Source organism: Halorubellus sp. JP-L1 (genome assembly GCF_011440375.1).
Classification (GTDB): domain Archaea; phylum Halobacteriota; class Halobacteria; order Halobacteriales; family Natrialbaceae; genus Halorubellus.
In genome coordinates this window covers 623,596-678,924 of the sequence record NZ_JAAOIR010000002.1, presented here as the reverse complement: position 1 = coordinate 678,924, position 55,329 = coordinate 623,596, and the positions used below count along the sequence as shown (strand labels likewise).

The window sequence follows — 55,329 nt, the reverse complement described above, 5'->3', positions numbered from 1 at the left end:
CGCCACCGTCGTCACTGCCGTCTCCGCCGTCGAGGCCGTCGTCGTCGCCACCGCCGTCTTCACCGTCGCCACCATCTCCACCGTCGCCACCGTCGCCGACGACGACGGTCGTCTCCGCGCTCGCGGTGTTGCGTTCGCGGTCACCGACCTGCGATCGGAGCGTGAAGTCGCCTCCGTCCCAGTCCGCGGGAACCAACATCGTCACCGACACCGTCCGCTGCTCGCCGCTCGAGAGTTCCGCGAACCGCCAGCCGACGCCGCGCTCGGCGAACTCCGCGCCGTCGTCCTCGTGACTCTCGACTGACCACGACGGCGGGAACCGCGGCTGGAGCGACGCGTTCGCCGCCGGGCTCCCGCCGGCGTTCCCGACGGTGAATGTGACGGTCACGGTCTCGCCAGGGTCGACGGACGACGTCGCCGTCTCCACCGACAACGCGAGGTCGACCGACGTCGCGTCCGTCGCCCCCGCCGCGGCGCCGGCCCCGCTGGCCGCACCGACCGCGCCGACCGCCGGACCGGCGACGGCGAGAACGGCGACGAACGCCACGAGCACGCCAGTGTATTTATTCCCCATAATAGCGTATTCTAATTATTCTCCACCGCCCCAAATATATCTTTCCGTCACGATCTATTTGGCCGAATTATTTCTGGGCGAGAGATATCGGACGGCGCCGTCGAGGTGACCGGTACCTGACGTGAACGACGAAACGTTTACCAGCGAACCGCCGCGAGTACCGGCGTGGAGCGAGTCGAGGTCACGACCGTCGTCTACGCGGACCGACAGCGAGTGTACGAGTTCCTCCTCGACTTCCCCGGGTACGCCGCGTACTCCGAGCACCTCACGCACGTCGACCAGCGCGGCGACGGCGGCCCCGGCACGCGCTACGACCTCCGGTTCGCGTGGTGGAAGCTCACGTACACCGCCCGGTCGGAGGTGACCGCGGTCGACCCGCCGGCACGCATCGACTGGCGGATCACGAAGGACATCGACGCCACCGGTCACTGGTTCGTCGAGTCCGTCGACCCACCGGCGGGCGAGGACGACGCGACCGAGGTGCGGTTCCTCGTCGAGTACGACGCGGAGTCGGCGGCGGTCGGCAGCGTCGACCTGCCGCGATTCGTCTCGCTGTCCTGGGTCGTCGAGAAGGTGAAACCGAAGATCCGGAACGAAGCGTCCCGCATCGTCGAACGCGTCGTCGCCGACCTCGAGGGCAGCCGTCGCGACGTCTCGCTGGACGTCGACACCGACGCCCCCGACTGACCGTCGGGAGCAAATTCGCCGACGCCGCGAGTGGCGGACTGCATGACAACCCTCTTGTTCCGGCCGTTCGTCGGCACCGGCAATGACTGAGGTGAGTGCGTAGTGCGAGTCGTCGTCGTCGGTGCCGGCGAGGTCGGTTCGAACATCGCTGCGAGTCTCGCCGACGCGCACGACGTGGTGGTCGTCGACAACGACCCGGAGCGCGTCGAAGCGGTCACGTACCGCCTGGACGTGCTCGCGATCGAGGGCGACGGCACGTCGCTGGCGGTACTCGAGGAGGCGGGCGTCGAGAACGCAGACATGTTCATCGCGAGCACGGACAGCGACGAGACGAACATGGTCTCGTGTGCGACCGCGAAGACCGTCTCGGACGCGTTCACGGTCGCTCGCGTCCGCAAGACCGACTACCTGACGACGTGGCGAGGCGCGGAGGGAGCGTTCGGCGTCGACTTCATGGTGTGCACGGACCTGCTGGCCGCACAAACGATCGTCCGCATCGCGGGCTTGCCGGGCGCGCAGGACGTCGACTCGTTCTCGGACGGCCGCGTCAGGATGGCGGAGTTCGAGATTCCCGAGGGCAGTTCGCTCGCGAACCAGACGGTGGCGTCGGCGGATCGCTTCGACTCGCTGACGTTCGCCGCCATCTTCCGGAACGGCGACGTCGAGATCCCGCGCGGCGACACCCGAATCGAGACCGGGGACCGGGTCGTCGTCATCGGGAGCCCGGAGAGCTGTCGGCTGTTCGCCGCGGAGGTGACGCCCGAGACGGGACTCGAGGACTCCGACGACGTGTTCGTCGTCGGCGGGAGCGAGATCGGGTACCAGACCGCGAAGCTCCTGCAGTCGGAGGGGTTGACGCCGCGGATCATCGAGCGGGACCCCGAGCGAGCGCGCGAGCTCGCGGAGGACCTCGCGGAAAGCGTCGTCCTGGAGAACGACGCGACGGACATCGCGTTCCTCGAGCGCGAGCACGTGTCGGACGCTGACCTCGTCGTCGCGACGCTCCCGAACGACGAGGAGAACCTCCTCGTCTCCCTGCTCGCGAAGCGACTGGGTGCGAAGCGGACGGTCGCGGTCGTCGAGGACGGCGACTACACGGACGTGTTCGAGGCGGTGGGCGTCGACGTGGCGGTGAACCCGCGCGAGGTGACCGCGGAGGAGATCACGCGGTTCACGCGCGAGGAACACACCCAGAACGTCGCGATACTCGAGCACGACCGCGCGGAGGTCCTCGAGATCGAGGTCAGCGCGGAGAGCTTGCTCGCGAATCGCACCATCGCCGACGCGACGTCGGACCTGCCGCGTGGCGTCGTCGTCGGGGCGATCACGCGCGGCGACGCGTTCGTCACGCCGCGCGGGGATACGGTCGTCGAGCCCGGCGATCACGTCGTCGTGTTCATCGACACCGAGGTCCTGGCCGAAGTCGAATCGAAACTATGACCGCGGGCTCATGAAGGTCGATTGGCGTGCGAGCGCGTCGCTCGTCGGTCGCGTCACCAAGTACCTCTCGGTCGCGTTCGTCGTCCCGGTCGCGACGGGGCTCGTCTACGGCGGTCGCGGCATCGTGCCGTTCCTCGTCACCGGCGCTGTCGCGATCGGGTTGGGGAGTGCGCTCGAACGACTGGACGACGACCCGGACATCGGCGCGCGGGAGGGGTTCCTGATGGTGGCGGCGACGTGGTTCGTCGTGTCGCTCGTCGGCACGCTGCCGTACATGCTGGAGCATCTGACGATCCAGAACGGCTCGCTCGTGCACGCGACCGAGACGACCCTCCAGCGTCCGGAGAACGCGCTGTTCGAGTCGATGAGCGGGTTCACGACGACGGGCGCGACCGTCATCGGGAGCTTCTCGTTCGAGGACCACACGCGAGCGCTGATGATGTGGCGCCAGATGACGCAGTGGCTCGGCGGGATGGGGATCGTCGTGCTCGCGGTCGCGATCCTCCCGGAGCTCTCCGTCGGCGGTGCGCAGTTGATGGACGCGGAGGCGCCGGGGCCGGGCATCGAGAAGCTCACGCCCCGGATCGCGGAGACGGCGCGCGCGCTCTGGGTGGCGTACGCCGGCATCACCGTCCTCGAGATGGTGCTCCTGTACGGCCTGCACGTCGGCGGGCTGGCGCCGAACATGACGGCGTACAACGCCATCGCGCACGGGTTCACGACGATGTCGACCGGCGGGTTCTCGCCGGAAGCGAGGAGCATCGAGGCATTCTCGGCGGTCGTCCAGTGGCTAATCATCCCGTTCATGGTCGCCGCGGGCGTGAACTTCGCGCTGTTCTGGCACGTCACGCGCGGGAACCCACGGAAGCTGATCGAGGACGCCGAATTCAGGGCGTACGCGGGCGTCATCGGCGCGCTCGCGGCGATCGCGGCGAGCATCCTCTACCTCGACCCGGGACTCGCCGGGGCGACGACCGACGCCGCCGCCCAGCACTACGACGGCGTCGCCGCGGGCCCGATCACGCACACGTTCCCGATATTCGGGGACGTCGAGGGCGCGCTCCGTCAGGGGACGTTCCAGGCGGTCTCCATCGTCACCACGACGGGGTACGCGAGCATGGACTTCAACGCGTGGAGCGGCGCCGCGAAGTATCTGCTCGTGTTCGCGATGTTCGTCGGCGGGTCCGCGGGGTCGACGGGTGGTGGCATCAAGATCGTACGTTGGGTCGTCATCGTGAAGTCCCTCCGCCGCGAGCTGTTCACGACCGTCCACCCCGACGCCGTGCGGCCCGTTCGCCTCGCCGGGAAGGCTCTCGACGAGCGCGCCATCCGTGGCATCTACGCGTTCACGCTCCTGTACTTCGTCATCTTCTTCGTCGCGACGATCGCGCTCGTCGTCGACGCCACGCTCGCCGGTCGCCCCGAGTCGCTCTCGGTGCTCGAGGCGATGACCGCCATCGCCGCGACGCTCGGGAACATCGGACCCGGCCTGGAACTCGTCGGACCGATGGGGAGTTACATCGACTTCTCGGCCGAAGCGAAGGTGTTCATGGTCGTCCTGATGTGGATCGGTCGCCTCGAGATCTTCCCCGTGCTCGTCCTCCTGACGCGAGGCTACTGGTCGTCGTAGTCGCAGGCGGTAGCGGTCGTCTCACGGCCGGTTCGGAGATTTGGCGTCTCGAGATCGCTCCGAGAGAACGCGAGTGCGATGATCCGTGGAGGAGACGGCCGCACGCCGCGTTCGAAGGTGGCGACCGGGCGTCGTCACTCGGGCGTCTCGAAGTCGCCGCCGTACCGCATGAAGAAGTACGCGAGCGAGAGTACGGAGAGCATCGCGGCGGTCGTCGCCACGGCGAGCGTCTTCGCGCTTTCGGGGAGCACGGGCCCCGTCGACCCGCCGGTGTCGAGGCTCTCGACGACCTCGATCGACGCCTCCATGCCGGCGCCGACGTGGGGCTGACAGTAGTAATCGTAGGTACCGGTCGTCTCGAAGGTATGCGAGTACTCGTGGCCGGTGTCGTACGTCACCGATGCTTCGCCCTCGGTGCCCTCCCAGTTCGCGTCGTCGGGCTGGTTCTCGACGACGATGTTGTGGTTGTCGGACTCCCACACGAAGTTCACGGTCGTCCCGACCGCGATCTCGAGATCGGCGGGCTCGTAGACGAGGTCGCCGCCGGGACCGACGACGACCTCCTCGGTCGCACCGCCGCCACCGCCACCGCCGCCCTCGCCGGTCGTTTCCTCCTCCTGTGCGCCGGCGACGCCCGCGGTGCCGGCCGCGGCCGCGCCCGTGACGGCCGTCATGAACTGCCGGCGCGAGACAGGTGCGTCCGTAGCGTCTTCGTCCATACCCGGTCGTTAGGAGAGCCCCGTACTGAAATCTTCGATTCGCACACGTCGTCGACGGCCGTCGAAGGTCGCGCGTCGACGACGATTCGCGGACGCCTACAGCGTGTAGTCGTGGTCGCCGGTCTCCGACGCGAGGAACCCCTCGGCGAGGTCGATGGCGGCGGCGACGTCGTCGCCGTGCACGCTCTCGGTCGGCGTGTGGAGGTACCGCGTCGGGAACGAGATGGCGCCGACGGGCGTCGCGCCCGCGGACCGCTGGAGGCTCCCCGTGTCGGTGCCGCCCGCGGGCAGGACCTCGTGCTGGACGGGAATCGACTCGTCGTCCGCGACCGCGCGCAGGCGGTCGACGACCTTCCGGTTCGGGAGGACGCTCGAGTCCTTGAACTTGATCCCGGCGCCGTCGCCGAGGCGCGTGACGTACTTGTCGTCGTCCGTCTCGGGGACGTCGTTCGCGACGGTCGTGTCGAGCGCGAGCGCGAGGTCCGGTGCCAGGTCCACGCCGATGGCCTCCGCACCGCGGAGTCCGACCTCTTCCTGCACCGTGGCGGCGAGATGCACGGTCACGGGCGGGTCCTCGAGTCGGTCGGCGAGCTCGCAGAGCGCGAACACGCTCACGCGGTTGTCGACGGACTTGCCGTTGACGCAGTCGCCGACGACCGCGGTCGTCTGCGTGGTGGTGACGCGGTCGCCGACGTGCACGCGCTCGCGGACCTCGTCGGCGGGCAGGCCGAGGTCGACGTCGACGTCGTGGACCTCGCGGTCGTCGTCGTCGGACCCGCCCGAGTGCGGGGGGATGGAGCCGATGACGCCCGTGAGGGCCTCGTCGTCGGTGTGGACGACGACGCGCTGCGCGCGCAGGACCTCGGGGTCCCAGCCGCCGAGCGCGTCGATCTGCACGAACCCGTCCTCGTCGACGTTGCGCACCATGAACCCGATCTCGTCCATGTGCGCGGCGACGACGACCTCGTACTCGGGCGTCTCCGAGCCCTCGATGGTGCCGACGAGGTTCCCCATCGCGTCGCTCCGCACGGCGTCGACGGTGCCGTCGAACTCGCGTCGAACGACGTCGCGGACCGCGTCCTCGTAGCCTGGTACGCCGTGGGTCTCCGTCAGTTCGACGAGCAGCGACTCGTCGAAGGCAAAGTCCGTCATGGCAGCCACTCGAACGGCCGCATACAAAAGCCGTTAGAACCACGACGACGTCGCCGGAAGTCGGCGATGGGAGAGCGTCGGCGTCGGTACCGGGTGAGTGCGTCGATTCAGGCGTGCGTACGGACGCGCTGTCGAGCGGCGGCGAGGACGTCCGTGAGCGCGTGGCGTTTGAGGACGGCGAACCCGAGGAAGATGACTGCGAACCCGAGCGCGGTCGTGGTGTCGACGACGTTCCCGAAGATCGCCCAGCCGACGAGTGCGGCGACGACGGGTTCGAGGTACGCGACGAGCGTGATCTCGGTCGCGCCGACGCGTTCGAGGAGTTCGAAGTAGACGAGGAACGCGACTGCGCCGGAGGCGAGCGCGAGGTACGCGAGCGCGACGACGGCGTCGGTCGTCCACGTCGCGTCCGCGAGGGATTCGCCGCGGGCGAGGCTCGCGACGTGCAGGCCGACGGCACCGCCGACCATCCCCCACGCTTGCGTGGTGGGTTTCGGGAGGCCGGCGTCGAAGGGACGTGCGAGGACGCTCCCGAGTGCGAAGCACGCGGTGCCGGCAAGGACGAGGCCGACGCCGACGACGCTCCCGTCGAGCACGCCAGGTGCGGGATTGACGACGACGCCGACGCCGAGGATGCCGAGCGCTACCCCGACGAGCCCGGTCGTGGTCAGGGGTTCCTCGAGGTCGAGTGCGCTCCCGAACCCGGCGGTGAGGACTGGCGAGAGCGAGACGACGACGGCCGCGAGCGCGCCGGAGACGTACGTCTCGCCGACGTAGAGGAGTGCGGGGTACGCTCCGAAGACGAAGACGGCGGGGACGAGGACGGACGCGAGTTCCGTTCGCGTGCGCGGCCGCCAGCGGTCGGTTGCGGCGACGGCGTACGCGAGCACGACGACGCCGGCGACGTCGTAGCGGAGTGCGGCGAACGCGAGCGCCGGGACGTGATGGAGGCCGACCTCGATCGCGACGAACGACGTCCCCCACAGGATGGCGAGCGATACGAACATGAGGCTCGTGTCTGGAAGAGCTCTCCAGTACTTCTGCGAAATCATCGGTTTCAATCCAACGCCAGCCGACGGCAGTATTAAAGGCTATTGCAATCAGAGTCTCAAAATCGACATTGTGAATTGCTACTGAGAAGAACGTTGGACGAATCTACAATCTTCTTCCGGATTCTGGATTCCATTCGAACTCGCTGCCGTCGGGAAGCCTGAAGACCCCCGCGGCCGAGCGTCGAGGCATGGACGACCGCGACGTGCGCCTCCTGAAGGCCATCGCCGACCTCGGCACCGGCAGCCCCGAGCGCCTCCACGAGGAGACCGGCATCCCCGTCTCCACGATCCACTACCGCCTCAACAACCTCCGCGAGGCCGGCGTCATAGAGAACGACTGCTACGACCTCGACCTCGACGCCCTCGGCCTCGGCGTCACCGTCATCCTCGAAGTCCTCACCGACTACTCCGGCAGCCACGAGCACGTCGCCGAGGACGTCGAAGCCATCGAGGGCGTCACCCAACTGTTCTCCACGATGGGCGAGACCGACTACGTCGCCATCGCGCGCCTCACAGACGGCGACGACGTCGGTCGCCTCATCCGCGACTTCGAGTCCGTCGACGCCGTCGAACGCACCAACTCCACGTACGTTATCGACGAGATCCACGAGGACTCGCGCGGCCTCTCGAGTTACAGCATGGACACGCTGCTCGCGACGCTCACCGACGACTGACGAACCCCACCTCACCACCGCCCGCCATCGAACGTGACCGAAGACGCACCGACCGTGACGGACGACGCATCGACCGAAACCGAAGACGCACCGACAGTGACGGACGACGCACCCACCGACGAAGCCGCCATCCGCGAGCGCTTACAGGACGTCCTCGCGGACGTCGCGTTCCCCGTCGCGGACCCACTCGAGGTCGCCGCCGGTGTCGACGCCCCCCACGCGGAGCGCGTCGTCGTCGACGACCGACGGTTCACCGCGATGGAACTCGCCGTCCGCCTCGAACCACACCACGAGTTCCCCTACGAGACGGCGTCCGCGCTCGTCGACGACGTCCTGGCGGGACTGCGCGAAGAAGAACTCCTCTGAGTCGACCCGCCGGCTACCGCTCGACCTGCGGGTCGGCGACGAGGTCGCGGCGCTGCTCGCGGAGGTGCGCGGGCATCTCCGCGAACACGTTCTCGAACATCTCGCCAGCGTCGTAACCCGTGTGCTCCTCGGCCGCCGTCACCGCCTCCTTGACCGTCTCCGTCGCCCACTCCTGGGTCGCCGCCTCGTCCGTCTCCGACCACTCGAACTCCTCGCCGAGGTACGTGCGAGCGCGATCCAGGGGGTCCTCGAGCCGCCAGTCCTCCGCGTCCGCCTCGTCCCGGTACTTCGAGGGGTCGTCCGTCGTCGTGTGCGCGCCCTTCCGGTACGTCACCGCCTCGATGAGCGTCGGCCCACCGCCGTTCCGCGCCTTCTCCAGGGCCTCAGTGACGACGTCGTACACCGCGAACACGTCGTTTCCGTCGACGCGCACGCCATCGAACCCGTACGCCTGGGCCTTCTGGGCGATGGTCGCGCTCGCCGTCTGGCGCTCGCGCGGCACCGAGATCGCGTAGCCGTTGTTCTGACAGAAGAACACCGTCGGCGTCTCGAACACGCCCGCGAAGTTCAGTGCCTCGTGGAAGTCCCCTTCCGAGGTCGCGCCGTCGCCGAACGACACGAGCGACGCGACGTCGTCGCCCTTGTACTTCGCCGCCATCCCGACGCCGACGGCGTGCGGTAACTGGGTGGCGATGGGGATCGTCGGGGGGAACGTCGTCAGGTCCGCGGGGTCCTCGCGGTCGATGTAGTTCCCGTCGCCCGAGAGGTGCAGGAGCACCTCGCGGAGGTCGAGGCCCCGCTGGAGGTACATCGCGTGGTCGCGGTACGTCGGGAACAGGTAGTCCCGGTCGGGCATTGCCGCCGCGGCGCCGACCTGGGCCGCCTCCTGGCCAGCCATCGGCGCGTACGTCCCTATCCGGCCCTGTCGGTGGAGGCTCACGGCTTTCTCGTCGAATGTCCGGGCGAGTACCATCGTCTCGTAGAGCGAGCGTGCTCGCTCGGCGGAGACGGAGTGGTCGTCGATCTGGGAGCCGCCCGGAGACATGACGCGAACGATGTTATCGGCCTTCGACATAGAGGACACCTGAGGGTCTATCGGACAGACGCCCGCATCAGTAATAAAGAATCGCCCCACTCTCCGTCCGCCGTCGAATCGAAACCACTCACTTAAACTGACCGTAGATTCGACGGAGTAACTCCGCCCTACGACACGGGGACGGTGACGAATCGTCGAATCGAGCGACGGGTTCGCAAACCCGAAATCCTAACACCGCGCGTCGATTCCTGAGAGCCAATGACAGACTGGATCGGTGCGACGTTCACCAGCGACGCGGGCTGGAATCACCTGGAGACGCTCGTCGACGTCGGCGACCGCATGGCCGGCAGCGACGGAGAGCGGACGGCAGCGGCGGCGACGCGGGACGCACTCGCCGACGCCGGCGCGCGCGACGCACACCTCGCCGAGTTCCCCATCCAGGGCTGGAAGCGCGGCGACAGCCACGTCGACGCGAGCGGCGAACGCTACGACGAACAACACCAGGCCCTCGCGCTCCCGCGCTCGCCAGCCGGAACCGTCTCGGGCGAACTCGTCGACCTCGGCCACGGCCTCCCGCGGGACTTCGAGACGGCAGACCTCGAGGGGAAGGTCGTGCTCGCGCGCTCGGACGTCCCCGAGTGGTACGACCGCTACCTCCACCGGCGCGAGAAATACTATCACGCCGTCGAAGCCGGTGCCGCAGCGTTCCTCTACCAGAACCACGTCGAGGGCTGCCTCCCGCCGACGGGAAGCGTCGGCACCGAAGCCGACCCCGTCGGCGAAATCCCCGCCGTCGGCGTCTCCGCCGAAGCCGGCGCGCGCATCGCTCGCCGCGCCGACGGCGACCTCGTCGAGGTATCCGTCGACGCAACCCTCGACGACGCCACCAGCCAGAACGTCCACGCCACGCTCGGCCCCGACACCGACGACGAAGTCCTCCTGACGAGCCACGTCGACGCGCACGACATCGCCGAAGGCGCGATGGACAACGGCGCCGGGACCGCCGGCGTCGTCGAGGTGACGAAGGCACTCGCCGCACGCGAGAGCGAACTCGACACGCGCGTCCACGTCGTCTGCTTCGGCGCCGAAGAGGTCGGCCTCGTCGGCTCGACCCACCTCGCGAACGAGACCGACCTCGCAGACGTCGCCGCGGTCTGCAACCTCGACGGGATCTGTCAGGGCCGCACGCTCGGGTTCTACGCGCACGGGTTCGACGAACTCGAAGCCGTCGTCGAGGACGTCGCAGACCGCCTCGACCAGCCCGCGTACGTCACGCCCGAACTCGGCCCGCACAGCGACCACTGGCCGTTCACCCAGTGGGGCGTCCCCGGCACGCACGCCTACGGGAAGACCACCGGCGACGGCCGCGGCTGGGGGCACACGCACGCCGACACCCTCGACAAACTCGAGCAGCGCGACCTCCGCGAACAGGCCATCGTACTCACCGAACTCGTCGTCGCCCTCGCCGACGCCGACACCACCATCCCCCACCGCGACCCCGGAGAAATCGCCGACCAACTCCGGGACGAAGACCTCGCCGAAGGCATGCAAGTCACCGGCGACTGGCCGTACGACGACTGACGCACCGAGGACCGACCACGCGACGCACCGACTCGGCCCCGGGCGACCGCGGCCGGCACCCCCCGACGGCACGCCATCGAGACAGGCAGGGTTTTTACTCGCCCCACCGCAACGCCGGGTATGGACGACTCCAAGAGGGCGTCCACGGTCGTCGGCATCGTCGACGTCGCCGACGCCACCGCGCCCGACGTCAGCGCGCTCGCCGCCGCCGTCGACGACGCCACCGCGCTCGTCGACGACGCCCGCGCGCTCGCCACCGCCGACGTCGACGCCGTCGTCGCCCGCGGCGAACGCTCGCTCTACGAGTGCGTTCGCGCCCGCGTCGACGCGCCCGTCCTCCCCATCGACACCGACCACGGCACGCACGGCGTCCCCCACCGGGACGCCGCCGCCGCCATCGCCGCCCTCGTCGCCGACACCTACGAGACCACGACCCGGACGACGCTCGCCGTCGCCACCGAGACCATCGAGCCGGTTCGCGCACTCGCCGACGTCACCCTCGTCACGAGCGAACCCGCACGCATCAGCGAGTACACGCTCACCGCGACCGACCGCATCGTCGGCCGGTTCCGCGCCGACGGCGTCGTCCTCGCCACCCCCGTCGGATCACAGGGATACGCGCGCGCCGCCGGCAGCCACGTCCTCGCCCCACACACGGGCGTCCTCGCAGCCGTCCCGATCGCGCCGTTCGCCACGAACGCCGACGACTGGATCGTCCCCGACGACGACGTCTCCCTCACCGTCGAACGCGACGAAGGCGACGTCTCCCTCCGCATCGACGACCGCCACGTCACCACCGTCGGGCGCGAAGCGACCGTCGACGTCACCACGGACGACCCGCTCACGCTCGCGATCACCCCCCAGAGCACCGGGCCGTGGCCGCACGCATTGGAAAAACACTAATGGCTCGTCCACACAGGTCCACCTATGGACCCAGCGACGATGTTCGGACCCCTCGACGCCATCCTCACCACCGAGGTCCTCGGCGTCGTCCTCTTCAAGTACCTGCTGGTCGTGCTCGTGCTCGCGAACATGGCGACCCGCATCCTCGCCTACAAGCGTAACGTCAACGAAGCCGACGACGAGGACGCAACGACCGCGTCCAGGCACCCACTGCACGCCGCGACCACGATTGCACTCATCCTCACGACGTTCTACTACGCCACGTACGCCCCCCACGGCGGCGTCGTCCTCACCATGCTCGTCCTCGGACTGTTCCTCACGGACTTCTTCGAGTTCGAGACCCGCGCCGTCGACATCCGCAAGGACGACCACGTCCGCCGACCGAAGGGCGCACTCGTCGCGTCCCTCCTCGTCCTCGCGTACGCCACCTTCCAGCTCGTGAACGAGTTCGCGCTCTTCGTCGACACCCTCTCCCAGATCCTCTGACCGGCCGTTCACAGCACGTTTTCACGCCGCCATCGACGCCACTAGCAACCCCGTTCGGCCTCCCGAACGAGACTCCGTCCTCCCGAACGAGACTCCGTCCTCCCGAACGAGACTCCGTCCTCCCGAACGAGACTCCGTCCTCCCGAACGAGACTCCGTCCTCCCGAACGAGACACCGGCCGACCAGTCGACGATAGCGACCCCGCACGTCACCGCAAGCTGCACGACCACTCTCAGAGAAACACGGCCACGTCACCACCCAGCTTCCCCCGCCCCGACCACGGACACGCCAGGGCGTTCGACGCCGGCCAACCCCGACGTCCCACGCCGCGTTCGACACACCCGACGCCCCACACACCGCCTCACGCAACCACCTCCGACGCGAAACCACCTCCCCTCCACAGCCATCGTTCAACTGGAGACACAATCGCCGTCTCGCGCGCGGACACCAGCGGCTCCACGGCGTCGAGAACGGGAGAGAACGAGACCGCTAGCTCGCGAAGTGCTCGCGCGTCTGCTCGGCCGCCGGAATCACGATCCAGAACGTCAAGACGCCGATGATGATGAACCAGCGCAGCCCGCTCTCCAGGACGAGCGCCATCTCGCCCCACATCCCGGGGTCACCCGGTGGCGCGCCCGTGAGCTGTGCACCCTCGAACGACGGCGTCTTGTACCAGCCGGCGAGCACCATCCAGACCAGGCCGACGCCGGTGAGGATGGCCGTGCCTTTGGCGAATTCGTCAGCCATTACCTGAACCTTCGTCGGATTCGTCTTTAGACTTTCCCATTCCCCGAGTGCGAAAGCGCGTCGAGAACGCGTACACGAACGCACCCAGGACGATACTCCCGAGGCCAGCGAGCGCCAGCACGACGTTCACGTCCGACGCCGCCGCCTGCGCTCGGTTCGTCGCCGCGTCAAGCGCCACGAACCCGAGGATGACCGCGACCATCGCGATCAACGTCGCGAACACCGTCACCGTCTTGTACACCCGCATCGGCACCTCGACCTCGCGAGACCCACGAGAACCACCGTCTACCGAGTCATCGTCCGTCATCGAAACAAGGAAATACCGGGTTACTTCGGCGGCCGCAGCCGATAGTACCGCCGGTTCAGGTCGTACATGTACCCCTCCTGCATCGACCGAAGCACCGCGTACGTGATCGTCCCCGCAACGATCGGCAGCAGGAACGTCACGTCCAGCAGGAGGTTCGAGTCCATCGGGAGCAGGTTCTTGATCGAGAGCATACTGATCGTGAACGCGAACGTCACGCCGAACATCCCGACCGCAGCCCAGAACGGCTGCTCGACGGGCCGGCGCGCACTCCCCTTGTTCAGGAACGGGACGATCGCGATGACGCCGACGACGACGAGGTTCGCGATCACGCCGTACGTCCGGTCCGCCAGCAGCTTCGACCCACCAAGTAGCGACAGGTCGGGGTTCAGCGGGCCGAGCTTCAACAGCCCGAACGACCAGTAGAGGTACCAGTCCGGCAGGATGACCGCCGGCGTACTATTCGGATTCGCTGGCGGCCCAATGTGCGGCGGGAGCGTCGCCGACAGGAACAGGATCATCCCGACGAAGAAACTCGTCAGGGACAGGTTCCGGATCATCTCGTGGGGCCACGCCGGGAACGCGAGCACGTCCCGCTCGACGTAATCGGACTCCTGGCGGAGATCCTGATCCTCGCGACGCGCGCGCTCGAAGTACTCGTACGTCAACCGGGACAGCCCCTGCGTGCGCTCCTTGCGCTCGCGCCACGTCGGGGTCTCGTCGTCCGGCGCGACGATGCCGGTGCCACTACCGCCGTCGGCCATGGGTTCCTCGTCGTTGTTTTCTGACATGGTATTAGTGTGGTTCCGCGATGCCCTGCATCCAGACGATGCCGATGTGGACCGCGATGAGCGTCGTCACCACGAACGGCAACAGGAAGACGTGCAGGATGTACATGCGCTGCAAGGTCGACTGTGTCAACGTGAACCCGCCGAACATGAGCTGGGCGACCCACTCGCCGGCAAGCGGTACTGACAGCGACATCTCGACGCCGATCTGGCCCGCCCAGAACGCCAGCTGGTCCCACGGCAGCAGGTAGCCCGTGTACCCGAACACCATCGTCAGCGAGATGAGGACGATGCCGAGGATCCAGTTGAGTTCGCGCGGTTCCTTGTACGCCCCCGTGAAGTACACGCGGAGCATGTGGAGGAACACTGCCGCGACCATGACCTGCGCCGACCAGCGATGGATCGAACGGAGCATGAACCCGAAGTTCAGGTCGGTCATGATGAACACGATCTGGTTGTACGCCCCGGAGGGGTCACCGGTCGTCGCCGGCGCGTAGTAGAACCCGAGCAGCGCCCCCGAGAGTGCCGCGACGACGTACGCGATCGTCGAGAACGACCCGAGCGCGTACAGCGGGTACCAGTACCAGAACTTGTTGTCGAGATTGTACTGTTCGGTGTGACTCTTCGGCATCTGCATGTTGACCTTGTAGTAGAGGTCCTCGAGCAGCTCCAGGTAGTCGACGATGCGGAGTCGCCGGTCGAGCCAGACCAGGACCATCAGGTAGCCCTTCTCCACGGGCGTCAGGTCCTTCTTCTGCATCCAGCCGCTATGGTCGTATTCGTCTTTCTTCTCCAAGCTCATGCTGTCAGTCCTCCTGCTCCGGTCGCGGGAGTGCGACGAACGACTTCCGCACGATACTGAACGGGTCGTAGACCGACTGATGACACTGGCAGTAGATCTGGTCCGCCGCACCGAACTTCGCCGACCCCTCGAGGGTCTTGAAGCCGGGCACGCAACAGAAGTGCGTGCACTTGTTCAGCCACGCGATGCAGCCTTGCGCGGTCGACGCCTCGATCCACGGGTCCTCTTCGGCCAGTTCGAGGACGTTCTCCGAGCGGATGACCTGGATCGGCATCGTCTCCTGGGGCGACAGGTCCTGCGACCGCCACGTCCCGGAAGCGGGCTTCCCGTTCGATCGCGTCCCGAACGACGTGTTCCACTCCCGCCAGTCCTCGCCGAGTTCCGCGAAGTCGTCGACGTGTATCCGGTCGCCGCCCACGTCGCTGTGCCAGTCGTAGCCCGACGACGAGTACCGGAAGTAGTTGTCCTGGTCGGCGTCCGGGTAGACGCCGGAGTACGTCTGCACGCCACAGTACTGGAACCACGCCGAGGAGTACGTCACGTCCGACCCGCCGTAGTTCTCCGTGACGGCGGCGTCGTCGCCTTCCTCGTACTCCGGCCACGCACCCTTCAGGTAGCCTTCGTCGTCTATCTCGATGGGAATCTGGGGCATCCCGCGCGGTGCGGGGCCGTCGGTGTTCTCGACGGCGTAGAACGTCGTCGCTCCACCACCGGCGCCAGTCGGCGCGGTGGCGCTGTTGACCGCGGCTGCGCTCGCCGTCGTCACGCCCGCGAGGGCGGCGCCGCCGACGACGCCTTTGACGAACCGCCGACGGTCCGATTCGACCGGATACTTGTCTTCGTCCAGTGGCATGATTATCGCTTGTAGTACGGGTATACTGCCCGTTTCAGTGTCTCGATGGCGTCACCGCCGAACTGTTCGCCGTCGACGTCCTCCTCGCGGACGTAGAGGTCCTCCCACTTCCGCCGGCGCTTCTTGACGATCATGACGTCCGGGAGGAACTCCTTGCGGTACAGCAGGAGGATGAACGCCAAGTCCACGAAGATGATGGCGAGGATCGTGCCGAGGTACATGTTGCCGACTGCGTCGAGTCCCCAGCCGGCGATGAGACCGTACGTGAACAGGCCGACGAACACGACCTCTATGACGGTGAGGAGGACGATGGCGACCGCGGCAGCGGTGCTCTCCTGGGCCGGCTCGTAGCGATGAATGTCGCCGTAGTTGCTTCCTTTGGTCGACATCGTTATTTCTTGTTCGGGGCCGCAGTGTGTGCGGATTCGCCGTACTTGAGCGTGTAGAACGTGTAGAGGAGGGAGCTAATGATGGCGAGGATGGTCGCCAGGCCGACGAAGTGCGCCTGGAACGGCACGCCCATGTGCTCGGGGTTCTGTTCGCCGCCACCGCCTCCGGTGTCGACGCTGTCCTGAACGGTGATCGTCGCTTCCATCCCGGCACCGACGTGGGGCTGACAGAAGTACGCGTACTCGCCGTTCGTCGTGAACGTGTGCGAGTACTCGTGGCCGGTGTCGTACGTCTTCGAGTCCGGTCCTTCCGTACCCTCCCAGCCCGCGCCGTCGGGCTGGCTGTCGACGACGATGTTGTGGTCGTCCGACTCCCACACGAAGTTCACGGTCGTCCCGTTCGCGATCGTGAGGTCGGCCGGGTCGTACACGAGGTCGCCGTCGGGGCCGACGATGACCTCTTCGGTGGGGCCGGACGCTCCGCCGCCGCCGGTGGTCTCGTTCGCACCGCCAGTCTCGGTACCGTTGGTGGTACCGGTACCGTCCGGCGTCCCCTCCGTCGTCGTGTTGTTGGCCACACCGGACTGCCGTGTATCGTCGGCGGCAGCACCAGCGGACGCCGCGCCGGCTGCCGCGGCGGCCCCAGTAACGCCGCTGGCAGTTCTCAGAAAGTCCCGCCTTTTCATATACATCCGTAGGTCAGGATTGGCGTTGCTTAAACCCACCGATGCGGGCGTCTCGGGGGCCTCACGTGCTCGGGTTCGAGCCTTCGTCGCCCGTCGTTTCACCGGCGTCGTTCCGCTCGGTAGCGTCGTCCACTCCGGGTCGTTCTTCGTCCCGACCGTCCGCGGGGTGCGTTCGGTCGGCGTCGACCGAGGTCGCGCCGTCCGTGGCGGCGGTCGCGTCCTGGGTCGAGCGGTCGGCGTCGACGGCCGTCCCGCCGTCCTCCGTCGGGAGGAACGACGGCCGTTCGCCGTCCTCGAGGCCGACTGCACGCAGTCGCTCGCGGTACTCCTCTGCGCGGAACTTGTCGGAGAGCCTGGCGTTCGCGACGGTGAAGAACAGGACGAACGTGGCCGCGAGGAACAGCAGGCCGAACACGACCATCAGACCCCGTCCGAGTTCGCTCGTTCCGGTCGCACCGGGTGCGACGACGGCACCGACGAGGAGCACGAGCCCCGAGAGCCCGAGGACGCCAGCGATGACTTGCAGCATGAGGTTCCCGAGTTCGCCGCTGCCCTCCGGAACGTCGCCCGGACTCGGCAGGACGGCGTCCGCGGGAGGTTCCTCGACGTCGTAGGACTCCATCGAGCAGAGCGCGACCGTCGGCTTCACGTCCCGGAGCACCGTCCCGAATCCCTCGACGCTCCCGTCCTCGCGAACGAGCGCGTATCCCTCGTCGGAGAACGCGAGCACGGCGTCGACGCCCTCTACCGTCCGGCGTTCGACCACCGCGAACACGTCCCGGTACGCGACGCGTCGCTCGAGGTCGGCCGCGACGCGGTCGAGCAGTTCTTCGCCCGTGATCCAGGACTCGGCATCGAACGCCACGTCCCACTCGTCGGGCGTCATCTCCGCCATGTCCCCGGGCCCGAAGTCGTCGAAGTCGTACTTCTCCTCTACGCGCGCCCGCAATTCCGCGTCCGAGAGCGCGTCTTCGGAGGGGTCGGCGTCGTCCGAGGGCGCGACGTCCTCGGAGGGCTCGGCGTCGTCGCGTTCGCTCCCGGAGTCGGGGTCGTCGGCGGACGACGGTCGGGAGTCGTTCATCGCGCGTTAGTTCGGCCCACGCCGGTTTACCCTTTCCGACCGCGGGCGTCCGGGAACGCGTCCTTTAGGACACCCCGGCCGCAAGGGCCGGGCATGGTCGAAGACGTGGTGGTTGCGACGGTCGTCGTCCTCGTCGTCACCGCCAGCTTCCCGTTCTACGTCTACGGCGCTTGGTACATCATCAACCAGCCGGTCGTGACGTGGGACGTCCTCACGCACCACCTGAAGTTCGTCGTCACCGGCCTCGTCCTGAACACGGTCCCCGTGGTCACGTGGATGGCTCCGCGACTGATCGAGAACCTGAGTAGCCTCACCGCCCTCCACGCGTTCTTCGGCCTGCAGGCGTACGCGATGCTCCTGTTCGGCCTCTGGGGGATCGTCCGCATCTTCCAGGCCAAGCGCGCCGCGGACCTCTACGACGACCCAGACCAGGACGTCTCGATCGACGAACTCCACGAGCACATGGGGAAGTGGCGGACGCGCCTCCGCGTCGGCGTCTTCGGGTACGTCTTCTTCTGGATTCTCGCGTACCTCGTCGGCGTCGCCCGGTACCTGCGATGGTACACCATCATCTAGAGGCGCTCGCGACCGTCGGGTTTCGCGCCAGTTCTGGCCGCTACTTCTGGCGGTTCGGCATCTCGTCGGGCGCGTTGTCGTGGTTGTTCTGCTCGCGCGCCTCGTCGTTGAGCTTCTCCGTGTTCGTTCGGTTCCCCGGCTCGTTCTCCACTTCCTCCTCCTCGACGGCCTCGTCGTGCGCGTCGTCGACGTCCACGAGTTCCTCCGTCGGCACGTTCGTCCGCTCCTCTGGCGACAACTCGACGTGTTGCTCGGCGTCCCGCTCCGCTTCCTCGGTCGTGTCCTCGTCGCCAGTGGTTTCGTCGTGCGTCTCCTCGTCGACCTCGCGGTCCGTGTGTGCCATGCGCGAACTTGCCACTGGACGTGCGTAGGTGCGGCGCCAAATCGGATTGGCCGAACGAGAGAGACGCCGCCGAGGCCGCGAGCCCCAGCTACCAGGGGTCGCCGCTCGCCAGGTCAATCTCGCTGTCGCCCTGCTCCGAGGGACAGACGTCCGCGAGCACGCACTCGCCGCACTCCGCAGTCCGAGCGCCGCAGACGGCGCGCCCGTGGTCGATGAGGAGGTGCGTGAACTGCTGCCACTCGCTCTCGGGGACGACGTCCAGCAGGTCCCGCTCGATGGCTTCCGGTCGCTCCGCCTCCGTGAGACCGAGGCGACGCGACAGTCGCTGGACGTGCGTGTCGACGACGATCCCCTCAACGACGTCGTGGCCGTGCTGGAGGACGACGTTCGCCGTCTTCCGACCCACGCCCGGGAGGTCCGTGAGCGCACTCATCTCGTCGGGGACCCCCCCGTCGTGCTCCGCGAGCAACTGCTCGCCGATCCCCTTCAGGTAGCCCGCCTTGCTGTTGTGGAACGTAATACCGTAGATCGCGTCCGCGAGCTCGTCCTCGCTCGCGTTCGCGTAGTCCTCGGGACGCTGGTAGGTCTCGAAGAGATCCTCGGTGACGTCGTTCACGCGCTCGTCCGTGCACTGCGCGGACAGCACGACCGCGACGAGGAGCTCCAGACGCGACGCGTAGTTCAGCGAGATCGTCGAGTCGGGGTACTCCTCGTGGAGGCGCTCGACGACCGTCTCGGCCTGCGCCCGTCGCGAATCCAGTGGGGTTCCCATACTCGCTTCGTCGAAACGCCGCGGTTTCAGGCGTTCGGTTCCGGAACCGCGCGAGAGCGGACGAGAGGGGGGAGCGAGGACCGCCGCCGCCGCGTCGCCGTGGGTTTTAAGCGGGCCGTCGTCTCCCGTAGTGGTATGAAAGCAACCGCGATGGCGCACCCGATCCAGGGCCTCGTCAAGTACCACGGGATGCGCGACGACATCGAACGACTCCCCTACCACGACTCCATCAGCGTCTGCACGGCGCCGAGTCACACGAAGACCACCGTCGAGTTCTCCATGGACTACGACGAGGACACCTATATCGTCGACGGCGAGGAACTAGATGGCTCGGCGTTCGACCGCGTGGAACGCGTCGTCGAGAAGGCGCGGTCGATGAGCGACGCCGCCCACACCGTCTACCCCGTCAGACTTGAGAGCGAGAACTCGTTCCCGTCGAACGTCGGCCTCGGATCCTCCTCGTCTGGCTTCGCCGCCGCCGCTCGCGCACTCGCCGACGCCGCCGAACTCGACGCGACCATCGAGGACATCTCCACGATCGCTCGCGTCGGCTCCGCGAGCGCGGCACGCGCCGTCACCGGCGGATTCTCCTACCTGAGCGCCGGGATGAACGACCAGGACTGTCGGAGTCACCGCATCCCGACCGACCTCGAGAGCGAACTCAAGACCGTCGTCGCGCTCGTTCCCGCGTACAAGGAGACCGACGACGCGCACGCGGAGGCCGAACGCAGCCACATGTTCGGCGACCGGATGGCGCACGTCCACGAGCAACTCCAGGACTGCAAGGACGCCCTCCACGAGAACGACCTCGAGCGCGTCGGGCACATCGCCGAACACGACTCGCTGAGTCTCGCCGCGACGACGATGACCGGCCCCGAGGGCTGGGTGTACTGGAAGCCCGCGACGCTCTCCGTGTTCGACAAAGTCCGGAACCTCCGCGAGAACGGGTACGAGGACGACGACGACGTCGACTCGGTCCCGGTCTGGTTCTCGACTGACACCGGCGCATCGGTGTACGTCAACACGACCGCCGACCACGTCGAACGCGTCAAAGAAGCCGTCGCGGAGACCGGCGTCAAGACCACGATCTGGGAGGTCGGCGGCCCCGCGAAACTCCTCGACGACGACGAAGGGCTCTTCTAACCGGTCGCGTAACCGCCGCGGGGTCACCCAAAGCCCCTTGACCCACCCTCCCGTAGGCGCCGCCAATGGCGAAATGCGACGAGTGCGGCAAGCACGAGAACATGCCGTACGAGTGTTCTCACTGCGGGAGCACGTACTGCGGCGAACACCGCTTGCCGGAGAAGCACGACTGTCCGGGGTTGACGGAGTGGAACGACCCCAAGGGCGTGTTCGATAGCGGGTTCGACGACTCGGTGCAGGCCGAGAGCGACGGTTGGTCGCTGCCTTCGTTCACGCTCTTCGGGCCCGGTGGCGCGCTCTCGTACTTCCGCGGGAACATGACGTACGTGTTCCTGGCACTGATGTTCATCACGTGGATGATGCAGTGGATGGTGTTCAACTTCGTCGGGCAAGGGGTGTACCTCGACGTGTTCATCCTGTCCTCGGACCACCCCGAGTACGTGTGGACGTGGGTGACGTCGATCTTCGCGCACTCCCCGCCGCCGAGCCTCGGGCACATCGCGGGGAACGCCATCGTGATATTCTTCTTCGGCCGACTGGTCGAGGACATCGTCGGCTCCAGGGACTTCACGCTCCTGTTCCTCGGAACGGGGATGCTCGCGGGACTCGGCCAGATCGGGCTGGCGATGGTGATGGCGCCGGGCGAGTTCGCGGGCGTCCTCGGTGCGAGCGGCGCGGCACTCGCGATACTCGGCGTGCTGACGGTTCTCGCGCCGGACTTGAAGGTATACATCTGGTTCGTGCTCCCCGTCCCGATCTGGGCGATCACGATCTTCTACGCGCTCATCTCGACGCTCGCCATCATCGGTGGCGGCATCGGTGCCGGTGGCACGGCCCAGGGCGCGCACCTCATCGGGCTCCTGCTCGGGCTCGCGTACGGCAAGCACATCGAGGGGCGGGTTCGGCGCCCCCAGAGCATCGGCATGGGCGGCGGCCCCGGTGGTCCCGGCGGCCCGGGCGGTCCGGGCGGCCCCGGTGGTCGTCGTCGGTTCTGATGGACGTCGTTCGCCCCGAGTTCCTGCCGGACGCGGACGCGTCCCGCGAGGAGATGGAAGCCCAGCAGCGCGCCGTCGCGGAAGCGGCGACGTTCGTCGACGACTTCGCGTTCGACGCGGCGCGCGTCGGGCGGCCAGAGGGGCCGTTGGTCGCGGGCGTCGATCAGGCGTTCCTCGACGACCGGGCGGTGTCCGCGGTCGTCTGCGTCCGCGGCGACGTCGTCGTCGAGCGCACGTTCGCGGTGACGCCACTCGAGATTCCCTACATCCCCGGGCTCCTCTCGTACCGCGAGGGCGGCCCGATCGTGGACGCGCTCTCCCAGCTGGAGTCGGAGCCGGAGCTCCTCTTCTTCGACGGGAGCGGCCGCATCCACTTCCGGGAGGCCGGCATCGCGACGCACATGGGCGTCGTGTTCGACGTGCCGGCGATCGGGGTGGCGAAGAACTTGCTCTGTGGGACGCCCGACGGCGACGTCGACGGGCTCGCGGACGGCGAGCGCGTGCCGGTGCTGGCGAACGCGGACGTGACCGCGCCCGACGGCGAGGTGATCGGGTACGCGGTCCAGTCCCGCCAGTACGCGTCGGGCGCGCAATCGATCAATCCGCTCTGGGTGAGCCCCGGACATCGCGTGAGTGCGTCGACCGCGGCGGACGCGGTGCTCGCGTCGACGGCGGGGTACAAGCTCCCGGAGCCGACGCGGCTCGCTGACGCGTACGCCGACGAGGCGAAAGCGACCGTCGAGTGACTGTTAACACGCGACCGTCGAGTGAACGCGGACTGTCGCGGTGGTGGCGAGCAGGCGACCCGTGGACGTGTGCGCGTCGGCGGGTCGCGCTCCCGCCTGGACCGACGCGCGGCGACTGTCAGGTGACGGCGACGGGTGGCCGCGGCTTCGTATTTGGACCCTCGGGAGTGGTGTGGGCGGCTGGGAACCGGTGACACTTACGTACCCGCCGGTCGAACGCCGGAGCATGACCGACGCGGACGAGTCGCCGGCGACCGCCGACGACGCGGCTGGCGTGGAGACGCGGCACAAGGACGTCTGCATCGTGACCGGGTCGTCCTCGGGGATCGGGCAGGCGACGGCGGCGCGGTTCCTCGCGGAGGACTGGGTCGTGTACGCGACGGCACGAGATGAAGCGGACGTCGCGGACCTCGCCGACGCCGGCTGTCGGACGGCGGAACTGGACGTGACTGACGGCGAGCAAGTCGAGGCGGTCGTCGATCGCGTGATCGACGAGCAAGGGCAGGTGGATTGCGTCGTGAACAACGCGGGGTTCGCGCAGTTCGGGCCGCTCGAGGACGTGACGACCGAGTCCGTCGAGCGCCAGTTCGACGTGAACGCGTTCGGGCCGCATCGGCTCGCTCGCGCCGTCCTCCCGCACATGCGCGAGGCCTGCGACGGGACGATCGTGAACGTGTCGAGCGTCGTCGGCGAGCTCTCGCTCCCGGGATCGGGAGCGTACGCGGGGTCGAAGGCCGCGGTGGAGTCGATGAGCGACGCGCTCCGTGCGGAGGTCGAGGAGTTCGGCGTGGACGTCGTCGTGGTCGCGCCGGGGCCGGTCGACTCGGAGTTCTACGATCGCGCGGACGACGAGCTGGCGTCGACGGCGCAGCGATCGGGCGCGTACGAGGACATCTACGAGCTCTACGACGACGCGGCGTCGATGGGCGGCTTCGGGCCGGCGTCGATCGGTCCGACCGTGGTCGCGGACGCGATCGTGAACGCGGCGAGTGCGACGGACCCGGCGCCGCGGTACCCGGTCGGTCCGGTCGCGAAGTACGCGGGGCTGGCGCAGTTCGTCCCCAAGCGCGTGCGCGATCGGTTGTTCTCGCTGGCGCGTCGACTGTTCGCCTGAGTCGTGTTCGAGGTCGTCGGTTCGGACTCGGAGTCGCTCCCGGCGGTCGTCGAGTCGGCGGTAGCGTGCCTGTCGGCTGGCGTCCGGCGAGCCGACCCGGCGCGGGCGACGCGGGACGCCGTCGCGGTCGACGACGGTGCGGTCGACGACGAGGAGTCCGACGACGCGACGCTCGTGGTCGATGGCGAACGGTACTCGCTGGCGGGCGTCGAGCGCGTGCTGGTCCTCGGCGGCGGGAAGGGCAGCGACCGGGTGGCGGCGGCGCTCGTGGACGCGCTCGACGGGCGCGTCGAGGGCGGCGTGGTGGCCGTCGACGAACCCACCGAGGGCGTGGACGCGGGGCCGGTGTCGGTGCGGGTCGGCGACCATCCGTTGCCGAGCGAGCGCGGGGTGGCGGCGGCGTCGGCGGTCCGGGAGCGGGCGGTGGCGGCGGACGCGTCGACGCTCGTGCTCGCGGTGGTTTCTGGCGGGGCGAGCGCGCTCCTGCCCGCGCCCGTGGACGGCGTCGACCTGGACGCGCTCCGGTCGGTAACGCGCGACCTGCTGGACGCGGGGGCGAGCATCGGGGAGGTGAACGCGGTCCGCAAGCACGTCTCGACGCTGAAGGGCGGTCGGCTGGCGGTCGCGGCGTCGCCGGCGCGCGTGGTGACGGTCGCGGTGTCGGACGTGGTCGGCGACGACCCGGCGACCATCGGGAGCGGGCCGACGGCACCGGACGGGTCGACGTACGCGGACGCACTCGACGTGCTCTCGCGGTACGACGTCGCCGCGCCGGCGGTTCGCGCGCACCTCGCGGCGGGCGAGCGCGGCGACCACACTGAGACGCCGGGGCCGGACGACGCAGCGTTCGACGACGCGGGCTATCACGTCGTCGCGTCCGCGCGGACGGCGGTGGCGGGCGTCAGGGCGGCCGCCGAGGACCGGGGTCTGGCGTCGCGCGTGCTCTCGACGACGGTCGACGGCGAGGCGTCGCCGGCGGGTCGCGTGCACGCCGCGATCGCGCGCGAGGTCGCGGCCACCGACGAGCCGGTGACGGCTCCCGGAGTAGTCCTCTCAGCTGGCGAGACGACGGTGACGGTCACGGGCGACGGCACGGGCGGCCCGAACCAGGCGTTCGTGCTCGGCGCGGCGATCGCGCTCGCGGAGGGACCGTCGCTACCCGACGGCGTCGAGGTCGCGGTCGCGGCGGTCGACACCGACGGCCGAGACGGCTCGTCCGAGGCCGCTGGCGCAGTGCTCGCCGGCGACGCGCTCGCGGACGCGGACGCGCTCGCCGGAGCGCGGCGCGCGCTCGCCGACGACGACGCCACCGGGTTCTTCGAGCGCGTCTCCGACGACCAGCGCGTGGACGGCGGACTGCTCCACTCGGATGCGACCGGGACGAACGTCAACGACCTCCGCGTCATCGTCGTCGCGCCGACCTGACCCGCCGGCGACCGCTGCATCGTCACGGCAGCGACCGGCGACTGCGACCCGACCGCTCTCTCGCTGCAGTCGGTTCGACCCCCACCGCGCTCGCGCTCGCAGTCGATTCGACCCCCACCGCTCTGGCGCTCGCAGTCGATTCGACCCGCATCGTTTTGACGCTGGCCGCCCGAGCGTCGGCCGTGAAGGGGTACGAGCGCAAGCAACTCCTGGAGCGGATCGAGCGCGAGAGCGCGACGGTCGGCGCGGACATTCCCGAGACGATCGACGTGCAGGGCGAGGAACTGGACCTCCAGTCGTTCGTGTTCGAGACCAAGCGCGTGGACGCGGTGCCCGCCGAGGACCGCGAGCGCGTCCAGGAGGCGAAGAAGAACCTCCGCCGGGAGCGCCTCCAGCGCAAGCAGCGCCTCGAGGACGACCCCGACCTCTCCTTCGAGGAGGGGGAGGCCGTCGTCGGTGCGATCATCGGCCTGGACCGCGCGCTGAACGCGCTGGAGAGCATCGGCCCGACGGACATAGAGCGGGAGGTCGAGGCGAAGCAGGCGGCCGACCGGAAGCGCTGGATGAACTTCCTCCAGCAGGCGCTCGGGCACGACGAGGACGGGCCGCGAACCGGCCCGTGACGACGACGCACTCATCGACTCATGGCACTCAAGCAAGACGTCGCCGACGAACTGGAAGCGTACGCGAACCTCCTCGACGCCGACGGCGTCGAGTACAAGCCGAACGTCTACCGGCGCGCGGTCGAGAGCGTCCGCGAGTACCCGGGCGCGCTCGAGGCGCTCGCCGACGAGGGCGAGGACGCCCTGATGGAACTGGACGACGTGGGCGAGGCGATCGCGTCGAAGATCGTGGAGTTCCACGAGACGGGCGCGATCGAGGAACTCGAGGAGATGCGCGAGCGCTACCCGGTGGACATGCGGGCGCTCTTGCGCGTCGAGGGCGTCGGCCCGAAGACGGTCGGGACGCTGTACGAGGAACTGGGCGTGACGGACCTCGACGAACTGGAGGCGGCGGCCGAGGCGGACCGCATCCAGGAGGTGAAGGGGTTCGGCGCGAAGACCGAGGGGAACATCCTCGAGAACGTCCCGTTCGCGCGCGAGGCCGGCCAGCGAGAGCTCCTCGGTGACGCCCGGCCGGTCGCGGAGCGCGTCCGGGCGTGGGTGAGCGACCTCGACGCCGTCGACGAGGCGGAGGCGGCGGGGTCGGTGCGGCGGTGGCGGGCGACCATCGGCGACGTGGACGTGCTCGCGGCGAGCGAGCGCGGGCAAGCGGTCGTCGACGCGTTCGCGGACTGGGAGGCGGCGGACTCGGTGATCGAGGCTGGGGAACAGAAGGCGTCGGTCTGGATGGACGGGATGCGCGTGGACCTGCGCGTCGTCGTCCCGAACGAGTTCGGGAGCGCGCTCCAGTACTTCACGGGGAGCAAGGACCACAACGTGAAGCTCCGGAACTACGCCATCGAGCACGGCGTGAAGCTCAACGAGTACGGCGCGTTCGACGTCAGCGACGTCGTGGACGCCGAGGACGGCCAGCGCGTCGGCGAACGCATCGGCGGGGAGACGGAGGCGTCGATGTACGACGCGCTCGACCTCCCGCTGGTGCCGCCGGAGTTGCGGGAGGGCCGCGGCGAAGTCGAGGCCGCGGTCGACGACGACCTCCCGACCCTCCTGACGGAGGCGGACGTCCGCGGGGACCTCCACACGCACACGGACGCGAGCGACGGCGCGTTCTCGGTCCGCGAGATGGTCGAGGGCGCGAAGTCGTTCGGTCACGAGTTCGTCGCCGTCACGGACCACGCGGTCGGTCCGGGCGTCGTCGGCGGGATGGGCGTCCCCGACGACGACCTCCTCGACCTCGCCGCCGAGGTGGAGGCGGTGACCGACGACGTCGACGGCATCACGGCGCTCTCGGGCGTGGAGGCGAACGTCGACGCCGACGGCGGCATCTCGGTCGCCGACGACGTGCTCGCCGAGCTCGACGTCGTGGTCGCGTCACCGCACTCGAAGCTCGACATGCCTGGCGACGAGGCGACCGACCGGCTCTGTGCGGCGATGACGCACCCCAGCGTCGACGTCCTCGGACACCCGACGGGACGCCTCTTGAACCAGCGCGAGGGCCTGGACGTGGATGCGAACCGGCTCGCGGAGGTCGCGGCGAGCGAGGGCGTGGCGCTGGAGGTGAACGCGAACCCGAGCCGGCTCGACCTCTCCGGGAGCAGCGTCCAGGCCGCGGTCGAGGCCGGCGCGACGGTCTCGATCAACACCGACGCGCACCGACCTGCGTCGTACGCGAACGTCACGTACGGCGTCCACACCGCCCGCCGCGGCTGGGCGGAACCCGACGACGTCCTGAATACGTACGACGAGGACGCGCTCCGCGAGTTCCTGCATTGAGCGGCGACGAACCGAGACCACGAACGCGAACAGCATGCGCTTGCTCCTCGACGCAATGTGCGGCGGGCTCCGCGCGTACCTACGCCTCTGCGGGCACGACACCGCGTTCGTCCTCGACCACGGCGTCGAGGCCGACGACGAGACCGCCGCGCTCGCGAACGAGGAGAATCGGACGGTCGTGACGCGCGACCGCGACCTCGCCGCCGCGACCGACGGTATCCTCCTCCACGAGCGCGACCCTCGCGCGCAACTCCGCGAACTCGCGGCCGCCAGCGTCGACCTGACGCCGACCGACGACCCCGAGCGCTGCGGGCGCTGCAACGGCCGTCTGGATCGCGTCCCGGAGACCGGATCCACTCGCGAGTACGCGCCCGACCCCGCCGAGACGCCGGTATGGCGGTGTCGCGACTGCGAGCAGTGCTTCTGGAAGGGCAGTCTCTACGACAGGATGGTCGAAACGCTCGCGAGGATCAGAGACTCGGCTGCGTGACCGCGGACCGGCGTCCTAGTTGTTCGGGTTCCAGGCGTCGCAGGCTTCCATGTCGTCCATCTGTTCGTCGTGGTACCCGCAGTACGGCTGGATGCCCTGGTTCGTCTGCACGTAGTCGAAGTGCTCGCAGTTCCCGCAGTAGCGGTCCGCGTGGTTCGTCGCCGGGTCCGCGGGTTCGTCCTCGAGTACTTCGGCGTCGTAGCCGTCGCCCGTGTAGCTCGCCGACGAGTCGCCGTCGTCCATCGGCGATGTGATGTCCTGCGTCGTCGCACCGCCGTCGCTCGCCGCGGCCGACCGGCCGGCGTCGCGCTTCGAGTTGGTCGAGCGCGACGCACGCGAAGAAGGCTTCGACCCGGCCGACAACTGGGCGGCTGCGGTCGGTTTCCCACCGCCGGTCTGGGTTTCGACGTCGCCGTCTGGTTGTCCGCCGAGCATCCCGACGCCGCTCCCGAGGTCGGCCGTCGAGACGGCCTCGTTCTCGCGGACGGCTTCGGCGGTCGTCTCGTCGACCTCGACGACGCGCGTCTCGCCTTCCTTCGTGATGCGGAGTTCGATCGTGCCGCCGGGGTCGTTCCGGGTCTTGAAGTTCACGATCGCCGTGAACAGCGTCCAGATGCTCGTGAACGCGCCGAAGACGTAGACGGCGGCGACGACGAGCGTCAGGTCGGTGTCGGCGGTCGACGTCACCCAGTACGTCGGGTACGCGTGCCAGAACAGCGCGACGCCGAACACGCAGACGCTCGCGCCGATCGCGGCCGCGCCACGGACTCGCTGACTCGCGGGCAGCACCGTGAACACGCCCGAGAGCACCGCGGGGACGCCGAGGCCGCCGAGGACGCCCGCGATCTTCCGCGCCTCGAACACGCCGATGCCGACGCTCGCGAGGACGTTCGTGCCGCCGACGACGACGCCGACGAGCGTCAGGAGGACGCCGACGACGAACAGGCCGGTGCCGGCGTACAGTCGGCGGACGCTCCCCACCTCTCCGACGGTGTCCTCGTACGCGTCCGCGAGACTCGTCATGCGCGCCCCTTGTAGCGCCTCCAACAAAAGGCTACGTCAGACAAGCGACTGCCGCGGCGTCCGCAGCGGTCGGCGAAGCGAAAGGTTGAATCGCGGCGCTCGCAAAGCGCCAGCCATGGCAGACGACGAGGAAGCGGAGGAAGAACCCGCCGTCGAACTCGGCACGGGAGCGTCCGTCGAGGGTGCGCCGATAGCGCGCGTCGCCTCGCGACTCAAGTACCCCCAGCAGCGAAGTCGCATCCTCGAACTCGAGGGCGACAGCGAGGTGCGGACGCCGGACGGTCCGCAGTCGCTCGAATCGCTCCTCGAGGACGTGGACACGACGTACTTCGACACGCGGCAGACGTTCGTCGAAGCCGTCCGGAACGCGGCCGGGCACGGCCCGGTCGCGACCGCCGACGAGTAACGCCGTGCTCGCATTCGGCTCTCTGGAATCGTGCTCGTGATGGATTTCGCGGCTGGCGGTAGCGTTCGCTCGCGTCGATGAGCACGAGCGTTCGCGGGTCCGTGGAGCGCGTCGTCGACGCGTGGCGGTCGCTTTCGTGGACCGCGAAGTCGCTCCTGTGGGGGTTCGTGCTGACGCTCCTCTGGATGCGGTACTCGCCGCCGGGGCTGGACGAGCGCGTCGTCGTCGACGGCCTCATCTTCTTCGTCGGCCCGATGGCGCTCGCCGCGACGTACGGCCGCGACCTCGGGTATCGCGTCGATCGGCGAGCGGTCAGGAACGCCGCGCTGTTGGCGCTGTTCGTCCTCCCGTTCTATCTCGTCGGGTCGTCGCTCCCCTCGATCCGCGCGTTCTACCCGATGTGGGGGACGGCCGCGGAGCTACGCGACCCCATCGCGTTCGCGGCCCACGCCGTCAAGCAGTTCGCGCTCGTCCTCGCCGTCGAGACGTACTACCGCGGCTTGCTGTGCGTCGGCGTCGGCGAACGCTTCGGCATCAAGGCGGCGTTCATCAGCCCCGTAGTGTACGCGATCCATCACGCGACGAAGCCGCCGATCGAGATCCTGCTCTCCGGGCCGACGGACGTCCTCTTCGGCGCGGTCGACTACAAGTCCGACTCGCTCCTGCCGAGCGTCGTCGCGCACGGCGTCGGTCTCGTCTTCCTCGACTGGCTCGTCATCCACGACCCCATCATCCCGATAGACACCGTCCTCGGGTGGCTCCGCTGGCTCCCGCTCCCGATCTGACGGACTACTGGGGGTCCCCGGATGCGCGCCCGCGACTCGAAACCGGCGTACGCTTTTCAGCCCTGGGCGCGGACGCATAGGTGATGACACTCCCCATCGACCCCACGAAGATCGCGGACTCGGACGTCGGCACGAAGCGCGCCGTCCTCGAGATGGAGCACGACGCGGCCGTCGAACACGTGCGCGAGGCGTTCGTCGACGCCGGATTCGGCGTCCCCGTCGAGTTCTCGCCGAGCGACCTCCTGAACGAGAAGGTGGACGCGGACCGCGACCCGTACTACGTCCTCGGCGCGTGCAACCCCGCGGTCGCGGACGAAGCCCTGGACGTGACGAAGCAGATCGGCGGCCTCTTCCCGTGTAACGTCGTCGTCTGGCAGGACGAACCCGGCGTCCAGTTCGTCTATCACGTCTCCATCATGCGGATCGCGCGCCTCGTCGGCATCGCGCCCGACGACGCGGACTGGCAGGCGATCGTCGACGAGACCGGCGAGTACGTCGCGGCGGCGATGGCGAACCTCGACGGCGAGATCCTGGACGTCGAATAGGCCGCTACGGTCAGGCGCGCTCGTTTTCCTCGTCGTCGGCTCCGAGCGCGTCGCCGGCTTCGAGCGCGTCGTCGGTCTCGCCTTCGAGTTCGGCGACGCGTTCGCGCAACGCGACGATCTCGCGCTCGAGTTCGTTGACGCGACTCGGGTCCGGGAGGTCGAGGATGCGTCGCACGAGCACGACGCCGATGAGTGCGAGAATCAGGAGCGGGAGGAGGACGAGTGTGAGGACCAGGAGTTCCGGCCCGCCCGGGACCTGGAGCGGGAACGTCGCGTGCAGTGACATGCCTGCGGTGTTCGCACGGCCCCCTCAAGAATTGTCGGGGCGGTCACCGGTCACCGCGTGGTCGTGACCGGCGACGACTCGACTGACGAGGTCACGTCCAGTCGGCGAGCGACGACTGGAGGCCCGACACCATGCTGGACTTCCGTCGGAGTCGGTTCATCGACACCGGGAGGTGCGTCTCGATGGCGTCGACCGCGGTCGCGAAGTCCTCCGCCTCCCCGGGTTCGTCGTCGAACGCGTTCCGCACCGACTCCCGGACCTGCCAGACGCCGACGGGCGCCCAGTAGTCGTCGCTGACCTCGCGGAGCACGAGGCACTTCGCCTGCCGGCCGCGCTCGACGAGGTGCTCGAGGACGCCGAGCCGGCTCGCGTAGTACGCGCCGGCGGTCTCCTCGACGTACCCAGTGCGGCCCTCGAACCCCTCGCGCGCCGACCCCATCCAGACCTCGCCCGCCCCCTGGTTCCAGATGCTGCCGGGGGCCTTCATCTCCACGAGCTCGAACTCCCACGTGCCGGGCGCGAGCACCACCCAGTAGCGGTTCCCCATGAACTCGTTCTCGTGCACCTCCACCCGGTCGATGCCCTGCGTCCCGCGAAGCTGCCCGCGGAGGTACTGCCCGACGGTGTCGTCGACCGCCGTGATCGACCAGCGCGTCGGCACCAGCCGGCGGTCCTCGCCGCGCCCGAGCGCACCCGCCGACAGGATGTTGTTGATCTCGTACACGTCGAACCCCCGCCGATAGAGGTACGTCATCGCACCCTGAGCCTGCCAGTCGTCGTCCTCCAGCGTCTTCTTCACTGGCCTGGGAACGTACGGGTTCTCCGCGAGCTCCGCGCGATTCGCCTTCGCCCTCGGCCCCCGCGGCGCGGAGATCTCGCCACCGGAGAGATCCAGCTCCGGCGTGCCGTCCAGCCCGATCTCGACGTCCACGGGATCGCCCGCGATCGCGACCTCGCGCTGCGTCCCGAGGAACCCACTCCAGGCATCGTGGACGCTCTCCGAATCCGACAGCGACCCCGCGTCGCGAACGTCCGCGCGCCGATTCGAGTTCAGGAGCGAACTCCGGCGCTGCACCACGTCGTCGATCCCGACCGCCCCGTACCACGACGCGTCCGTCACCAGGCTCTCCGGGTCGACGTCCCCCGCCACCGGCGAGAGGAGCCCCGTCGACACGTCCGGATACCCCGACCGCCCAACGAACACCGACGGCGACGTCGACCCGAACAGATCCCCGCCCTGCACGCTCTCCTCGAACGCCCGCTCGAAGTCCTCCAGGTACTCCGTGATCTCGTAGGACTTCTCCTCCGCGAGCCGACGACGCTTCGCCTCCTCGCTCTCGGGCTCCAGCCCGTCGATGTACTCGTCGAGCCGCATCTATCTCGGGTTGGGCGCCCCGACGCTTGAACTTGACCCCTCGAACCCGATTCCGAACGCATCGAATCGCCGAACGGCAACCCCACCGCGAACAGCCAGAACGCGCTGGCCAGTTCGCCATCCGATACCACAAGCACGGAGGAATCCGCGCCGTGCTCGTTCACCAACGACACCTTTACCGCCCCGAACACGCAGAAAGCCCCGGCGCGTTCGCGCCTGCGGTCCTTCCGTCGCGACGACGGGCGAACGTGCCGCCCCTTTCAGTCCCACCCGACGGCGACCGCACCGCGACCGCTCCGCCGCCGCATCCGCACCGCGTCCGCACCGCTCCGCTACCGCACCGCTCCGCTACCACACCGCGACCGCTCCGCCGCCGCATCCGCACCGCGTCCGCACCGCTCCGCTACCGCACCGCGCCCTGCCCTCCCCCTGCTCGCAGCGCGCGCAGTTCTGCGCGCGCTGCTCGCGGCCCGGCTGGTTGGTCGAGTCGAGCGTTCGAGTGCCGGCTGGCGCGCGGGCCGTCGCCGCCCCGCCTCGCGGCGGCGCGGCGACGACCGCGTGCGAGGGGCGAGCGCGGCGGCGACCGAAGCGAGGCGACGCAGTCGCCTCGATGGCGAGCGGCCAACGGCCGCGAGCCGAAGGGAGCCGCCTCGGGAGTCGGCTGGGGAGGGTGAGGCACGGTACAGTCCTGTCGCGGTGCGATACTGTTGCGGTGCGTTGTGGTCGCAGTGCAGTCGCGGTGGTAGATGCGGTCGCGCTGGCGGATGCGGTTGCGGTGTCGTCCAGCGCACTCACCGAGCGCGACCGAAGGGAGCGCTCGGCCTTTTTCGCCCACGTTTTTTCGAGGAGTGGTGGCTCGAAGGGCCACCCGACGCCGAAAAAAGGTGGTGTTTAATAGCTGTCCTCTGTCGGGAGTGTGTATGCGCGTCGTGTTCGTCGCGTTGGAGACGGCTTTTCACCGCACGTCGCCGGAGACGCTGCGGGTGCGGGGGCTCGCGGAGCGGCTCGCTGGGCGTGGGCACGACGTCGTCGTCCTGTGCGCGAAGTGGTGGACGAGCCAGGACGGCTCGTGGGTGGAGAACGACGTCACGTACCGGGCAGTGGTCGGCGACGTCGACGCGAAGCGGTCGTTCCGGTGGGCGCTGCCGACGCGCGTGCCTCGCGAGCGCCCGGACGTCGTTCATGCGGCCGGGACGCCAGCGAGCCAGGTGCCGGCAGCGAAGAAGGGGGCGCGACTGGCGCGCGCACCCCTCGTGACGGAGTGGTACGGCGACGTCGAGCGGTACGGGCGAACCGAGCGGAAGGCGCTCGCGCGCTCCGATCGCGTCCTCGTCCCCTCCGAACTCGTCGAGACGGCGGTCCGCGAGCACGTCGACCTCGGGAGCGACGCGGTCGAGGTCGTCCCGAACAGCGTCGACGTGGACGCGATCCGCGGAACGGAGCCGCGACAGGTCGCGGACGTCGTGTACGCGCGCACACTCGACGAGGACGCCAACCTCGAGTCGCTCCTGCTCGCGCTCGCGGAGCTCCGGCAGACCGACTGGACGGCCGCGGTGATCGGCGACGGCCCCGAACGAGAGAGCTACGAGCGGCAGGCGCGAGACCTCCGGATCGACGACCGCATCACGTGGCTCGGCGAGTGCTCGCGCGACCAACGCGTCGCCGTCTACCGGGGCGCGCACGTGTTCGCGCAGACCGCCGACGAGTGCCTGTTCGCCGAAGAACTCCTGTGGGCGCTCGCCTCCGGCTGCGTCGGCATCGTCGAGTACCACGCCGGGTCGAGCGCGCACGAGCTCGTCGAGCACTACCTCGAACCGGGCGGGAACCGCGACCGCGGGTTCCGGACGACGAGCGAACAGGAGCTCGCCGCCGCCATCCGCGACGCCGCGTCGCTCGAGCGACTCGACTACGACCCGGCGTTCGACGCGTACGACCACGACGCCGTCCTCGAGACGTACCTCCAGTGTTACCGCGACGAGATCGCGGCCACCGGCCTCTTCTGAGCGCGCGAACGCGCGCCGGTACCAGCGGGTCGCTTCGAATCGGCGTGGCCGATCAGCTGGTCGCGTTGTACGTCACGCGAACGTCGTACGTGACGGTGACCTCGCCGCTGTCGATGACGGTATCCTGCGCGGCGTCCCCGCCTGCTGCGGCTTCGGTCTGGTACGCGACGGGCTGATAGTTGCCCTGGGTGGCGTCGACGCTCGCGACGCCGGTGACGGTGAGGTTCGCGCTGGCGGCGATCGTCGTCGCTTGCGTGGAGGCGTCGCCCATGGCGTCCTCGATGGCGGCGTTCCGGAGTTCCTCGCGGCGTTCGTCCGAGAGCGTGAGCTGGACGCCGTCGATCTCAGCGCTGGCGTTCGCGGCGGCGTCGATGACGGCGCCGACGCGGTCGGGGTCGTCGACGGTCACTTCGAACGCGTGTACGCCACGGTACTCGGGGGCGTCGGGTTGGCGTTCGCGCTCGCGGGGATGAACGCTCTCGATCGAGTACCGAGTGGTCTCGTAGGAGACGCCGAGTTCGTCGAGGGCGCTCCGGAGCGCTGCGGCGTCGTCGGCGAGCGACGACCGGACGCTCTCGGAGTCGTTCGCTTCGGCGCGGACGCTGACGCGAACGACGCCCTCGTCGGGGCTGGCGCCGGCCGACCCGGTGGCCGACACCGAGATGGTCTCCGAGTCTTGCTGGGCGTTCTGGGCCTCCTGGGAGGCGTCGTTGCCGGTTCCGATTGCGACGACGCCGACGGACGCGACCACGAGCAGTGTGGCGACGGCGACGGCGGCGAGTGCTTTGCGTTGCATGCACGCTGTGCTACGACGGACGTGGGCCTAAGGGTGCCCCACGGTCAAAATTCGCTTTCAGCAATCGACGGCTTCACCGTGGTCTGCGTCGGTCTGCCAGCACAGGCCGTGAGCGGCCGGGCGATATTTAAACGCGGGGTCGCGTGGCGTGGTATCGTGCGTCGCACCCGGTCGGGAGCGCTAGCCAGCGTCCGGGAGGCGACCAGTCGCCGACTAGTCGCAGATTCCTTACACGTGTCTTGCGTACCATTAAGAGACTCCGCCCGCGCGTACTGAACATGCCTACGAATCGTGTCGAGGAACTCGAGGCCACCGTCGCGGAACTCGAATCCACCGTCCGTGGACTGACCGAAGAGTTAGTCGAGACGAAAGAGCGCGTCCGCATCCTCGAAGCGGAACTGGACGCCGACCCGCAGACGGCGGTCGAGGACGCCGACCCCAACGTCGAACTCGCCCAGGGCGAGAGCAGCGCACAGACCACCGCGCGCGGCGACATCCCCGAGAGCGAGGCGACCGACACCGAGATCGTCACGCCCGAAGCCGGGCAGGACGACGTCGCCGAAGCGACGAAGGAAGCGACCCAGGACGTAGTCGAAGGAGACAAAAGCGGGGAGAGCGAAGCGGCCGACGACTCGGAGGACTCCGACCTCGGAGACGACATCATCGTCGCCTGACGCCGGACTCCCTGCCGGAATCGCACACACGATGCACATCAAGGAACTCGTCCTCGAGAACTTCAAGAGCTTCGGGCGCAAGACCCGGATTCCCTTCTACGAGGACTTCACAGTCGTCACCGGCCCGAACGGGAGTGGCAAGTCGAACATCATCGACGCCGTCCTGTTCGCGCTCGGCCTCGCGCGGACGCGAGGGATTCGCGCGGAGAAACTCACTGACCTCATCTACAACCCCGGGCACGCCGACGGCGACGAGGCCGGCGGGCCGAAGGAGGCGATCGTCGAGGTCGTGCTCGCGAACGACGAGGACCGCCTGTCGCGCTCGCAGGTCGAGAACGCCGCCGGCACCGACGACGTCGGCGACGTCGACGAGATCTCCGTGAAGCGTCGCGTCAAGCAGACCGAGGACAACTACTACTCGTACTACTACCTGAACGGCCGCTCCGTGAACCTCTCCGACATCCAGGACTTGCTTGCCCAGGCCGGCGTCGCGCCGGAGGGCTACAACGTCGTCATGCAGGGCGACGTGACGGAGATCATCAACATGACGCCGTTCGCGCGCCGCGAGATCATCGACGAGATCGCGGGCGTCGCGGAGTTCGACGCGAAGAAGGAGGACGCCCTAGAGGAGTTGGAGACGGTCCGGGAGCGCATCGAGGAGGCGGAAATCCGCATCGACGACAAGCGCGACCGCCTCGACCAGCTCGCGGACGAACGGCGCGAGGCGCTCCGGTACCGCAGACTCCGTCGCGAGATGGAGGAGTACGAGGGCTACCTGAAGGCCGCGGAACTCGAGGACAAACGCGAGGCCCTCGAGTCCGTGATCGAGCGCATCGAACGCAAGCAACGGGAGCTCGCGGAGTTGGAGCGCGAGCTCGACGAGCGCCAGGGGAAGGTGATGCGTCTCGAGGACGACCTCGAGGAGTTGAACCGCGAGATCGAGCGGAAGGGCGAGGACGAGCAGCTCCAGATCAAGAGCGACATCAATTCGATCCAGAACGACATCGAGCTCCTGGAGGAGAAGGTATCCTCGAGCGAGGACGCGATCGAGTCCGCGGAGGCGGACCGACGGCAGGCGTTCGTGCAGGTAGACAAGAAGCAGGAGGAGATCGAGGACCTCGAGAGCGAGATCAAGGAGTACAAGGTCGAGAAGTCCTCGGTGAAGGCGGACGTCCAGGAGAAGCGCGCGGCGCTCGCGGACTTGCAAGCGGAGATCGACGCGATCGACACGGAGTACGACGAACTGAAGGGCCAGCTCCAGGAGCGCAAGGAGGCCCTGGAGGCGGCCAGGGACGAGAAGAACGAGCTCCAGCGCGAACAGGACCGGTTGCTGGACGAGGCGCGTCGACGCTCGAACGAGATAAGCGAGGTCGAAGACGACGTCGAGGCCGCGGAGGCGGAGATTCCCGAACTGGAGGCCGAGCGCGAGGACCTCCAGGCCGAACTCGAGAAGGCGCGCAAGAACGCGCTCTCGATCGAGGGCGTCGTCGACGACCTCAAGCGCGAGAAGCAGGCGGTCCAGGGCGACATCGAGGACGTGGAGGACGAACTGCAGCGAAAGCAACAGGAGTACGCGGAGCTGGAGGCGAACGCGGAGGCATCGGGCGATTCGTCCTACGGGCGGTCGGTGACGACGATCCTGAACTCGGCCATCGAGGGCGTGCACGGGACGGTCGCGCAGCTCGGGAGCGTCGGCGGCGAGTACGCGCAGGCGTGCGAGACGGCCGCGGGCGGCCGGATGGCGAACGTGGTCGTGGACGACGACGTCGTCGGCCAGCAGTGCATCGAGCACCTCAAGTCCCGGAACGCCGGGCGTGCGACCTTCCTGCCGATGACGGACATGCACGACCGGTCGCTGCCGAGTCCGCCGGACGTGCCGGGCGTCGTCGACTTCGCGTACAACCTGCTGGACTTCGACGCGGAATACACGGGTATCTTCAGTTACGTCGTCGGCGACACGCTCGTCGTCGAGGATCTGGAGACGGCGCGAGACCTCCAGGGCGAGTTCCGGCTGGTGACGCTCGACGGCGACCTCGTCGAGAAGTCCGGGGCGATGACCGGCGGGTCGTCCTCGGGGTCGCGGTACTCGTTCGCGAAGTCCGGGCGCGGCGAACTGGAGCGGGTCGCCCAGCAGATCACGGAACTCCAGGAGCAGCGCGAGGACCTCCGCGAGGAACTCCGGGGTATCGACGAGCGATTGGACGACGCGCGCGACCGGAAGACGGACGCGACGGACGCGGTCCGGGACGTCCAGAGCGACATCGACCGCGTCGAGAACGAGCTGGAGTCCGCGCGCGAACGCGTCGAGTCGCTCGAGGAGCGCCGCGAGGAACTGGTCGCGGAGCGCGAGGACGTCGACGAGGAGATGCAGGAGATCGAGGCCGCAGTCGGCGAGAAGCAGGACGCGATCGCGGAGATCGAGGCGGACATCGACGAGCTCGAGGACGAGCTCGCGGATTCGCGCGTGCCGGAGTTGACGGCGGAGATGGAGGACGTCGAGGCGGAGATCGACGACCTGGAGGCGCGCGTGAGCGACATCGACGGCTCCCTGAACGACCTGACGTTGCAGAAGGAGTACGCGGAGGACGCGATCGAGGACCTCCACGACGACATCGAGGACGCCCAGGAGCGCAAGGCCGAGCACGAGGACCGCATCGCTGACCTCGAGGACGACATCGAGGAGAAGGAGGCGGTCCTCGAGGAGAAGCGCCGGAAGGTCCTCGAGCTCGAGGACGAGCTGACTGAGCTGAAAGAGGAGCGCGAGGAGCTCCGCGAGGAGGCGAAGGCTGCGCGCCAGGCTCGCGACGAGCAACAGCAGGAGGTGGACGCGGTCGCCTCGACGCTCGAGGGATTGGAGGGCGAGCGCGACGACCTCGAGTGGGAGGTCGAGAGCCTGGAGGCGGAGGTCGGCGAGTACGACGCCGAGGACGTCCCGGAGCACGACGTCGTCGTGGAGATGGTGGCGTGTTTCGAGGCGGACATGGAGGCGATGGAGCCCGTGAACCAGCTCGCGATCGACGAGTACGACGAGGTGAAGGAGGACCTGGAGACGCTCCTCGACGGCAAGGAGACGCTCGTCGAGGAGCGCGACGGCATCACCGAGCGCATCGAGTCCTACGAGGCCCAGAAGAGGGAGACGTTCATGTCCTCCTACGAGGCGATCAACGAGCAGTTCACGGACATCTTCGAGCGGCTCTCGAACGGGACGGGGACGCTTCACCTGGAGGACGAGGAGGATCCGTTCGACGGCGGGTTGACGATGAAGGCCCAGCCGGGGGACAAGCCGATCCAGCGCCTGGACGCGATGAGCGGCGGCGAGAAGTCCCTGACGGCGCTGGCGTTCATCTTCGCGATCCAGCGGCACAACCCGGCGCCGTTCTACGCGCTGGACGAGGTTGACGCGTTCCTGGACGCGGCGAACGCCGAGCGCGTCGGGCAGATGGTCGACGAGCTCGCGGGCGACGCGCAGTTCGTCGTGGTGTCGCATCGCTCCGCGATGCTCGACCGGTCGGAGCGCGCGATCGGCGTGACGATGCAGGACGACAACGTGTCGGCGGTGACTGGCATCGACCTCGCCGGTGGAGAGGGGGTGCCGGCGGATGACTGAGGGGTCGGCGGGGAACGGCGGCGGGGAGGAGGTTCGGTCGGACGGTGGCGAAGCGGACCCGGCGTCGATGCTCGACATCGCGGGGCACGAGGACCGAGACCCGCCGGGTGAGGAGGACTCGCCGTTCGGCGACGACGCGCTCGACGACGATGGGTCGGATGAAGACGTTGCCGGCGAAGACGGCGATGGCGAGGACCCGTACCCGGACGCGGCCGAGGCGGCCGACGCTGCGACGGAGACGATGGACGAGGTGCTGCCGGACGAGGACGACGTGGCCGAGGGCGACGACGAGGAGGTCGAACCCGTCGAGGTGCTCGTGAATCTCGCGGAGAACGGCGAGATCGACCCGTGGGACATCGACGTGGTGACGGTGACGGACAAGTTCCTGGACGCGCTCGACCACGCGGACTTGCGGACGTCGGGGCGGGCGCTGTTCTACGCGAGCGTGCTCGTGCGGATGAAGGGCGACGAGCTCCTGCACGGGAGCGACGACGACGACGAGGACGAGCTCGCGCCGTGGGAGGAGCCGTTCGCGGACGCTCCCGCCGGTGGGATGGCGGACGGCGAGCAGCCGAGCGAGTTCGATCCGGTGGCGGCGCTGGAGGACGAGATGGAGCGGCGATTGGACCGGAAGAACGCGCGCGGGACGCCGGAGACGCTCGACGAGCTCGTGCGCGAGCTCCGGGAAGCCGAGCGCGGGTCGTGGTGGAAGCGCCAGCGCGAGTACGACACGAGCGACTCGCCGTCGGGGTACGGTCGCGGCGAGCAGACGCTCGACTATCGGTCGGCGGACGACCTCCGCGTGGACGACGAGCCGACGGAGGCGGACGTGACGGGGACGACTCACGAGGAGGACATCGAGTCCGTGATCGAGGACGTGGAGACGACGTTGCGCGAGCACTACGACGCGGGTCGCGACGAGGTCCTGTTCAAGGAGGTTGCGGCGGCGTACGGCTCTCGCGTGCAGACGTTCCTCGCGGTCCTCTTCATGAGTCATCGCGGGACGGTTCGACTCCAGCAGGACGAGCTGTTCGGCGACCTGTGGGTGCAGGACCCGAACGCGGCGACGGCGAGAGAGAGCGCGGCCGCGGACTGACCTGGGTTTTCTCTGGATGGGATTCCGCTGACTCGCGCCGGGAGCTACAGACCCCACCACCTTGTCATGCTACACCATGGCATGACTTATGTTCGTGGGCGCCGAAGTTCCAGCGCATGTCTCGAAGCAAAGGGGGCTCGTCGGTCATCGACCGACTGAACTCGCGGTACGCGGACGAGGAGGCGATCTGCCCCGAGTGCGGGTACGTCGACGACGAGGGCAACTGGCGGGCGAGCACGAACGGCCGTCGCATCGACTACCGCCACCTCTGCCCCAGCTGCGGGAAGGTCCGCATCCGCACCGTCACGCTCCGCGACTGACGCGGTGACTTCCCGCCAGGTTCGCTCGGACTAGAGGTAGTCGTCAGCGAGCAACTCGACGCGCTCGCGCGTCTCGCTCGGGATCGCCTCGGTCGGCGTGTTGATCGTGCCCTCGAGCGCCGACCAGGCGTCGCTCTCGAAGTCCTCCGGCATCGTCCGAACGGCCTCCTCGACGACCGCGTTGATCGACTCCTGGTTCGCCTCCGCGTTCTCCAGGACCTCCTGGAGCGTGACCTCGTTGTCCTGCTTCCAGACGTCGTAGTCGGTGACGCCGGTGACGGTCGCGTACGCGAGTTCGGCCTCGCGAGCGAGCTTCGCCTCCGGAACGGCAGTCATGCCGACGACGTCCCAGCCCTGCTCGCGGTAGAACTCGCTCTCGGCGCGCGTCGAGTACTGCGGGCCCTCGATGCAGACGTACGTCCCGTCCTCCTCGACGTCGGCGTCGTGGTCCGCGCGCTCGGCGGCCTCCGCGAGGTGGGACTTGAGTGCGGGATCGTAGGGGTCCGCGAACCCCATGTGGACGACCATGCCGTCACCGAAGAACGTGTGCTCGCGGTGACTCGTCCGGTCGAAAATCTGGTCGGGGACCAGGAGGCTCCGCGGCGGCAGGTCCTCGCGGAGACTCCCGACGGCGTTCGTCGAAATGACGCGGTCGACGCCAGCGGCCTTCAGCGCGTAGACGTTCGCCCGGTACGGCGCGTTCGTCGGCGTATGCTGGTGGTCGGGACCGTGCCGCGGCAGGAAGACGACTTCCTTCCCGTGGAGTTCCCCGACTGTCAGGTCGTCGCTCGGGTCGCCGAACGGCGTGGTCACGCTCCGCTTCTCGACGTTCTCCAGGGGCAGCGCCTCGTAGATGCCGCTGCCGCCGATGATGCCGATGGACATACCACCGGGTTCCCTCGCAGCCGGTGTAATCCTTGCGAGTCGCGCTCAGTCGGCGAGTTGCCACGACCCAGGGGCGGCGTGCTCGACGACGCCGCGGCGCTCCATCTCCGTGAGCACCTCGCTCAGGCGGTTCGGTTGCGCGATCTCCATCTCGATGCGTTCGACGTCGTGGTACTCCGAGAGGTAGTGCCGGACGTCCGCCTTCGAGAACGCGTCCTCGTCCGCGCGCTCCATCACGCCCGAGATAACGTCGATCATGTCCTCGATGAAGTTCCAGGGATACACCATCCACGCCCACTCCTCGAGGTTCTCGCCGACGTAGTCGGGCTCGAACTCGCTCGTGTCGAGGAGCTGGAGCGTCGCCGTCCGCACCTCGCCCGCGTCGCGCTCGGTCACGTACTCTTCGGCGCGCCGGATGGACCCGCCGGTGTCCGCGATGTCGTCGATGATGAGGACGTCCTTTCCTTCGACCGAGCCCTCCGGCATCGGATAGCGGACCTGCGGTTCGTCGGCTTTCTCGGCGGTCCCGACGTAGTGCTCCATCTTCAGGCTCGCCAGGTCGTCGAGCCCGAGGAAGTCACAGATGCAGCGCCCCGCGAACCAGCCGCCGCGTGCGAGCGCGACGACGACGTCCGGTTCGAACTCGTCGCGCTTGACGTCGTTCGAGACGTCCCGGCACAGCGAGTAGATGTACTCCCAGTTGGTGATGGTGCACTTGAAGTCCTCCGGCAGGTCGCTCATGGAGCGAACTCCCGTTCGTCGGCACTTAACGGTTTAGTGTCGCGCGCGAACTGGATGCGTCGCGGACTCGCGCTTAGAGGTTCGCGAGCGCGCCGTCGACGAGGCCGCGGGTGTCGGCGAGGTCGACGTCCGCCCACGTCTCGACGTCGTACGTGACGTCGAGGACGTCGTGGAGGCGGTCGGCGTCGCCGCGTGCCGCTGCTTGCTCGACGGTTGTGCGGAGTTGCTGGCGGACGCGGCCGGCGAGCGCGCTCCGGTCGACGTCGCGAGCGCGGACGTCGAGGATGTGCGGGAGGTCCTCGGCGTGCTCGGGTTCGGTCGGCCACGCGCGCGGCCCGGCGACGTACGCCGCCTCGGTACCGTCGAACGCGGGGACGACGTGTTCGACGGCGTCCGGTTCGACGCGGACGACGTGGAAGGACGCGGCGGCGGCGTTCACGCGCTCGGCGACGGTCGCGTCGTCGACGTCGCGGCCGGCGCGGAACGCGACCTCCTTCACCGCTTGCTTGAACTCGGATTCGGTGAGTGCGCCGAACAGCTCGAGGACGCCCGCGAGCTCGTCCGGGTCGAGTCCGTGGCTCTCGGCTTCCTCGCTCTCGCCACCCCCGGCGTGGTCGCTATCGGTCACGTTCGTGCGAGCGCGCGCCGACGACAAAACCGTTCGGGGAGTGTGGCGTTGTCGACAGAAGGCACTTGTAGCCGACGGTGATTTGAATGAGAGTGTCCAGAAACCGACGGCGTATGCTCGCGGCAGTCAGCGGGAGCCTCGCGGTCGCCATCGCTGGCTGTCAGTCCAGGTCCTCGACGTCGATGGAGGCGACGCCGACGAACTTCTCGCGGACAGACGTCGTCGCGAGCACCGACTGTCCGGCGCGCTTCGAGCCACTCGACCCGTACTGGAGCGCGAAGGGGCCGGGTCCGATGCACGGGTTCGAACTCGGCGCCAGCACCGACGAGGTCGCGGTCGGCGACGACGTCACCTTCGCATTGACGAACGTCACCGACGACGAGCGTGCATCTGGAGTGAAGAAGAAGTTCGACGTCCAGCGGTGGGACGGCGAGCGGTGGCGCACTGTCTTCGGTGTCGAGGACGGAACCAGCGGGCACCTCGACAAGACCGTCTCGCACGACCCCGGTGAGGGTTTCGAATGGACGCTCACGTTCTCCGCGGCCGGCCTGACGAAGGCGTACGACTCGCTCCCGCAGTACGGCGTCTGCAGCGAACTGGACCCAGGGCGGTACCGTTTCGTCTACTGGGGCGTGTCGCGGTCGGAGGGGCACGCGATCCCAGTCGAACTGACCGAGTCCAGGGAGTGAGGCGGGTCAGTCGGTGACGCGTTGAAGCGCGCGGTGGCTGGCGTCGAGGATGGTTTCGGGGTGGAGGTCGACGTCGTGCCACGCTGGGAGGCGGTCGTCGCGGTCGGGGGGCCGTACGGCGGGTGCGTACGCTTCGACTTGGTCGCGTTCGCCGGGTGCGTCGTAGTCGAAGTCGTTGAAGGCGGCGTCGGCGGCGTACTGGTCGACGAGTGCGTCTGCGGTGTCGCGGTAGGCGTCGCGGAGCGCGGTGTAGTCCACGTCGACGCCGTGGTCGGCGAGGGCGTTGAACAGCGCGCGCCCGACTTGCTCGCTCATGTCGGAGAGGCCGGTGGGGCCGGTGACGGCGCGGTGGTCGTGCTCGTGCCGGCCGAGGTCGACCTGCGCGCTGCGTTCGAAGCCGGCGTGGGCGTAGGCGTCGGCGAGCGTCCCGACCTCGAGCCCGAACTCGCGTTGCGCGCGGACTTCGCGTGCGAGGTCGGCGTCCATGGCGAACTCGCCGGCGAGCGCGTACCGGAACGCGCCGAGGTAGTCGACGAACGCGTGGTCGGTCGCGTCGTCGAGCGCGCGAACGAGCGGGCGGACGAACAGCCGGAACAGTCGCCCGTACAGCTGGCGGTTCTCGACGCGAGCGTAGTAGCCCTTCGCGAACGCGTACTCGTCGCCGAGCGGCGCGAGCAGTTTCGGGACGTGGCGCTCGCTGTACGTCTTCGCGTCCGCGTCGTGGCACACCACGAACTCGGCGGCGTCCGCGGCGTACCCGAGCGCGAGCCAGACGTCCCGTCCCTTCCCCGCGGGCCCGCCGAGGCCGTGCTCGGCGAGCGCGTCCTCGACCTCCGGACTCGAGCACCAGAGGAGGTCGACGTCCAGGTCGAACGAATCGAGCCAGTCGTGGAAGTCCGCGACGCGCTCGGACGAGGCCGACAGTGGCACGACGACGCGCGCCGGGTCGACCGCCTCGAGCGCCGAGAGCGTTCGCTCGGGCGCCAGGCCCGCGTACTCGCGCTCGGTCATCGGCACCACGACCGCCGCGCGCTCCGTCGGCGCGACCGGATCGGCGTCCCCGTAGTCGTGGAGGGTCGTCACGCGCTCCTGCACGTACTCCATCGACCGAACGTGAGGCGTGGAGTCGTATAATCGACGCGATGACGGAACGGCCGGTCGCCGACGCGATGACGGAACGGCCGGTCGCCGACGCGATGACGGAACCCCGCGCGTCTGCGCGACGACGGATCGCTCGCTCAGCGGACGGCGCGCGCGCTCGTCGGCAGTCGCCCGACGGCGTGCAGCGCGACGAGCGCGAGGACGAGACCGCCGAGTGCGAGCGCGAACCCCTGGAAGATGGCCGTGAACGGGATGGCAAGGTCTCGCATCGTGCCGACGGCGACGCTCCCCGTCGCCTGCCCGATCATCATGACGCCAGAGTAGAGCGCGTACGCACTCGAGCGGTGCTCGTCGGGGAGTGCGTCCAGGAGGTAGACGTCCATCGCGGGGAACGAAGCGTGGACGACGAACCCGAAGACGACCGACACCGCGACGAGCGCGTACAGCCCCGAGGTGACCGTGAGTACCGCGAGCATCGTTGCGATGCCCGCGAGGACGGCGAGGATGACGGAGACGTGCGGGAGGCGGTCCATGAGGCGGCCGGTCGCCCAGAACGCGGGGACGCCCGCCGCGAACAGGACGGTGAGGAGCACGCGCCCGGTCGACCGGGGGACGTCCTTGACGACGTCGAGGTACTGGACGTAGAAGTTGAAGACGCCGTTCCAGACGAACCCCGTGAACCCGAGGAAGACGACGCCCGCGAGGATCAGCGGCCACTGTGCGCGTGCGGCCGCGAACAGGTCTCGGTCGGCGTCCCCGGCGTCCGGCAGGTCGACGCGGCGCGAGACGACGTAGAAGACGGTGGTCGTAGCGGCGGCGAGCGCGGCGATGAACGCGAACACGAGCCGCCAGCGCGCGAACGGGACGACGAGCCACGCGGCGGCGAGGACTGCACCGACGAACAGCGGGGCGGCGACGGCCGCGGTCTGACTGGCGGTGCCGTGGATGCCGACCGCGCGCCCGACGCGCTCGGGGAACAGCTCGCTGACGAGCGGGTTCGCGGCCATGAAGTACGCGCCGCTGGCGAGCCCCATGAGGAGCGAGCCGACGTACACGGACGGAAGCGACCACGCGAACGTCGTGAACGTCGCCGCGACCGCGAGGACGACGCCGGTCGCGAGGATGACGCGATGCCGCGGGACGCGCGTCAGCACCCACCCGGTCGGGATCCGCGGGAGCGCGCTCCCGAGCCAGACGAGCGTCGCGATGAGGCCGACCTTTCCCTGGGACGTGACGTCGAACGCGGCGGCGAGCGTGTCGAGCATCGGCGCGAACGCGACGCGCGGGAAGTTCACGAGGAACACCATCGCTAGCATCGCGCCGAACAGTTTCGTCCGTCCCTCTGTCACGACTTGGTGTTCGAGACTCCGGTGCTTACGGGTTTCGAACCGAAACGCCGGATTCGGGCGGCGTCGCGAATGGTCGTCCCGGTATCGGCCGTCAGGCGTTCCATCAGATACCGTCCATTTCACCGCAGGCTTTTATCCGCGGGGTTTCGTAGTGCGTGACATGAAATCGGTCAGGAAGGCACTCCGCGACGGGTCGCTGTACAAGGACACGTACGAGCGACTGAACTGTAGCGACTGCGAGAAGAAGCTCGGGTCGAAGAACGACCCGGACGAGATCGGGACGGTCCGGGTCTGCGAGGAGTGCGGCGGCGAGTGGAAGGAACTCTGAGGCGGCCGGTCACTCGAACGTGGCGTCGAACGCGTCCGCGCCGAGGGGATCGAACGTGCCGGCGGCGACGTTCTCCGCGACGTGCGCGGGCGAGGACGCGCCGACGAGCGCGCTCGTGACGCCGGGCGCGGACCGCGCGAAGTTGATGGCGCGCTGGGCGGGCGTGTCGCCGTCGAGCTTCGACGCGACCGAATCCGGGATCGCGTCCGCGCTGGCGAGGTCGCCCTGCATGAGCGACGCGGACGTGAACACGTCCAGGCCCGCGGTGTTCGCGAGTTCGAGGACGCTGACGTCGCCGTCCGCGCTCGACTGGCTCTTCTCCGTGAACGCGTCGGCCATCAGCACGTTGAACGGCAGTTGGACGGCGCGGAACGACGTCGCGGCGTTCCCGGCGCGGTCGGCCGCGCTCCGGGCGCGAGAGACGACTTCGGCGAGCGAGAGGTACTTCGGGTGGTCGCGCGGGACGCGGAAGCACTCCCAGGTTGCGACGCCGTAGTGCCGGAGGTCGCCCGCGGCGACGCGTTCCTCCAGCGCGACGAACGCGTCCTCGACGGCGTCGTACACGGCATCGCGGTCGTGCTCGGCGAGCTGGACCTCGGGATTGTGGAGGTAGTAGAGGTCGAGGACGTCGAGGTCCAGGCACTCGAGCGACCGGTCGAGCTGGTGGTCGACGAACGCGGGCGTCATGGCGTGCTGGCCGGCGACGAGATCCTCGCGCGCCAGCGGCCCGTCCTCGACGAACTCCTCGCGGACGTACGCGCCGGGGTCGTCGGGGCGAGCGCCGTCGAACGGCACGAACCCGCACTTCGACGCGACCAGCACCGCCTCCCGGTCGACGTCCGCGTCCGCGAGCGCCTCCCCGACGACGCGCTCGCTGCGCTGCGCGCGATAGTTCCGCGCGGTGTCGAGCACGCTGACGCCGCTCTCGACGGCCTCGGCGATCGCCTCGCGATAGTCGTCGTCGACCGCGTCCGTCGGCTCGCCGAGGTACGTCCCGAGGCCGACGCTGGAGACGACGCCGTCCCCGAACCGCCGGAAGTACGTCCGCCCGAACGCGTCCGTGTGACGGTCCCGGTAGTCCCACGACGCCGTGGCTGTAACCATAGTCGTAGAGAATCGTGGCGCGGACAAAAGGCCCGCGTTCGACCACCACGTGCCGCCCACGGCGACTCCTCGTCGCCTTCGCAGTTCACAACCGTCATGAACCCGACTCTCGTACTTCAGGCAGTGACCGCGGCTGCAATGGGAGGGCGACCGTGAGCGCGCTCCGCGGCGTCGTCGACGACGCCGTCAGTCGACTCGCCGCTCGCGTCGGCGCGTCCGGCGACGGCGTCGTCGTCGCCGCCGTCATCGCGAGCACGTTCTTCATCGGGTTCGGCGGCGGCGTCATCTACCCGATCCTCCCGAACCTCGGCGAAGTCCTCGGGTTCTCGCCGTTCCTCGTCGGCCTCATCTTGAGCGCGAACCGGTTCTCGCGGCTGTTCGCGAACGCACCCGCGGGCGCGCTCGTCGACCGGATCGGGACGCGGACGCCGTTCGTCGTCGGGATGCTCGTCCAGGGGTTCGCGACGTTCGGGTACGTCGTCGCGATGCTCGCCCCGTTCCCCGAGGGCTGGTTCATGCTCGCACGCATTCTCTGGGGCGTCGGGAGCGCGCTCGTGTTCGCGACCGCGTACACGATCGCCGCCGACGTCAGCGACGCCGACTCCCGCGGCGCGAACATGGGGCTCATCCGCGGCGGCGTCCTGTTCGGATTCCCGACGGGCGTCGTCGTCGGCGGCATCGTGAGCGAGCTCGCGGGGACCGTCACCGCGTTCGTCGTCGCCACCGCGTTCGCGTTCATCGCGAGTGCCGTCGCGTACGCGACCGTCCCCGAGACCCACGTCGATCCCGGCCAGGGGACGTCCGCGAAACCCTGGGACGTCGACACGAGCCTCCCCGCACTCACGGTCGGGCTCGTGAACTTCGCCGTCCTCTTCGTCTACATCGGCGCGCTGTTCGCGACGCTCGTCCTCTTCCTCGACGAGAACACCCTCCACGTCCTCGGGTTCGACGCACAGGGCTCCTCGGGCATCTTCATGGGTATCACCGTCGTCGCCGCGGGTCTCTCGATGTACGTCGGCGGGTACGTCAGCGACCGCCGGGGCTCCCGCGTCCCGACTCTCCTCGTCTTCCTCGCCGCGACCGCGATCGGGTTCGTGCTGCTCGCCGCAGCCGATTCGGTCGCGACGCTCGCCGTCGCCTGCGTCTGCGTCGGCGTCGGCCAGGGCGGCACGAGCGGCCCGCTCATGGCGCTCCTCGCCGACCTCGTCCCCGAAGAGCGCATGGGACGCGCCGTCGGCACGAACAACGTCTTCGGCGACATCGGCGGTGGCTTCGGCCCGATCGTCACGCTCCCGCTCGTCGACGTCGTCGGATTCGGCCCCATCTACCTCGCCTGCGCCGCACTCCCCGCGGCCGCGGCGGTCGTCCTCCTCGGCGGCGTCTACCGCGAGACCGGACAGTTCGTCCCGCGCGTCGGCGCCTGACCGAACTCGAACCCGGACCCCCTCCGAGTGCCTCGATAGTCCCTCCCAGCGCCGTCAGTAGTCGCCGAAGAAAACCGTCAGTAGTCGCCCTCCATCGCCCGGAACAGTCGCTGCGAGAACTCCGTTCGACTCACGCCGTCGCTCGGCCCGATCCCGTTCATGTGGTCGAGCGAGAGTTGCCCGCCACCCATTCGAGCGTGCCCGCCGGCTTCGGCCATCGGAATCCCCTCGATCGCGGCCTGCAACGCCTCGCCCATGTGGACGCGGTCGTCGCGAGACCGCCCGGACACGTGAACGAGGCCGTCGTAGTTCCCGAACACGACGACGGCACTCACGCTCTCCCGGTGCGTGAGTTCGTCCGCCGCCTGCGGGATCGCGTCGACGTTCGGAACGTCACCGAGGTCGCAGACCGCGTACGACCCCTCGACCTCGTGGTTCATGATCGCCTTCGCCTTCGTCTCCAGGACCTCGATCGGGACCTGCGGGTTCGCGATCCGATCCAGGAGGTCCTCGTTCAGCGCGGGATACAGGTACGCGCTCGCCTCGAACTCGTGCTCCGAGCACCCCTTCGTGAGGTGGTTCGTGTCCGACTGTATGCCGTACACGAGCCCGGTCGCGAGCTCCGGCGACACGGAGAGGTCGTCGTCCGCGCCGACGGTCGCATCGAGCTCCTGGAAGTACTCGACGAACATCGACGAGCACGCGCCGACCTCCGGGCGGACGTCCGTGACGTCACCGGTGCCTTCGCCGGGGTGATGGTCGACGACCGCGATCGGGTCGACGCCCTCCGCGCCCTGGAACCCGCGCGCCAGGTTGTGGTCGACGAGGACGACGTCCTCGTGGAGGTCGCCGCGCGTCTCGATGCGCTCCAGGTCGAGGTCGAGGACGGTCCGGAACGCGCGATTCTCCTGGTGCCGTATCGACCCCGGGTACTGGAGGACTGGCGTCGAATCGACGCTTCGAGCGATCGTGGCGGCAGCCATCGCGCACGCCATCGCGTCCGGATCCGGGTTCGGATGCATCAAGATCGAGACGTCGTCCGTCCCCGCGAGTGCACGCTTCAGGCGCCGTGCCGGGTGCTGGCGTCGCTTCCACCACCACGCGAGCGCCCCGACCGTCGCGAGCACGACGACAACGGCCGCGACGACAGCCACCCCGGTGTCGTCGCCCAGCGGACGCGGGAGATCGGTGGGCGGCGACACCTGCAACCGCATTCCCATGCCCGACCACATTGGGCCGGAGGCAAAGAAGGTTCCCCCATCGGGCGAATCGCCGTCTCGTGGCCGTCAAACGCCCCAATCGACCCCGTCGAACCCGTTTCAGGCGTCGCCGTGGCGGTAATCGTCGACGGCGCGTTCGTACCCTTCGCGGAACGTCGGGAACCGGAACTCGTACCCGAGGTCGCGGAGGCGCGCGTTGTCGACGCGCTTCTCCGCGCGGATGCGGCGCTCGGCGGCCGCCGACAGGTCGCCGTCGGCGAGGCGCTCGCTCGTCGTCACCTTCTCCGGCGCCGACTCCCCGCACTCGTCGGCGAGCCAGTCCGCGAACGTCCACTTCGCGACCGGTTCGTCGTCTGCGACGTGGACGACGTCGCCGCGACCGCGGTCGGTCTCGAGGAGGTACCGGACGGCGCCGGCGGCGTCGTCCCGATGCACCATGTTCAGGTACCCCTCGGTGACGGGGCCGTCGACGTACCGCGACAGCCGATAGCGGTCGGGACCGTAGAGGCCGGCGAACCGCGCGACCGTGCCGTCGATGCCGTAGAGGCGGTCGGCGGCGAGCGCGACCGCTTCGGCGCTCGCGAGGACGCGCGTCTTCGCCGTCGTCGGCCCGATCGGCGTCGTCTCGTCCACCCAGTCGCCGTCGTGGTCGCCGAACACGCCCGTACTGGACGTGTAGACGATTCGCCGCGGGGCGTCCTCGCGCGTTGCGTACTCGCCGAGCGCGGTCTGCAGGCCGTCGACGTACACCTCGCGCGCGGCGTCGGCGCCGCGACCGCCGGAGGACGCGGCGAACACGAGCGCGTCCGCGTCCGGGAGGTCCGCGACGTCGTCCGGGTCCGTCAGGTCCCCGCGGACGCCGTCGAACCCCGCGTGCTCGATGGCGTCGACGCCGCCGGTCGACCGCCGGACGCCGACGACGTCGTGCCCGCGGTCGACGAGCTGTCGACCGAGTTCGATGCCGACGTAGCCACAGCCGAGGACGACGATTCGCATACTCGTCCGTCGGGCGAGCGGAGCCTTCAACCCCCCGCCTCATCGCCGGCACTCCGGCCCGTGGCCAGGGTCGCTGTCGGGACGGCCGGCGCACGGCAGTCGTCGCATCCAGTTCAGGACGCGTTACCGCTGCCGGCTGGCGATGACGTGCTGGACCCTGACTGACGACCGTTACCGCTGCCGGCTGGCGATGACGTGCTGGCCCCTGACTGACGACCGTTACCGCTGCCGGCTGGCGATGACGTGCTGGACGTGGACGAACTCGTCGAACGTCATCGGTGCGCGGCGCTCGATCTTCTGCTGGACCTCCTTCGCGTCGAGGTCGATCGCGAGCTCGCTCGCGACCGCGTCGACGTCCATGACGCCGGTCGTCATCCCGAGGAGGAGGTGGTCGCACGCGATCTCGACGACGGTGTCGGGGTCGGCGACGCCGTCGCGGAGCGAGAGGACGCTCGCGGCGTCCGAGAGCGTGAAGTCCGCGGGGAGGTCGGCGTCGCCGACGCGCGCGACGACGTCGCGGTCGAGGTCGGTGGCGTCGACCACGGCGTCGACGCCGTGCTCGTCGACGACGGCGGCGAGGTCTTGGGCGTACTCGGCGCGGAGGTCGGCGACCGTGAGGCCGTCGACGTCGTGGCGCTGGTCGTGGAACATGTCCGGTCGTTTCGCCCGCGGGTACAAATCTCCTCCACACTCGCCGCGCTCGCGCTACCGTCTCCCACGCTTGCCGCGCCCACTCGTTCATCCTCCACGCTCGCCGCACGCGCCGGTCCGCACTCGCCGTCCGCCCCCGCCGACTCCCCGTCGGTCGCGTTCCGGTCGGACGCGGTGTCGTCGACCGCACCGGGCCGACGTGCGGGGACGGGACACGGCCAGCCCGGGGAGTCCTCGAACATCACGAAGTTCCGGTCGCCGACGCCGTTCTTCCCGGGCGGGACGACGACGCCGACGGGGACGGTCGCTCGCGCGGTGACGCGGTCGGCGTACCCGAGGCGGTCGTCGACGCCGTCGCCGTCGACGTCGAGCGCGACGACGCTCCCGTCGCGGACGTACGTCGTCGCCCCGAGGCGGCCCGTGGTTGCGTTCCGCGCGCGGACGGCGAACGTCGGGTACGTGCCGCGGACGCTGACGACCCAGACGTTCCCGGTCGCGTACCAGTACCCCGGTGCGGGTGCGAGCGGGACGCCGAGGAACGACGCGTTCGTGCTGTTGAGCGCGCCGCCGACGAACTGCCGGGTGGCGTTCTCCGCGACGTCGCCCGCCTTCTTGTCGAGGTACCCGCGAAGCGCGGCGACGACGTCGTCCGACGGTCGGACTGCACTCGACGCCCGTGCCCGCCGGAGCGCGGTGTCGACGTGCGCTCGCGTCGCGTCCCGGAACCGCGCATCCGAGCGGTCCGCTCGCGCGGCGGCCGCGTCCACGACGCGGTCAGTGACGTCGCCGTCGACGATCGCCGACGCTCGCGCGGTCGTCGACGGATACGTCTCGAACGCGTCCGCGACGGCCGCGCTCGCCGCCTCGGCGTCGAGCGACGTCCGGTCCGCGAGCGCGTTCGCGAGCGTCCGCCGGGTCGCCGCGACCGACTCCGAGACCGACGCCCGGAGTCGACCCGCTCGCGCGCTCAGTTCGTCGGTCCGGTTCGCGCCGTCGACGTCCGTCGCGCGCTCTAGCTGGCGGACGCCGGCGCGGAGGCCGGTCCCGTCGCCGTCCGGCGCGACCGCGTCCGTGACGCGACTCGTCGCGTCGCCCGAGGGGATCGTGAACACGTTCAGGTTCCGCGCGGCGAGTACGTGGACGCTACCGGCGCGCGCGACGCTCGGCACGCGGTCGGCGTCGACAGCGTCGACGACGAGGTACGACGGCGACCCGCCGACGGCGACGTCGACGTCCCCGACGAGGTGATTCTCGACGTTCGCTGGACGACCGTCGCCGCGGTGATCGATCGCGCGCTGGACGCCCGCGAGCCCGCCGACTGCGCGATCCGTGACGTCACCGACCGCCGACCGGACCGCGCCCTTCGTCCGCGAGAGCACGCTCCGGTCGGCGCGAACGCGCGCCTCGAGTCGCCGTTCGACGTGCGCGAGGTACGCGCGCTGCGCGGCGACGCTCGCGACGCCGGCGACAGCGTCGTACTCGTCGGGAACGGGCGCGAGTTCGGCTCGGCGCTCGCGGACCGCAGCGAGCAACGCCACCGTGGGCGGATCGCCGGTCAGGACGCTCCCTCGCTCGACCTCGACGGAGAGGTTCCGGACGCCCTCGCGGAGCGCGGCGACGTCCCGGTAGACGAACTGGCGCGTCCGGTTCGTCGTCGCGCCCTGGAGCGACGTGGACCCGGTCGGTGGGCTGCCGGTCGCGGCACGTACCGCGATCGCGTCCGCGTCGTCGGCGGCGAGGACGTTCGCGCCCGCCTCGGCGACGTCGACGAGGTTCGGGTCCAGCGCGCTCGGCGAGTCGAACGCGGACGGCACCGAATTCTCGACCGCCTCCGGCGGGTGGTGTTCGGCGTGAACGGCGACGCCGACGCGAGCACGCTCGGTCGTCGTCGTGGTCGTCGTGGTCGTCTCGTTCGCCAGCGTCCACCGCGTCCGGTACGTCCGCTCGACGGTCACGACCCTGGTCGCGGCGTCGACGCGCGTCGCCCGCGGCCCGGGAGCGGGGAGGGCGGCGGTGCCGTCCGCGACGGTGACGTCGCGACTCCTGGTCGTTCCCTCTCGCGTCCACCCGACTCCGGGCGGTCGAATCGTCGGCGTTCGCGCGTGCTCGATCGTCTGCACCTGGACCTCTCGACGCAGGCGCGCGTCGTACGCCGACGCGACGGCGTCCGCGAGGCTCTGCCCGTCGCGACCCGCCAACAGGTCCGCGAACGCGTCGTCCGCGGTCTCCCCGACCGACACCGAGAGCTCGTCGTCGTGCCCGGTGTCGCCCGACGGAACGCTCGGAACGCTCGCTCCCGTCGACGAGAACGACCCGCCGGGGTGGTCGCCGAGGACGGCGTCGAGGTACGTCTCCGGGTCGACGCCGGGCGCCGCCCACTGCTTGGTCACCTCGCGGACGCCGACGCGAGCGATGGCCCGCCGGTGCGCGCGCACGCCAGCCGCGTCGACGGTGCCGAGCGAGCCGCGCTGGGCGGCGAGCGCCGCGCCGTTCGCGGCGACCGCGACGTGCCGCGTCGCGAGGACGTTCCCGACGGGCGCACCGGCGTACTGGGCAACCCCGCGAGCGTACGCGATCCCGTAGAGGCGCGCGGCGAACTGCCGGCCGAACCCGGGACCGGCCGTCGCTCGCCGGTCGAGGCGCGCGTCGTAGTCCGCGACGCGGTCGTGGAGGACGAGCGCGGGCGACGCGACCGTCGTCTCGATCTCGCGGACGTCGCGTTCGACGACGCGGTCGTCGACGCGGACGACGAGCGTGACGTTCCGCACGACGACGCCGACGGTCGCGTTCCCGTGTCCCTCGAGCGCGACGTCGCGCTTGCCGGCGCGGAGGTCCGATGGGTCCTCGACGGGTGCGACGGAGAGCGTCGCGGTCGCGTCGCCGACCCGGACCGTCGTCGCCGAGAGCGCTCGCTGCACGCGGACGTACGCCCTGGCGCGGAGCGCGTCCCGGTACGGCGTGCTGTCGTTCAGGACGCGCCCGTACGGCGCGTCCGCGGGCGAAACGACCGGGTTCGCCGCGCCGCGTTCGAGTGCGGTCGCGACGGCGCTCCGGACGGCGGTGCGGGCGCTCGCGGTCGCGCGCTCGGCGGCGACCTCGGCGTCCGGCGGCCCCGGAGACGGCGTCGGCCGGGAGACGACGGCGGCGACGGACGCGGCGGTGACGAGCAGGAGCGCGCCGACGAGCGCGAACGGCACGCGGGCGCGGTCGTCCTCGGCGAGCCTCACGGCGACCACGTCCGGACGGTGATCGTGACGGTTCGCGGATCCGCCTCGCTCGCGGCCGCGCTCGGCGCGTCGTGGCGGTCGCGGAACGCAGCCACGAACAGGTCGGCGAGCGCGCGAGCG

General features: G+C 69.2%; 57 protein-coding genes (2 of these 57 cut by a window edge). 28 read left to right on the top strand and 29 right to left on the bottom strand.

The features are described 5' to 3' along the window. A protein-coding gene (locus G9C85_RS11900; RefSeq protein ID WP_166040196.1) for an NEW3 domain-containing protein crosses the window boundary here: on the bottom strand, positions 1-574 show its 5' end (the start). The gene continues 800 nt to the left of window position 1, outside the view; 574 of the gene's 1,374 nt are visible here — the first part of the coding sequence; the start codon lies at positions 572-574; the stop codon falls past the left edge of the window. A gap of 165 nt (positions 575-739) precedes the next feature. On the opposite strand from G9C85_RS11900, the gene G9C85_RS11895 reads away from it, so the two are divergent. From G9C85_RS11895 to G9C85_RS11885, 3 genes are all read left to right on the top strand, one after another. After that, positions 740-1,261, top strand: coding sequence for an SRPBCC family protein (locus G9C85_RS11895; protein ID WP_166040194.1), 522 nt, complete (start codon positions 740-742; stop codon positions 1,259-1,261). A gap of 102 nt (positions 1,262-1,363) precedes the next feature. Continuing rightward, entirely contained in the window at positions 1,364-2,701 is a 1,338-nt protein-coding gene (gene trkA, locus G9C85_RS11890; protein WP_166040192.1) for a Trk system potassium transporter TrkA, read from the top strand. A gap of 10 nt (positions 2,702-2,711) precedes the next feature. Next, on the top strand, positions 2,712-4,331 hold the full coding sequence (locus tag G9C85_RS11885) for a TrkH family potassium uptake protein (protein ID WP_166040190.1): 1,620 nt from the start codon (positions 2,712-2,714) through the stop codon (positions 4,329-4,331). 134 nt (positions 4,332-4,465) lie between these two features. Here the strand turns inward: G9C85_RS11885 and G9C85_RS11880 are convergent, their stop codons facing one another. From G9C85_RS11880 to G9C85_RS11870, 3 genes are all read right to left on the bottom strand, one after another. Next, positions 4,466-5,050, bottom strand: a complete 585-nt coding sequence (locus G9C85_RS11880) for a plastocyanin/azurin family copper-binding protein (protein WP_166040188.1) — start codon at positions 5,048-5,050, stop codon at positions 4,466-4,468. 96 nt (positions 5,051-5,146) lie between these two features. After that, on the bottom strand, positions 5,147-6,202 hold the full coding sequence (locus G9C85_RS11875; protein WP_166040186.1) for a M42 family metallopeptidase: 1,056 nt from the start codon (positions 6,200-6,202) through the stop codon (positions 5,147-5,149). 107 nt (positions 6,203-6,309) lie between these two features. Beyond that, entirely contained in the window at positions 6,310-7,251 is a 942-nt protein-coding gene (locus G9C85_RS11870) for a DMT family transporter (RefSeq protein ID WP_166040964.1), read from the bottom strand. A gap of 191 nt (positions 7,252-7,442) precedes the next feature. Here G9C85_RS11870 and G9C85_RS11865 point away from each other — a divergent pair, with 191 nt between their 5' ends. Together G9C85_RS11865 and G9C85_RS18925 are read left to right on the top strand one after the other, a co-directional pair. Further along, a complete protein-coding gene (locus G9C85_RS11865; RefSeq protein ID WP_166040184.1) occupies positions 7,443-7,928 on the top strand; it encodes an Lrp/AsnC family transcriptional regulator in 486 nt (161 codons plus the stop codon). A 33-nt stretch (positions 7,929-7,961) separates the two neighbouring features. After that, on the top strand, positions 7,962-8,294 hold the full coding sequence (locus G9C85_RS18925) for an MTH865 family protein (protein WP_193570702.1): 333 nt from the start codon (positions 7,962-7,964) through the stop codon (positions 8,292-8,294). Between the two features lie 13 nt (positions 8,295-8,307). Here G9C85_RS18925 and pdhA read toward each other — a convergent pair whose 3' ends face one another. After that, positions 8,308-9,369, bottom strand: a complete 1,062-nt coding sequence (pdhA, locus tag G9C85_RS11855) for a pyruvate dehydrogenase (acetyl-transferring) E1 component subunit alpha (RefSeq protein ID WP_240148866.1) — start codon at positions 9,367-9,369, stop codon at positions 8,308-8,310. Between the two features lie 219 nt (positions 9,370-9,588). Here pdhA and G9C85_RS11850 point away from each other — a divergent pair, with 219 nt between their 5' ends. The 3 genes from G9C85_RS11850 to G9C85_RS11840 all read left to right on the top strand — a co-directional run bounded on the left by G9C85_RS11850 (position 9,589) and on the right by G9C85_RS11840 (position 12,300). Beyond that, entirely contained in the window at positions 9,589-10,911 is a 1,323-nt protein-coding gene (locus G9C85_RS11850) for a M28 family peptidase (RefSeq protein WP_166040182.1), read from the top strand. A 120-nt stretch (positions 10,912-11,031) separates the two neighbouring features. Continuing rightward, entirely contained in the window at positions 11,032-11,814 is a 783-nt protein-coding gene (locus G9C85_RS11845; protein ID WP_166040180.1) for an NAD(+)/NADH kinase, read from the top strand. 24 nt (positions 11,815-11,838) lie between these two features. Next, a complete protein-coding gene (locus tag G9C85_RS11840) occupies positions 11,839-12,300 on the top strand; it encodes a hypothetical protein (RefSeq protein ID WP_205254352.1) in 462 nt (153 codons plus the stop codon). 489 nt (positions 12,301-12,789) lie between these two features. On the opposite strand, the gene G9C85_RS11835 is transcribed toward G9C85_RS11840, so the two are convergent. The 8 genes from G9C85_RS11835 to G9C85_RS11800 form a co-directional block, all read right to left on the bottom strand. Continuing rightward, the gene (locus tag G9C85_RS11835) at positions 12,790-13,047 is read right to left on the bottom strand and encodes a hypothetical protein (RefSeq protein WP_166040178.1); all 258 of its coding nucleotides are present in this window, start codon (positions 13,045-13,047) and stop codon (positions 12,790-12,792) included. Next, positions 13,040-13,354, bottom strand: coding sequence for a hypothetical protein (locus G9C85_RS11830; RefSeq protein ID WP_166040176.1), 315 nt, complete (start codon positions 13,352-13,354; stop codon positions 13,040-13,042). The genes G9C85_RS11835 and G9C85_RS11830 overlap by 8 nt, the downstream gene beginning before the upstream one ends. 20 nt (positions 13,355-13,374) lie before the next feature. Next, positions 13,375-14,142: a cytochrome bc complex cytochrome b subunit gene (locus G9C85_RS11825; protein ID WP_166040174.1), complete on the bottom strand. Its 768-nt coding sequence runs from the start codon at positions 14,140-14,142 to the stop codon at positions 13,375-13,377. 4 nt (positions 14,143-14,146) lie between these two features. Continuing rightward, on the bottom strand, positions 14,147-14,941 hold the full coding sequence (locus G9C85_RS11820; RefSeq protein ID WP_166040172.1) for a cytochrome bc complex cytochrome b subunit: 795 nt from the start codon (positions 14,939-14,941) through the stop codon (positions 14,147-14,149). 4 nt (positions 14,942-14,945) lie between these two features. Further along, positions 14,946-15,794 carry a ubiquinol-cytochrome c reductase iron-sulfur subunit gene (locus tag G9C85_RS11815; protein ID WP_166040170.1) on the bottom strand — a complete coding sequence of 283 codons (849 nt, stop codon included), beginning with the start codon at positions 15,792-15,794 and terminating at the stop codon, positions 14,946-14,948. 2 nt (positions 15,795-15,796) lie between these two features. After that, on the bottom strand, positions 15,797-16,183 hold the full coding sequence (locus G9C85_RS11810) for a hypothetical protein (RefSeq protein ID WP_166040168.1): 387 nt from the start codon (positions 16,181-16,183) through the stop codon (positions 15,797-15,799). A 2-nt stretch (positions 16,184-16,185) separates the two neighbouring features. Then, positions 16,186-16,761 carry a plastocyanin/azurin family copper-binding protein gene (locus G9C85_RS11805; protein ID WP_369680805.1) on the bottom strand — a complete coding sequence of 192 codons (576 nt, stop codon included), beginning with the start codon at positions 16,759-16,761 and terminating at the stop codon, positions 16,186-16,188. A gap of 169 nt (positions 16,762-16,930) precedes the next feature. Next, complete coding sequence (locus tag G9C85_RS11800; protein WP_193570701.1) at positions 16,931-17,950, bottom strand: hypothetical protein; 1,020 nt, start codon at positions 17,948-17,950, stop codon at positions 16,931-16,933. 93 nt (positions 17,951-18,043) lie between these two features. Here G9C85_RS11800 and G9C85_RS11795 point away from each other — a divergent pair, with 93 nt between their 5' ends. Then, complete coding sequence (locus G9C85_RS11795; RefSeq protein WP_166040165.1) at positions 18,044-18,526, top strand: hypothetical protein; 483 nt, start codon at positions 18,044-18,046, stop codon at positions 18,524-18,526. Positions 18,527-18,566: 40 nt separating this feature from the next. Here G9C85_RS11795 and G9C85_RS11790 read toward each other — a convergent pair whose 3' ends face one another. Together G9C85_RS11790 and nth are read right to left on the bottom strand one after the other, a co-directional pair. Next, complete coding sequence (locus G9C85_RS11790) at positions 18,567-18,869, bottom strand: hypothetical protein (RefSeq protein ID WP_166040163.1); 303 nt, start codon at positions 18,867-18,869, stop codon at positions 18,567-18,569. An 88-nt stretch (positions 18,870-18,957) separates the two neighbouring features. Further along, a complete protein-coding gene (nth, locus tag G9C85_RS11785; protein ID WP_166040161.1) occupies positions 18,958-19,641 on the bottom strand; it encodes an endonuclease III in 684 nt (227 codons plus the stop codon). Positions 19,642-19,776: 135 nt separating this feature from the next. On the opposite strand from nth, the gene mvaD reads away from it, so the two are divergent. The 8 genes from mvaD to G9C85_RS11745 all read left to right on the top strand — a co-directional run bounded on the left by mvaD (position 19,777) and on the right by G9C85_RS11745 (position 27,950). Next, on the top strand, positions 19,777-20,784 hold the full coding sequence (gene mvaD, locus G9C85_RS11780; protein ID WP_166040159.1) for a phosphomevalonate decarboxylase MvaD: 1,008 nt from the start codon (positions 19,777-19,779) through the stop codon (positions 20,782-20,784). Positions 20,785-20,849: 65 nt separating this feature from the next. Then, the gene (locus tag G9C85_RS11775) at positions 20,850-21,779 is read left to right on the top strand and encodes a rhomboid family intramembrane serine protease (RefSeq protein ID WP_166040157.1); all 930 of its coding nucleotides are present in this window, start codon (positions 20,850-20,852) and stop codon (positions 21,777-21,779) included. Continuing rightward, positions 21,779-22,525 carry an endonuclease V gene (locus G9C85_RS11770; protein WP_166040155.1) on the top strand — a complete coding sequence of 249 codons (747 nt, stop codon included), beginning with the start codon at positions 21,779-21,781 and terminating at the stop codon, positions 22,523-22,525. The genes G9C85_RS11775 and G9C85_RS11770 overlap by 1 nt, the downstream gene beginning before the upstream one ends. A gap of 226 nt (positions 22,526-22,751) precedes the next feature. Beyond that, on the top strand, positions 22,752-23,639 hold the full coding sequence (locus tag G9C85_RS11765; RefSeq protein ID WP_166040153.1) for an SDR family oxidoreductase: 888 nt from the start codon (positions 22,752-22,754) through the stop codon (positions 23,637-23,639). Between the two features lie 3 nt (positions 23,640-23,642). Further along, complete coding sequence (locus tag G9C85_RS11760; RefSeq protein ID WP_166040151.1) at positions 23,643-25,064, top strand: DUF4147 domain-containing protein; 1,422 nt, start codon at positions 23,643-23,645, stop codon at positions 25,062-25,064. Between the two features lie 182 nt (positions 25,065-25,246). Continuing rightward, complete coding sequence (locus G9C85_RS11755; RefSeq protein ID WP_166040148.1) at positions 25,247-25,687, top strand: DUF5788 family protein; 441 nt, start codon at positions 25,247-25,249, stop codon at positions 25,685-25,687. Positions 25,688-25,708: 21 nt separating this feature from the next. Beyond that, positions 25,709-27,460: a DNA polymerase/3'-5' exonuclease PolX gene (gene polX / locus G9C85_RS11750; RefSeq protein WP_166040146.1), complete on the top strand. Its 1,752-nt coding sequence runs from the start codon at positions 25,709-25,711 to the stop codon at positions 27,458-27,460. 34 nt (positions 27,461-27,494) lie between these two features. Continuing rightward, on the top strand, positions 27,495-27,950 hold the full coding sequence (locus G9C85_RS11745; protein ID WP_166040144.1) for a Mut7-C RNAse domain-containing protein: 456 nt from the start codon (positions 27,495-27,497) through the stop codon (positions 27,948-27,950). Positions 27,951-27,965: 15 nt separating this feature from the next. On the opposite strand, the gene G9C85_RS11740 is transcribed toward G9C85_RS11745, so the two are convergent. Then, complete coding sequence (locus G9C85_RS11740; protein ID WP_166040142.1) at positions 27,966-28,973, bottom strand: hypothetical protein; 1,008 nt, start codon at positions 28,971-28,973, stop codon at positions 27,966-27,968. A 115-nt stretch (positions 28,974-29,088) separates the two neighbouring features. Here G9C85_RS11740 and G9C85_RS11735 point away from each other — a divergent pair, with 115 nt between their 5' ends. From G9C85_RS11735 to G9C85_RS11725, 3 genes are all read left to right on the top strand, one after another. Then, a complete protein-coding gene (locus G9C85_RS11735) occupies positions 29,089-29,379 on the top strand; it encodes a DUF5789 family protein (protein ID WP_166040140.1) in 291 nt (96 codons plus the stop codon). A 77-nt stretch (positions 29,380-29,456) separates the two neighbouring features. After that, positions 29,457-30,164, top strand: coding sequence for a type II CAAX prenyl endopeptidase Rce1 family protein (locus tag G9C85_RS11730; protein WP_166040138.1), 708 nt, complete (start codon positions 29,457-29,459; stop codon positions 30,162-30,164). Positions 30,165-30,247: 83 nt separating this feature from the next. Next, positions 30,248-30,709: a DUF302 domain-containing protein gene (locus G9C85_RS11725; RefSeq protein WP_166040136.1), complete on the top strand. Its 462-nt coding sequence runs from the start codon at positions 30,248-30,250 to the stop codon at positions 30,707-30,709. 10 nt (positions 30,710-30,719) lie between these two features. Here the strand turns inward: G9C85_RS11725 and G9C85_RS11720 are convergent, their stop codons facing one another. After that, a complete protein-coding gene (locus G9C85_RS11720) occupies positions 30,720-30,995 on the bottom strand; it encodes a hypothetical protein (protein WP_166039032.1) in 276 nt (91 codons plus the stop codon). A 91-nt stretch (positions 30,996-31,086) separates the two neighbouring features. Next, a complete protein-coding gene (gene nreA, locus G9C85_RS11715) occupies positions 31,087-32,370 on the bottom strand; it encodes a DNA repair protein NreA (RefSeq protein ID WP_166040134.1) in 1,284 nt (427 codons plus the stop codon). A 920-nt stretch (positions 32,371-33,290) separates the two neighbouring features. Between nreA and G9C85_RS11710 the strand changes: the two genes are divergently transcribed. Next, a complete protein-coding gene (locus G9C85_RS11710) occupies positions 33,291-34,373 on the top strand; it encodes a glycosyltransferase (protein ID WP_166040132.1) in 1,083 nt (360 codons plus the stop codon). A gap of 52 nt (positions 34,374-34,425) precedes the next feature. Here G9C85_RS11710 and G9C85_RS11705 read toward each other — a convergent pair whose 3' ends face one another. Next, the gene (locus G9C85_RS11705; RefSeq protein WP_166040130.1) at positions 34,426-35,169 is read right to left on the bottom strand and encodes an SIMPL domain-containing protein; all 744 of its coding nucleotides are present in this window, start codon (positions 35,167-35,169) and stop codon (positions 34,426-34,428) included. Between the two features lie 278 nt (positions 35,170-35,447). On the opposite strand from G9C85_RS11705, the gene G9C85_RS11700 reads away from it, so the two are divergent. The 4 genes from G9C85_RS11700 to G9C85_RS11685 all read left to right on the top strand — a co-directional run bounded on the left by G9C85_RS11700 (position 35,448) and on the right by G9C85_RS11685 (position 40,866). Continuing rightward, the gene (locus tag G9C85_RS11700; RefSeq protein WP_166040128.1) at positions 35,448-35,843 is read left to right on the top strand and encodes a hypothetical protein; all 396 of its coding nucleotides are present in this window, start codon (positions 35,448-35,450) and stop codon (positions 35,841-35,843) included. A gap of 31 nt (positions 35,844-35,874) precedes the next feature. Continuing rightward, a complete protein-coding gene (smc, locus tag G9C85_RS11695) occupies positions 35,875-39,450 on the top strand; it encodes a chromosome segregation protein SMC (protein ID WP_166040125.1) in 3,576 nt (1,191 codons plus the stop codon). Continuing rightward, positions 39,443-40,546: a segregation/condensation protein A gene (locus G9C85_RS11690; RefSeq protein WP_166040123.1), complete on the top strand. Its 1,104-nt coding sequence runs from the start codon at positions 39,443-39,445 to the stop codon at positions 40,544-40,546. Before smc ends, G9C85_RS11690 begins: the two co-directional genes overlap by 8 nt. Positions 40,547-40,662: 116 nt before the next feature. Further along, a complete protein-coding gene (locus G9C85_RS11685) occupies positions 40,663-40,866 on the top strand; it encodes an HVO_0649 family zinc finger protein (protein WP_166040120.1) in 204 nt (67 codons plus the stop codon). Positions 40,867-40,896: 30 nt separating this feature from the next. On the opposite strand, the gene mtnP is transcribed toward G9C85_RS11685, so the two are convergent. From mtnP to G9C85_RS11670, 3 genes are all read right to left on the bottom strand, one after another. Continuing rightward, positions 40,897-41,751, bottom strand: coding sequence for an S-methyl-5'-thioadenosine phosphorylase (gene mtnP / locus G9C85_RS11680; protein ID WP_166040118.1), 855 nt, complete (start codon positions 41,749-41,751; stop codon positions 40,897-40,899). A 45-nt stretch (positions 41,752-41,796) separates the two neighbouring features. After that, positions 41,797-42,492 carry a phosphoribosyltransferase gene (locus tag G9C85_RS11675; protein ID WP_166040116.1) on the bottom strand — a complete coding sequence of 232 codons (696 nt, stop codon included), beginning with the start codon at positions 42,490-42,492 and terminating at the stop codon, positions 41,797-41,799. A 73-nt stretch (positions 42,493-42,565) separates the two neighbouring features. Continuing rightward, on the bottom strand, positions 42,566-43,120 hold the full coding sequence (locus G9C85_RS11670) for a hypothetical protein (protein WP_205254351.1): 555 nt from the start codon (positions 43,118-43,120) through the stop codon (positions 42,566-42,568). Positions 43,121-43,233: 113 nt separating this feature from the next. On the opposite strand from G9C85_RS11670, the gene G9C85_RS11665 reads away from it, so the two are divergent. Continuing rightward, the gene (locus tag G9C85_RS11665; RefSeq protein ID WP_166040114.1) at positions 43,234-43,809 is read left to right on the top strand and encodes a hypothetical protein; all 576 of its coding nucleotides are present in this window, start codon (positions 43,234-43,236) and stop codon (positions 43,807-43,809) included. A gap of 6 nt (positions 43,810-43,815) precedes the next feature. On the opposite strand, the gene G9C85_RS11660 is transcribed toward G9C85_RS11665, so the two are convergent. Both G9C85_RS11660 and G9C85_RS11655 read right to left on the bottom strand, forming a co-directional pair. Further along, positions 43,816-44,913, bottom strand: coding sequence for a glycosyl transferase family 2 (locus tag G9C85_RS11660; RefSeq protein WP_166040112.1), 1,098 nt, complete (start codon positions 44,911-44,913; stop codon positions 43,816-43,818). 134 nt (positions 44,914-45,047) lie between these two features. Further along, a complete protein-coding gene (locus tag G9C85_RS11655; RefSeq protein WP_166040954.1) occupies positions 45,048-46,217 on the bottom strand; it encodes an MFS transporter in 1,170 nt (389 codons plus the stop codon). A 202-nt stretch (positions 46,218-46,419) separates the two neighbouring features. On the opposite strand from G9C85_RS11655, the gene G9C85_RS11650 reads away from it, so the two are divergent. After that, a complete protein-coding gene (locus tag G9C85_RS11650) occupies positions 46,420-46,587 on the top strand; it encodes an HVO_0758 family zinc finger protein (protein ID WP_166040110.1) in 168 nt (55 codons plus the stop codon). A gap of 9 nt (positions 46,588-46,596) precedes the next feature. Here the strand turns inward: G9C85_RS11650 and G9C85_RS11645 are convergent, their stop codons facing one another. After that, positions 46,597-47,691: an aldo/keto reductase gene (locus tag G9C85_RS11645; RefSeq protein ID WP_166040087.1), complete on the bottom strand. Its 1,095-nt coding sequence runs from the start codon at positions 47,689-47,691 to the stop codon at positions 46,597-46,599. A gap of 245 nt (positions 47,692-47,936) precedes the next feature. Here G9C85_RS11645 and G9C85_RS11640 point away from each other — a divergent pair, with 245 nt between their 5' ends. Beyond that, positions 47,937-49,115 (top strand): MFS transporter, encoded by a 1,179-nt coding sequence (locus G9C85_RS11640; RefSeq protein WP_369680822.1) that lies wholly within the window; start codon positions 47,937-47,939, stop codon positions 49,113-49,115. A gap of 77 nt (positions 49,116-49,192) precedes the next feature. On the opposite strand, the gene G9C85_RS11635 is transcribed toward G9C85_RS11640, so the two are convergent. The 4 genes from G9C85_RS11635 to G9C85_RS11620 form a co-directional block, all read right to left on the bottom strand. Further along, entirely contained in the window at positions 49,193-50,335 is a 1,143-nt protein-coding gene (locus G9C85_RS11635; protein WP_240148865.1) for a bifunctional oligoribonuclease/PAP phosphatase NrnA, read from the bottom strand. Positions 50,336-50,434: 99 nt separating this feature from the next. After that, positions 50,435-51,331: an NAD-dependent epimerase/dehydratase family protein gene (locus G9C85_RS11630; protein WP_166040081.1), complete on the bottom strand. Its 897-nt coding sequence runs from the start codon at positions 51,329-51,331 to the stop codon at positions 50,435-50,437. 219 nt (positions 51,332-51,550) lie between these two features. Then, positions 51,551-51,982, bottom strand: a complete 432-nt coding sequence (locus G9C85_RS18920) for a DUF5791 family protein (protein WP_166040079.1) — start codon at positions 51,980-51,982, stop codon at positions 51,551-51,553. A 3,223-nt stretch (positions 51,983-55,205) separates the two neighbouring features. After that, positions 55,206-55,329 carry the 3' end of a hypothetical protein gene (locus G9C85_RS11620; RefSeq protein WP_166040077.1) on the bottom strand. It continues 875 nt past the right edge of the window, so only the last 124 of its 999 coding nucleotides appear in the window; its start codon lies beyond the right edge, outside the window — the gene reads right to left on this strand; it ends in the stop codon at positions 55,206-55,208.

What these genes read in the sequence shown, in the direction of transcription:
- smc (WP_166040125.1), top strand. Translation starts at nt 35,875, where the DNA reads ATGCACATCAAGGAACTCGTCCTCGAGAACTTCAAGAGCTTCGGGCGC.
- G9C85_RS11675 (WP_166040116.1), bottom strand. Translation starts at nt 42,492, where the DNA reads ATGAGCGACCTGCCGGAGGACTTCAAGTGCACCATCACCAACTGGGAG.
- G9C85_RS11635 (WP_240148865.1), bottom strand. Translation starts at nt 50,335, where the DNA reads ATGGGAATGCGGTTGCAGGTGTCGCCGCCCACCGATCTCCCGCGTCCG.
- G9C85_RS11665 (WP_166040114.1), top strand. Translation starts at nt 43,234, where the DNA reads ATGCTCGCGGCAGTCAGCGGGAGCCTCGCGGTCGCCATCGCTGGCTGT.
- pdhA (WP_240148866.1), bottom strand. Translation starts at nt 9,369, where the DNA reads ATGTCGAAGGCCGATAACATCGTTCGCGTCATGTCTCCGGGCGGCTCC.
- G9C85_RS11700 (WP_166040128.1), top strand. Translation starts at nt 35,448, where the DNA reads ATGCCTACGAATCGTGTCGAGGAACTCGAGGCCACCGTCGCGGAACTC.
- G9C85_RS11770 (WP_166040155.1), top strand. Translation starts at nt 21,779, where the DNA reads ATGGACGTCGTTCGCCCCGAGTTCCTGCCGGACGCGGACGCGTCCCGC.
- G9C85_RS11765 (WP_166040153.1), top strand. Translation starts at nt 22,752, where the DNA reads ATGACCGACGCGGACGAGTCGCCGGCGACCGCCGACGACGCGGCTGGC.
- G9C85_RS11810 (WP_166040168.1), bottom strand. Translation starts at nt 16,183, where the DNA reads ATGTCGACCAAAGGAAGCAACTACGGCGACATTCATCGCTACGAGCCG.
- polX (WP_166040146.1), top strand. Translation starts at nt 25,709, where the DNA reads ATGGCACTCAAGCAAGACGTCGCCGACGAACTGGAAGCGTACGCGAAC.
- G9C85_RS11775 (WP_166040157.1), top strand. Translation starts at nt 20,850, where the DNA reads ATGGCGAAATGCGACGAGTGCGGCAAGCACGAGAACATGCCGTACGAG.
- G9C85_RS11705 (WP_166040130.1), bottom strand. Translation starts at nt 35,169, where the DNA reads ATGCAACGCAAAGCACTCGCCGCCGTCGCCGTCGCCACACTGCTCGTG.
- G9C85_RS11880 (WP_166040188.1), bottom strand. Translation starts at nt 5,050, where the DNA reads ATGGACGAAGACGCTACGGACGCACCTGTCTCGCGCCGGCAGTTCATG.
- G9C85_RS18920 (WP_166040079.1), bottom strand. Translation starts at nt 51,982, where the DNA reads ATGTTCCACGACCAGCGCCACGACGTCGACGGCCTCACGGTCGCCGAC.
- G9C85_RS11650 (WP_166040110.1), top strand. Translation starts at nt 46,420, where the DNA reads ATGAAATCGGTCAGGAAGGCACTCCGCGACGGGTCGCTGTACAAGGAC.
- G9C85_RS11645 (WP_166040087.1), bottom strand. Translation starts at nt 47,691, where the DNA reads ATGGTTACAGCCACGGCGTCGTGGGACTACCGGGACCGTCACACGGAC.
- G9C85_RS11825 (WP_166040174.1), bottom strand. Translation starts at nt 14,142, where the DNA reads ATGTCAGAAAACAACGACGAGGAACCCATGGCCGACGGCGGTAGTGGC.
- G9C85_RS11655 (WP_166040954.1), bottom strand. Translation starts at nt 46,217, where the DNA reads ATGGTGTTCCTCGTGAACTTCCCGCGCGTCGCGTTCGCGCCGATGCTC.
- G9C85_RS11830 (WP_166040176.1), bottom strand. Translation starts at nt 13,354, where the DNA reads ATGACGGACGATGACTCGGTAGACGGTGGTTCTCGTGGGTCTCGCGAG.
- G9C85_RS11885 (WP_166040190.1), top strand. Translation starts at nt 2,712, where the DNA reads ATGAAGGTCGATTGGCGTGCGAGCGCGTCGCTCGTCGGTCGCGTCACC.
- G9C85_RS11720 (WP_166039032.1), bottom strand. Translation starts at nt 30,995, where the DNA reads ATGTCACTGCACGCGACGTTCCCGCTCCAGGTCCCGGGCGGGCCGGAA.
- G9C85_RS11740 (WP_166040142.1), bottom strand. Translation starts at nt 28,973, where the DNA reads ATGACGAGTCTCGCGGACGCGTACGAGGACACCGTCGGAGAGGTGGGG.
- G9C85_RS11875 (WP_166040186.1), bottom strand. Translation starts at nt 6,202, where the DNA reads ATGACGGACTTTGCCTTCGACGAGTCGCTGCTCGTCGAACTGACGGAG.
- G9C85_RS11850 (WP_166040182.1), top strand. Translation starts at nt 9,589, where the DNA reads ATGACAGACTGGATCGGTGCGACGTTCACCAGCGACGCGGGCTGGAAT.
- G9C85_RS11815 (WP_166040170.1), bottom strand. Translation starts at nt 15,794, where the DNA reads ATGCCACTGGACGAAGACAAGTATCCGGTCGAATCGGACCGTCGGCGG.
- G9C85_RS11835 (WP_166040178.1), bottom strand. Translation starts at nt 13,047, where the DNA reads ATGGCTGACGAATTCGCCAAAGGCACGGCCATCCTCACCGGCGTCGGC.
- G9C85_RS11710 (WP_166040132.1), top strand. Translation starts at nt 33,291, where the DNA reads ATGCGCGTCGTGTTCGTCGCGTTGGAGACGGCTTTTCACCGCACGTCG.
- G9C85_RS11845 (WP_166040180.1), top strand. Translation starts at nt 11,032, where the DNA reads ATGGACGACTCCAAGAGGGCGTCCACGGTCGTCGGCATCGTCGACGTC.
- G9C85_RS11790 (WP_166040163.1), bottom strand. Translation starts at nt 18,869, where the DNA reads ATGGCACACACGGACCGCGAGGTCGACGAGGAGACGCACGACGAAACC.
- G9C85_RS11745 (WP_166040144.1), top strand. Translation starts at nt 27,495, where the DNA reads ATGCGCTTGCTCCTCGACGCAATGTGCGGCGGGCTCCGCGCGTACCTA.
- G9C85_RS11730 (WP_166040138.1), top strand. Translation starts at nt 29,457, where the DNA reads ATGAGCACGAGCGTTCGCGGGTCCGTGGAGCGCGTCGTCGACGCGTGG.
- mvaD (WP_166040159.1), top strand. Translation starts at nt 19,777, where the DNA reads ATGAAAGCAACCGCGATGGCGCACCCGATCCAGGGCCTCGTCAAGTAC.
- G9C85_RS11820 (WP_166040172.1), bottom strand. Translation starts at nt 14,941, where the DNA reads ATGAGCTTGGAGAAGAAAGACGAATACGACCATAGCGGCTGGATGCAG.
- nth (WP_166040161.1), bottom strand. Translation starts at nt 19,641, where the DNA reads ATGGGAACCCCACTGGATTCGCGACGGGCGCAGGCCGAGACGGTCGTC.
- G9C85_RS11660 (WP_166040112.1), bottom strand. Translation starts at nt 44,913, where the DNA reads ATGGAGTACGTGCAGGAGCGCGTGACGACCCTCCACGACTACGGGGAC.
- G9C85_RS11630 (WP_166040081.1), bottom strand. Translation starts at nt 51,331, where the DNA reads ATGCGAATCGTCGTCCTCGGCTGTGGCTACGTCGGCATCGAACTCGGT.
- G9C85_RS11800 (WP_193570701.1), bottom strand. Translation starts at nt 17,950, where the DNA reads ATGAACGACTCCCGACCGTCGTCCGCCGACGACCCCGACTCCGGGAGC.
- G9C85_RS11865 (WP_166040184.1), top strand. Translation starts at nt 7,443, where the DNA reads ATGGACGACCGCGACGTGCGCCTCCTGAAGGCCATCGCCGACCTCGGC.
- G9C85_RS11795 (WP_166040165.1), top strand. Translation starts at nt 18,044, where the DNA reads ATGGTCGAAGACGTGGTGGTTGCGACGGTCGTCGTCCTCGTCGTCACC.
- nreA (WP_166040134.1), bottom strand. Translation starts at nt 32,370, where the DNA reads ATGCGGCTCGACGAGTACATCGACGGGCTGGAGCCCGAGAGCGAGGAG.
- G9C85_RS11735 (WP_166040140.1), top strand. Translation starts at nt 29,089, where the DNA reads ATGGCAGACGACGAGGAAGCGGAGGAAGAACCCGCCGTCGAACTCGGC.
- G9C85_RS11725 (WP_166040136.1), top strand. Translation starts at nt 30,248, where the DNA reads ATGACACTCCCCATCGACCCCACGAAGATCGCGGACTCGGACGTCGGC.
- G9C85_RS11690 (WP_166040123.1), top strand. Translation starts at nt 39,443, where the DNA reads ATGACTGAGGGGTCGGCGGGGAACGGCGGCGGGGAGGAGGTTCGGTCG.
- G9C85_RS11840 (WP_205254352.1), top strand. Translation starts at nt 11,839, where the DNA reads ATGGACCCAGCGACGATGTTCGGACCCCTCGACGCCATCCTCACCACC.
- G9C85_RS11685 (WP_166040120.1), top strand. Translation starts at nt 40,663, where the DNA reads ATGTCTCGAAGCAAAGGGGGCTCGTCGGTCATCGACCGACTGAACTCG.
- mtnP (WP_166040118.1), bottom strand. Translation starts at nt 41,751, where the DNA reads ATGTCCATCGGCATCATCGGCGGCAGCGGCATCTACGAGGCGCTGCCC.